The sequence below is a fragment of the Thauera sp. WH-1 genome, from assembly GCF_047806685.1.
Taxonomy (GTDB): Bacteria; Pseudomonadota; Gammaproteobacteria; order Burkholderiales; family Rhodocyclaceae; genus Thauera.
In genome coordinates, this window is record NZ_JBLQGP010000001.1 from 388,801 (window position 1) to 443,097 (window position 54,297).

At 68.7% G+C, this 54,297-nt stretch carries 54 protein-coding genes and 1 tRNA gene (2 of these 55 cut by a window edge); 30 read left to right on the top strand and 25 right to left on the bottom strand.

The genetic code is table 11. From position 1 onward, the window contains the following. Positions 1-13 carry the beginning of a transketolase family protein gene (locus tag ACMV5O_RS01880; protein ID WP_416161868.1) on the bottom strand. The gene continues 989 nt to the left of window position 1, outside the view, so the window shows 13 of its 1,002 coding nt (coding positions 1-13); its start codon is at positions 11-13; its stop codon lies beyond the left edge, outside the window. After that, entirely contained in the window at positions 10-861 is an 852-nt protein-coding gene (locus ACMV5O_RS01885) for a transketolase (protein WP_416161869.1), read from the bottom strand. Before ACMV5O_RS01885 ends, ACMV5O_RS01880 begins: the two co-directional genes overlap by 4 nt. Before the next feature lie 201 nt (positions 862-1,062). Between ACMV5O_RS01885 and gcvA the strand changes: the two genes are divergently transcribed. Both gcvA and ACMV5O_RS01895 read left to right on the top strand, forming a co-directional pair. Further along, positions 1,063-1,965 (top strand): transcriptional regulator GcvA, encoded by a 903-nt coding sequence (gcvA, locus tag ACMV5O_RS01890; protein WP_416161870.1) that lies wholly within the window; start codon positions 1,063-1,065, stop codon positions 1,963-1,965. Between the two features lie 94 nt (positions 1,966-2,059). Then, positions 2,060-2,344 carry a DUF1330 domain-containing protein gene (locus ACMV5O_RS01895; RefSeq protein ID WP_416161871.1) on the top strand — a complete coding sequence of 95 codons (285 nt, stop codon included), beginning with the start codon at positions 2,060-2,062 and terminating at the stop codon, positions 2,342-2,344. Positions 2,345-2,351: 7 nt separating this feature from the next. On the opposite strand, the gene ACMV5O_RS01900 is transcribed toward ACMV5O_RS01895, so the two are convergent. The 4 genes from ACMV5O_RS01900 to ACMV5O_RS01915 all read right to left on the bottom strand — a co-directional run bounded on the left by ACMV5O_RS01900 (position 2,352) and on the right by ACMV5O_RS01915 (position 5,315). Beyond that, the gene (locus ACMV5O_RS01900; protein WP_416161872.1) at positions 2,352-2,786 is read right to left on the bottom strand and encodes a bacteriohemerythrin; all 435 of its coding nucleotides are present in this window, start codon (positions 2,784-2,786) and stop codon (positions 2,352-2,354) included. A 184-nt stretch (positions 2,787-2,970) separates the two neighbouring features. Then, on the bottom strand, positions 2,971-3,408 hold the full coding sequence (gene trxC / locus ACMV5O_RS01905; protein ID WP_416161873.1) for a thioredoxin TrxC: 438 nt from the start codon (positions 3,406-3,408) through the stop codon (positions 2,971-2,973). A 220-nt stretch (positions 3,409-3,628) separates the two neighbouring features. Beyond that, on the bottom strand, positions 3,629-4,237 hold the full coding sequence (locus tag ACMV5O_RS01910; RefSeq protein ID WP_416161874.1) for a DUF938 domain-containing protein: 609 nt from the start codon (positions 4,235-4,237) through the stop codon (positions 3,629-3,631). A 4-nt stretch (positions 4,238-4,241) separates the two neighbouring features. Next, positions 4,242-5,315: a PDDEXK nuclease domain-containing protein gene (locus ACMV5O_RS01915; protein WP_416161875.1), complete on the bottom strand. Its 1,074-nt coding sequence runs from the start codon at positions 5,313-5,315 to the stop codon at positions 4,242-4,244. Between the two features lie 281 nt (positions 5,316-5,596). Between ACMV5O_RS01915 and ACMV5O_RS01920 the strand changes: the two genes are divergently transcribed. Then, positions 5,597-6,796: a CaiB/BaiF CoA transferase family protein gene (locus tag ACMV5O_RS01920; RefSeq protein WP_416161876.1), complete on the top strand. Its 1,200-nt coding sequence runs from the start codon at positions 5,597-5,599 to the stop codon at positions 6,794-6,796. 70 nt (positions 6,797-6,866) lie between these two features. Here ACMV5O_RS01920 and ACMV5O_RS01925 read toward each other — a convergent pair whose 3' ends face one another. The 7 genes from ACMV5O_RS01925 to ftsY all read right to left on the bottom strand — a co-directional run bounded on the left by ACMV5O_RS01925 (position 6,867) and on the right by ftsY (position 15,960). After that, positions 6,867-8,612, bottom strand: coding sequence for a diguanylate cyclase domain-containing protein (locus ACMV5O_RS01925; protein ID WP_416161877.1), 1,746 nt, complete (start codon positions 8,610-8,612; stop codon positions 6,867-6,869). Positions 8,613-8,677: 65 nt separating this feature from the next. Then, positions 8,678-10,585 (bottom strand): ABC transporter ATP-binding protein, encoded by a 1,908-nt coding sequence (locus ACMV5O_RS01930; protein WP_416161878.1) that lies wholly within the window; start codon positions 10,583-10,585, stop codon positions 8,678-8,680. 114 nt (positions 10,586-10,699) lie between these two features. After that, entirely contained in the window at positions 10,700-12,265 is a 1,566-nt protein-coding gene (gene ahpF, locus ACMV5O_RS01935) for an alkyl hydroperoxide reductase subunit F (protein ID WP_416161879.1), read from the bottom strand. Between the two features lie 125 nt (positions 12,266-12,390). Beyond that, positions 12,391-12,954 carry an alkyl hydroperoxide reductase subunit C gene (gene ahpC / locus ACMV5O_RS01940; RefSeq protein ID WP_416161880.1) on the bottom strand — a complete coding sequence of 188 codons (564 nt, stop codon included), beginning with the start codon at positions 12,952-12,954 and terminating at the stop codon, positions 12,391-12,393. 200 nt (positions 12,955-13,154) lie between these two features. Next, positions 13,155-14,051: a permease-like cell division protein FtsX gene (gene ftsX / locus ACMV5O_RS01945; protein WP_416161950.1), complete on the bottom strand. Its 897-nt coding sequence runs from the start codon at positions 14,049-14,051 to the stop codon at positions 13,155-13,157. Then, the gene (locus ACMV5O_RS01950) at positions 14,048-14,743 is read right to left on the bottom strand and encodes a cell division ATP-binding protein FtsE (RefSeq protein WP_416161881.1); all 696 of its coding nucleotides are present in this window, start codon (positions 14,741-14,743) and stop codon (positions 14,048-14,050) included. Before ACMV5O_RS01950 ends, ftsX begins: the two co-directional genes overlap by 4 nt. Beyond that, positions 14,740-15,960: a signal recognition particle-docking protein FtsY gene (gene ftsY / locus ACMV5O_RS01955; protein ID WP_416161882.1), complete on the bottom strand. Its 1,221-nt coding sequence runs from the start codon at positions 15,958-15,960 to the stop codon at positions 14,740-14,742. The genes ACMV5O_RS01950 and ftsY overlap by 4 nt, the downstream gene beginning before the upstream one ends. A gap of 163 nt (positions 15,961-16,123) precedes the next feature. On the opposite strand from ftsY, the gene ACMV5O_RS01960 reads away from it, so the two are divergent. From ACMV5O_RS01960 to ACMV5O_RS01980, 5 genes are read left to right on the top strand one after another with little or no spacing between them, the layout of a single operon-like run. Further along, positions 16,124-17,500, top strand: coding sequence for a M16 family metallopeptidase (locus tag ACMV5O_RS01960; RefSeq protein WP_416161883.1), 1,377 nt, complete (start codon positions 16,124-16,126; stop codon positions 17,498-17,500). 29 nt (positions 17,501-17,529) lie between these two features. Beyond that, positions 17,530-18,900: a M16 family metallopeptidase gene (locus ACMV5O_RS01965; RefSeq protein WP_416161884.1), complete on the top strand. Its 1,371-nt coding sequence runs from the start codon at positions 17,530-17,532 to the stop codon at positions 18,898-18,900. Further along, a complete protein-coding gene (gene rsmD / locus ACMV5O_RS01970) occupies positions 18,897-19,436 on the top strand; it encodes a 16S rRNA (guanine(966)-N(2))-methyltransferase RsmD (protein WP_416161885.1) in 540 nt (179 codons plus the stop codon). Before ACMV5O_RS01965 ends, rsmD begins: the two co-directional genes overlap by 4 nt. Beyond that, positions 19,433-19,921 carry a pantetheine-phosphate adenylyltransferase gene (gene coaD, locus ACMV5O_RS01975; RefSeq protein ID WP_324542071.1) on the top strand — a complete coding sequence of 163 codons (489 nt, stop codon included), beginning with the start codon at positions 19,433-19,435 and terminating at the stop codon, positions 19,919-19,921. Before rsmD ends, coaD begins: the two co-directional genes overlap by 4 nt. 19 nt (positions 19,922-19,940) lie before the next feature. Continuing rightward, on the top strand, positions 19,941-20,192 hold the full coding sequence (locus ACMV5O_RS01980; RefSeq protein WP_324542069.1) for a YfhL family 4Fe-4S dicluster ferredoxin: 252 nt from the start codon (positions 19,941-19,943) through the stop codon (positions 20,190-20,192). Positions 20,193-20,295: 103 nt separating this feature from the next. Here the strand turns inward: ACMV5O_RS01980 and ACMV5O_RS01985 are convergent, their stop codons facing one another. Both ACMV5O_RS01985 and mutM read right to left on the bottom strand, forming a co-directional pair. Continuing rightward, positions 20,296-22,278: a dynamin family protein gene (locus tag ACMV5O_RS01985; protein ID WP_416161886.1), complete on the bottom strand. Its 1,983-nt coding sequence runs from the start codon at positions 22,276-22,278 to the stop codon at positions 20,296-20,298. A gap of 149 nt (positions 22,279-22,427) precedes the next feature. Then, positions 22,428-23,246, bottom strand: coding sequence for a bifunctional DNA-formamidopyrimidine glycosylase/DNA-(apurinic or apyrimidinic site) lyase (mutM, locus tag ACMV5O_RS01990; protein WP_416161887.1), 819 nt, complete (start codon positions 23,244-23,246; stop codon positions 22,428-22,430). Between the two features lie 219 nt (positions 23,247-23,465). Here mutM and ACMV5O_RS01995 point away from each other — a divergent pair, with 219 nt between their 5' ends. The 7 genes from ACMV5O_RS01995 to pth all read left to right on the top strand — a co-directional run bounded on the left by ACMV5O_RS01995 (position 23,466) and on the right by pth (position 29,238). Next, positions 23,466-25,181, top strand: coding sequence for a tetratricopeptide repeat protein (locus ACMV5O_RS01995; RefSeq protein WP_416161888.1), 1,716 nt, complete (start codon positions 23,466-23,468; stop codon positions 25,179-25,181). Then, positions 25,178-25,789 carry a lipoprotein insertase outer membrane protein LolB gene (gene lolB, locus ACMV5O_RS02000; protein WP_416161889.1) on the top strand — a complete coding sequence of 204 codons (612 nt, stop codon included), beginning with the start codon at positions 25,178-25,180 and terminating at the stop codon, positions 25,787-25,789. The genes ACMV5O_RS01995 and lolB overlap by 4 nt, the downstream gene beginning before the upstream one ends. Then, positions 25,771-26,658, top strand: a complete 888-nt coding sequence (gene ispE, locus ACMV5O_RS02005) for a 4-(cytidine 5'-diphospho)-2-C-methyl-D-erythritol kinase (RefSeq protein ID WP_416161890.1) — start codon at positions 25,771-25,773, stop codon at positions 26,656-26,658. The genes lolB and ispE overlap by 19 nt, the downstream gene beginning before the upstream one ends. A 46-nt stretch (positions 26,659-26,704) precedes the next feature. Further along, positions 26,705-26,781 (top strand) — tRNA-Gln (locus ACMV5O_RS02010). Between the two features lie 93 nt (positions 26,782-26,874). Continuing rightward, positions 26,875-27,825 carry a ribose-phosphate pyrophosphokinase gene (locus ACMV5O_RS02015; protein WP_324541767.1) on the top strand — a complete coding sequence of 317 codons (951 nt, stop codon included), beginning with the start codon at positions 26,875-26,877 and terminating at the stop codon, positions 27,823-27,825. 88 nt (positions 27,826-27,913) lie between these two features. Further along, a complete protein-coding gene (locus tag ACMV5O_RS02020; protein WP_416161891.1) occupies positions 27,914-28,519 on the top strand; it encodes a 50S ribosomal protein L25/general stress protein Ctc in 606 nt (201 codons plus the stop codon). Positions 28,520-28,557: 38 nt separating this feature from the next. Next, entirely contained in the window at positions 28,558-29,238 is a 681-nt protein-coding gene (gene pth, locus ACMV5O_RS02025; protein WP_416161892.1) for an aminoacyl-tRNA hydrolase, read from the top strand. Between the two features lie 6 nt (positions 29,239-29,244). Here the strand turns inward: pth and ACMV5O_RS02030 are convergent, their stop codons facing one another. Further along, on the bottom strand, positions 29,245-30,162 hold the full coding sequence (locus tag ACMV5O_RS02030) for an ATP adenylyltransferase family protein (RefSeq protein ID WP_416161893.1): 918 nt from the start codon (positions 30,160-30,162) through the stop codon (positions 29,245-29,247). 223 nt (positions 30,163-30,385) lie between these two features. On the opposite strand from ACMV5O_RS02030, the gene ychF reads away from it, so the two are divergent. The 4 genes from ychF (at position 30,386) to ACMV5O_RS02050 (ending at position 34,715) form a co-directional block, all read left to right on the top strand. Then, the gene (ychF, locus tag ACMV5O_RS02035) at positions 30,386-31,477 is read left to right on the top strand and encodes a redox-regulated ATPase YchF (RefSeq protein WP_416161894.1); all 1,092 of its coding nucleotides are present in this window, start codon (positions 30,386-30,388) and stop codon (positions 31,475-31,477) included. Between the two features lie 510 nt (positions 31,478-31,987). Beyond that, entirely contained in the window at positions 31,988-32,860 is an 873-nt protein-coding gene (locus ACMV5O_RS02040; protein ID WP_416161895.1) for a hypothetical protein, read from the top strand. Between the two features lie 15 nt (positions 32,861-32,875). Continuing rightward, positions 32,876-33,778, top strand: a complete 903-nt coding sequence (locus ACMV5O_RS02045; protein WP_416161896.1) for a hypothetical protein — start codon at positions 32,876-32,878, stop codon at positions 33,776-33,778. A gap of 1 nt (position 33,779) precedes the next feature. Continuing rightward, positions 33,780-34,715: a mechanosensitive ion channel family protein gene (locus ACMV5O_RS02050; protein WP_416161897.1), complete on the top strand. Its 936-nt coding sequence runs from the start codon at positions 33,780-33,782 to the stop codon at positions 34,713-34,715. A gap of 33 nt (positions 34,716-34,748) precedes the next feature. Here ACMV5O_RS02050 and ACMV5O_RS02055 read toward each other — a convergent pair whose 3' ends face one another. Genes ACMV5O_RS02055 through ACMV5O_RS02065 form a run of 3 tightly spaced genes read right to left on the bottom strand, consistent with a single transcriptional unit; the run spans position 34,749 to position 37,500 of the window. Then, positions 34,749-35,645: a DMT family transporter gene (locus ACMV5O_RS02055; protein WP_416161898.1), complete on the bottom strand. Its 897-nt coding sequence runs from the start codon at positions 35,643-35,645 to the stop codon at positions 34,749-34,751. Then, positions 35,642-36,184 carry a response regulator transcription factor gene (locus tag ACMV5O_RS02060; protein WP_416161899.1) on the bottom strand — a complete coding sequence of 181 codons (543 nt, stop codon included), beginning with the start codon at positions 36,182-36,184 and terminating at the stop codon, positions 35,642-35,644. Before ACMV5O_RS02060 ends, ACMV5O_RS02055 begins: the two co-directional genes overlap by 4 nt. Next, the gene (locus tag ACMV5O_RS02065; RefSeq protein WP_416161900.1) at positions 36,181-37,500 is read right to left on the bottom strand and encodes an ATP-binding protein; all 1,320 of its coding nucleotides are present in this window, start codon (positions 37,498-37,500) and stop codon (positions 36,181-36,183) included. Before ACMV5O_RS02065 ends, ACMV5O_RS02060 begins: the two co-directional genes overlap by 4 nt. Before the next feature lie 231 nt (positions 37,501-37,731). On the opposite strand from ACMV5O_RS02065, the gene nosZ reads away from it, so the two are divergent. From nosZ to ACMV5O_RS02115, 10 genes are all read left to right on the top strand, one after another. Continuing rightward, complete coding sequence (nosZ, locus tag ACMV5O_RS02070; RefSeq protein WP_416161901.1) at positions 37,732-39,684, top strand: TAT-dependent nitrous-oxide reductase; 1,953 nt, start codon at positions 37,732-37,734, stop codon at positions 39,682-39,684. A 161-nt stretch (positions 39,685-39,845) separates the two neighbouring features. Continuing rightward, complete coding sequence (locus tag ACMV5O_RS02075) at positions 39,846-42,029, top strand: 4Fe-4S binding protein (protein ID WP_416161902.1); 2,184 nt, start codon at positions 39,846-39,848, stop codon at positions 42,027-42,029. Between the two features lie 18 nt (positions 42,030-42,047). Further along, entirely contained in the window at positions 42,048-42,470 is a 423-nt protein-coding gene (locus tag ACMV5O_RS02080; RefSeq protein WP_416161903.1) for a transcription regulator, read from the top strand. Positions 42,471-42,571: 101 nt separating this feature from the next. Continuing rightward, the gene (locus tag ACMV5O_RS02085) at positions 42,572-43,867 is read left to right on the top strand and encodes a nitrous oxide reductase family maturation protein NosD (RefSeq protein WP_416161904.1); all 1,296 of its coding nucleotides are present in this window, start codon (positions 42,572-42,574) and stop codon (positions 43,865-43,867) included. Continuing rightward, on the top strand, positions 43,839-44,786 hold the full coding sequence (locus ACMV5O_RS02090; RefSeq protein ID WP_416161905.1) for an ATP-binding cassette domain-containing protein: 948 nt from the start codon (positions 43,839-43,841) through the stop codon (positions 44,784-44,786). Before ACMV5O_RS02085 ends, ACMV5O_RS02090 begins: the two co-directional genes overlap by 29 nt. A 10-nt stretch (positions 44,787-44,796) precedes the next feature. Then, positions 44,797-45,612, top strand: a complete 816-nt coding sequence (locus ACMV5O_RS02095; RefSeq protein ID WP_416161906.1) for an ABC transporter permease — start codon at positions 44,797-44,799, stop codon at positions 45,610-45,612. Positions 45,613-45,648: 36 nt separating this feature from the next. After that, on the top strand, positions 45,649-46,188 hold the full coding sequence (locus ACMV5O_RS02100) for a nitrous oxide reductase accessory protein NosL (RefSeq protein WP_416161907.1): 540 nt from the start codon (positions 45,649-45,651) through the stop codon (positions 46,186-46,188). A gap of 13 nt (positions 46,189-46,201) precedes the next feature. Further along, positions 46,202-46,474 carry a hypothetical protein gene (locus ACMV5O_RS02105; RefSeq protein WP_416161908.1) on the top strand — a complete coding sequence of 91 codons (273 nt, stop codon included), beginning with the start codon at positions 46,202-46,204 and terminating at the stop codon, positions 46,472-46,474. Continuing rightward, positions 46,471-46,836 carry a hypothetical protein gene (locus ACMV5O_RS02110; RefSeq protein WP_416161909.1) on the top strand — a complete coding sequence of 122 codons (366 nt, stop codon included), beginning with the start codon at positions 46,471-46,473 and terminating at the stop codon, positions 46,834-46,836. The genes ACMV5O_RS02105 and ACMV5O_RS02110 overlap by 4 nt, the downstream gene beginning before the upstream one ends. Beyond that, entirely contained in the window at positions 46,833-47,468 is a 636-nt protein-coding gene (locus ACMV5O_RS02115) for a nitrous oxide reductase accessory protein NosL (RefSeq protein ID WP_416161910.1), read from the top strand. The genes ACMV5O_RS02110 and ACMV5O_RS02115 overlap by 4 nt, the downstream gene beginning before the upstream one ends. A gap of 124 nt (positions 47,469-47,592) precedes the next feature. Here ACMV5O_RS02115 and ACMV5O_RS02120 read toward each other — a convergent pair whose 3' ends face one another. Continuing rightward, positions 47,593-48,018 carry a c-type cytochrome gene (locus ACMV5O_RS02120; RefSeq protein ID WP_416161911.1) on the bottom strand — a complete coding sequence of 142 codons (426 nt, stop codon included), beginning with the start codon at positions 48,016-48,018 and terminating at the stop codon, positions 47,593-47,595. A 254-nt stretch (positions 48,019-48,272) separates the two neighbouring features. Between ACMV5O_RS02120 and gluQRS the strand changes: the two genes are divergently transcribed. Next, a complete protein-coding gene (gene gluQRS, locus ACMV5O_RS02125) occupies positions 48,273-49,184 on the top strand; it encodes a tRNA glutamyl-Q(34) synthetase GluQRS (RefSeq protein ID WP_416161912.1) in 912 nt (303 codons plus the stop codon). 147 nt (positions 49,185-49,331) lie between these two features. Here the strand turns inward: gluQRS and clsB are convergent, their stop codons facing one another. From clsB to antA, 5 genes are all read right to left on the bottom strand, one after another. Then, positions 49,332-50,486, bottom strand: a complete 1,155-nt coding sequence (gene clsB, locus ACMV5O_RS02130) for a cardiolipin synthase ClsB (RefSeq protein WP_416161913.1) — start codon at positions 50,484-50,486, stop codon at positions 49,332-49,334. Next, positions 50,486-51,232 carry an endonuclease/exonuclease/phosphatase family protein gene (locus tag ACMV5O_RS02135; RefSeq protein ID WP_416161914.1) on the bottom strand — a complete coding sequence of 249 codons (747 nt, stop codon included), beginning with the start codon at positions 51,230-51,232 and terminating at the stop codon, positions 50,486-50,488. Before ACMV5O_RS02135 ends, clsB begins: the two co-directional genes overlap by 1 nt. 126 nt (positions 51,233-51,358) lie before the next feature. Continuing rightward, positions 51,359-52,546, bottom strand: a complete 1,188-nt coding sequence (locus ACMV5O_RS02140) for an ABC transporter substrate-binding protein (RefSeq protein ID WP_416161915.1) — start codon at positions 52,544-52,546, stop codon at positions 51,359-51,361. 87 nt (positions 52,547-52,633) lie between these two features. After that, positions 52,634-53,125 (bottom strand): anthranilate 1,2-dioxygenase small subunit, encoded by a 492-nt coding sequence (gene antB, locus ACMV5O_RS02145; RefSeq protein ID WP_324541721.1) that lies wholly within the window; start codon positions 53,123-53,125, stop codon positions 52,634-52,636. Between the two features lie 4 nt (positions 53,126-53,129). Beyond that, positions 53,130-54,297, bottom strand: partial view of an anthranilate 1,2-dioxygenase large subunit gene (antA, locus tag ACMV5O_RS02150; RefSeq protein WP_416161916.1) — the 3' portion only. Its footprint extends 221 nt past the window's final position; only the last 1,168 of its 1,389 coding nucleotides appear in the window; its start codon lies off the right edge, out of view; its stop codon occupies positions 53,130-53,132.

A 54,297-nucleotide genomic window follows, 5' to 3' on the forward strand; every position in this document is an offset into this window, starting at 1 on the left:
TGGCGGTGCTCATCGGGCGGCTCCCTGGGCTTGGTCGAGGATGTCGAGGGCTTGCTGCCACTCGGGCGGATCGACGCGGATGAAGTGGTTCTTCTCGCGCGTCTCGAGGAAGGGCACGCCCTTGCCCATCAGGGTGTCGCACAGGATCACGCGCGGCTTGGCGTCGGTCAGGTTGCGCGCGGCATCGAATGCAGCGATGACGGCGGCGAGGTCGTTGCCATCGACGCGCTGCACATGCCAGCCGAAGGAGGCCCACTTGTCGGCCAGCGGCTCGAAACCCATCACCTTGCTCGAGGGGCCGTCGGCCTGCTGGTTGTTGATGTCGACGATGCAGATCAGGTTGCCCAAGCCATGGTGCGCAGCACCCATCGCCGCCTCCCAGGTCGAGCCCTCGTCGAGTTCGCCGTCGGACATCGAGTTGTATACGAAGGCCGGGTTGCCCTTCAGGCGCAGGCCGAGCGCGATGCCGACCGCGATCGGCAGGCCCTGGCCGAGCGAGCCGCCCGACATCTCCATGCCCGGCGTGTAGGTCGCCATGCCCGACATCGGCAGGCGGCTGTCGTCGCTGCCGTAGGTCTCGAGCTCGTCCTCGGGGATGATCTTCGCCTCGATCAGCGCGGCGTAGAAGGCGATGGCGTAGTGGCCGTGGGACAGCAGGAAGCGGTCGCGGCCTTCCCACTCCGGGTCCTCGGGGCGGAAGTTCATCGCATGGCAGTAGGCCGTCGCCAGCACGTCGGCGTAGCCCAGGGCCTGGCCGACATAGCCCTGCCCTTGCACCTCGCCCATCCGCAGCGCGAAGCGGCGAATGCGGTAGGCGCTTTCTGCAACCCGGGCGTGGGCCGGTGAAAGACTTGTTTGCACGCAGTTCTCCTTGACTTGAACCCGGCAACGCGGGTGCGCCGGGCGGGATCGTTTCGTTCGACCGGAGAACCCCTTCCCCGGCCCTGCCGGCACACCGTGAAAGGCGTCCAGCGAGTGAGGGAAAGCTTATTCGCTTGATTTATGGGCCTCAAACGATTATTTATGACCTCATAGATGAATTGAACTCATGTGAATGCTGCAATGCACAATCGGATCTCCCTCAAGGCCATCCAGGCGTTCGAGGCCGCAGCGCGGCTGTCCTCCTTCGCGCTTGCAGCAGAGGAACTCTTCGTCACCCCCTCGGCGGTCAGCCACCAGGTCAAGCAGCTTGAAGCGCAATTCGGCGTCCAGCTCTTTCACCGCGTGCACCGGGCGGTGGTCCTGACGGACGCCGGGCGGCGCTATGCCGAAGAGGTGTCGGCGGCCTTTTCGCGCATCGAGCTGGCGACGCGCGAACTGGGGCGGACGGAGAAGATCGACATCCTGACGGTGCATTCGACGCCGAGTTTCGCCACCCAGTGGCTGATGCCGCGGCTGGCACGCTTCAGCTCGCTGAACCCGGACGTGGACGTGCGCCTCAATGCCTCGACCGACGCCGTCGACCTCGTCTCCGGCGCGGTCGACATCGACATCCGCTACGGCCTGCGCCGCCTGCAGCCGGCTGGCACCATGGTGCTGAGCTTCCCGGCCGAGACCATCGTGCCGCTGTGCGCCCCGACGCTACTCGATGGCGAACACCCCATCCGCAGCCCGGAGGACCTCGCCCACCACACGTTGATCCACAGCGAGGTCTGCCTGGTGAGCTGGCGCGACTGGATGCGCCAGCACCGCAAGGTCAGGCTCGACATCTCACGCGGCCTGCGCTTCGACCGCTCGTTCATGGCCATCAGCGCCGCCGTCGACGGCCTGGGTGTCTGCCTGGAGAGCCTGCTGCTTGTGCAGCGCGAACTGGAAACCGGCCGCCTCGTCGCGCCTTTCGGCCTGAGTGGCCCGAAGGTCCAGGGCTACACCTTCAACCTGCTCAAGTCCCGCGCCGAACTGCCCAAGATCCGCAGCTTCCAGCAATGGTTGTTCGACGAACTGGAGGGAAGACGGGTCGGCTAGACACCTGCGAAGTCAGCGAAAATGGCACCCGCCCCCGTCCTGAGGTTCCCGCTCGAGCGCCGAACGTACAAACACCCTCTTCAAGGAGACCGACATGAGCGCCTACGCGATCGGACACATCACGGTAAAGGACGAAGGGCTGTGGGCCGAATACCGCAGCAAGGTTCCGGACACCCTCGCCCCCTGGGGCGGCGAGCTGGTGTTCAGGGGGCGCCGGCTCGCGACGCTGGCGGGAGAAGACCCGCACGCCGACGTCGTGGTGCTGCGCTTCGCCGACACCGCCGCACTGCAGGGCTGGTTCGCGTCGGCGGCCTACCAGGCGCTGATTCCACTGCGCGAGCGGGCCGCCGAAGTCGTGCTCACCGCCTACGAGGCCTGACGCTTGCTCAGATCGTCTTCTGCTTCCTGAACAAGGGCACGAGCCGCATGTCGGCCTTCATCACATGGTCCACCAGCCAGTGGCGCAGGAAGTTGATCAGCTCCTGGCTCTGGTCGCGCAGCCCATCGGCGCCGACCGCGGGATCATCGAGCAAGGCCCGGATGCGCTCGACCAGGCCGTCGAGCTCGCGCAGCAGCTGGCGATGTTCCTGCTTGTGCTGGTCGAGGTGGATGTAGCCCCAGGCGATCTGGATGCGCTCCTCACGCTCGAAGTGCCCTGCCGCGTAGCGCCTGAGTTCCTCGAGCGCCATCTCGATGTGCGGCCGGTTTTCGGGAAAGCGCAGCACAAGCTCGACCGTGTTGATCAGCAGGATGAGATAGCGATGGTCGGCGTCGATCTCGTCGTGGCCGATGCTCATCTGCGGGCGCCAGAAGATGGGCATATTGCGCTTACCTTTCGATTGCATGGACGCACCGGTGACGGACGATCCGTGACCACGATGCGCGAGCCTGAACTACAGCAAGGATGATGACAGCCTCGCCTCCGACCTGAAAGCGGCGCAACGCCCCAGGCGCCGTCGATGGGTGGCCATGGCGTCGCCCAGGGACGCCTGTCGCGAAGCGCCTTCAGCCAAGCTGCGCCGTCACCCAGCGCACGATGTCCTGCGCGCCCATGGCGCCGCTCTGGCGCGCAAGCTCACGCCCGCCGCGAAACAGCACCATGGTCGGGATGCTGCGAATCCCGAAGCGCGCCGCCACACCCGGCTCGGCCTCGGTGTTCACCTTGGCCAGGCGCAGGCGCGGCTCGAGCATGCCTGCGGCCTGCTCGAACTGCGGCGCCATCATCTTGCAGGGCCCGCACCAGGGCGCCCAGAAGTCCACCAGCACGGGCAGGTCATTGCGCTCGACATGGCGTGCGAAGCTGTCGGCCGTGAGCGCCGCCGGCGCGCCGGCGAACAGCGCCTGATGGCAGCGACCGCAACTGGGCGCCTCGCCCAGCCGATTGCCAGGCACGCGGTTGATGCCGTGGCAGTGGGGGCAAACGATGTGCAGTGATTCGTTCATGACGTGTTCCTGAAAGTGGGTCTCGACATCGGGTCGCAAGCGCGGATCGGCTTGCCAAGCCAGGCCGCCGCAGCCAGGGACCGCATGCCCACCGACCCGCTACGACACATGAGGCCCGGGCTCGAGAAATCAAGTGCATCGACGCACGGCACGTGCTGACCGGTGCCAGGCCGCAGCGGGTTCCGACAACGATCGGGCTGCTTGCGCCAGCCACGCGCCCTCAGGCGCGGCGGAACACCAGGCTGAAGTTGTTCGCCGGCATGTCGACCACTTCTTCCAGCCGAAAACCGCGCCGCTGCGCTTCGGCTTGCACCGCTTCCAGGTCGCGCACGGCAAAGCGCGGATCGACGCTGCGCAGCCATTCGTCGAAATCGGCATTGCTCGGTGCGGTGTGGGCGCCAGCGCGGCGGTAAGGGCCATAGCAATAAACCACCCCGCCCGCAGGCAAGACCGCCGCCGCACCGGCAAACAGGGCGGGCGTACTCTCCCACGGCGAGTAATGCAGCACGTTGATCGCCACGATCGCGTCGGCCGCGGCGACCGGCCAGGGGCTGGCCGCAAGATCGAAGCACAGCGGGGGCAGCACGTTGGGCAGCGCGCTGTACGCCACCCAGTCCGTGATCGAAGGCATCGCCGCGGGGTCGGCATCGCTCGGCTGCCAGCGCAGCGCCGGCAGGTGGCGGGCGAAATGCACCGCGTGCTCGCCAGTGCCGCTACCGAGCTCGAGCACCAGGCCTGCGGCCGGCAGCACGCGCTGCAGCACGGCGAGAATGGGATCGCGGTTGCGCGCGGCGGAGGGTGAGAACTGGCGGCGGTCGGGGCTCGGCATGGGGTCAAACACCCTCCCCACCAAGGCTCTCCAGTCGTGCTCGTGAGCGAACGATGGCCTCATGCAGCTTGGCCTGCAGCACTTCCCTCGGTGGCAGCACGGTGAGGTACTCGGCGACGTGGATGCCGCTGGCGTCGAGCTCCAGCAGTTCGATCTGTTCGCGCTTCTTGCCGGTGCACAGGATGATGCCCAGCGGCGGAGCTTCACCCGGCTCGCGCTCATGCTTGGCCAACCAGCGCAGGTAGAGCTCCATCTGGCCCTTGTACTCGGCCTTGAACTCGCCGAGCTTGAGCTCAATGGCCAGCAGGCGCTTCAGACGCCGGTTGTAGAACAGCAGGTCGATATAGAAGTCGTCGTGGTCAATCTGGATGCGCTTCTGACGGGCGACGAAGCTAAAGCCCGCGCCCAGTTCAAGCAGGAATGACTCCAGCTCGCGCAGGATGGCGTCCTCAAGGTCCTTTTCGAGGTAACGGTCCTGCAGACCGAGGAAGTCCAGCACATAGGGGTCCTTGAGCAGCAGGGCCGGCGTGAGCTCGCCCCTCTGGCGCAGGGCGGCCAGTTCCTGCTCGAGCAATGCATCGGGTTGTCTGGAGAGCGTCGTGCGTTCAAATAACTGGGAATCGAGCCGTTCTTGGAGACAGCGGGTACTCCAGCCTTCCTGTTGGCACATCTGCAGGTAGAAGTCGCGCTTGAGCGGGTCGTCGATGTAGATCAATGTGCGGAAATGGGTCCAGGTCAATTGTCTCCGCGCCGCGGAGACAATCACCGCATCGGGGAACACTTCGGCAAAGCGCAGCATGTGGCGCAGGTTCTTCTCGGTAAAGCCGCGCCCGAAGTCAGTCGCCAATTGTTTCGCCAGTGCCGAGACAATCTGCTCACCATAGGCGGCGCGCTCGCCCTTGAGCACCTCGCGCTGGATCCGATGGCCAATGTGCCAGTAAAGCTGGGCGAGCGCACTATTGACGGTGCGGGCGAGCTGGCGGCGGCTCTCCTCGATGAGCTTCCGGATATCGCAGAGGAGTTCCTCCTGCCCCGAGCCTGCGGCAGGCGCAACGCCGGCCTTGCGGATTCCGCTCATTCCTCTCCAGCCTCTGTCGTAAATTCGTACATCATCAATCCGCCCTTCGCAAAGCAAAGCAGCTTGGCCTCGATGGTGGAGCACAGGCGTTCACACGCCTACGCGCCGGCGGAAGCGCTCGCGCCCCATGCACGAATTGTATGCAAGACCCAAGCATCGCGTGGGCGCCCTTCCGAGGGCAAGCAAGCCAACACGATCAAACCACGCACCGGCCACAGATACTCAGCCATACGCGTCAACGCTGGGATAATGACGCACCCCTTTTCAAGCCACACTCCACCATGACCACCCCCACCAAACCCCTCTCCGGCCTCAAGGTCGTCGAACTCGGCACCCTTATCGCCGGCCCCTTCGCCGCCCGCATCCTCGCCGAGTTTGGCGCCGAGGTGATCAAGATCGAGTCGCCCGACGGCGGCGATCCGCTGCGCAAGTGGCGCAAGCTCTACGAAGGCACCTCGCTGTGGTGGTACCTGCAGTCGCGCAACAAGAAGTCGGTGACGGTCAACCTCAAGCACGCCGACGGCGTCGCGGTGGTGCGCAGGCTGGTGGCCGAGGCCGACATCGTGGTGGAGAACTTCCGCCCCGGCGTGCTCGACAAGCTGGGCCTGGGCTGGGACGCGCTATCGGCGATCAACCCCGGCCTGGTCATGGTGCGCCTGTCGGGCTTCGGCCAGAGCGGACCGATGGCGCAGCAGCCGGGCTTTGGCGCGATCGGCGAGTCGATGGGCGGGCTGCGCTACGTCACCGGCTTTCCCGACCGCCCGCCGGTCAAGACCGGGATCTCGATCGGCGACTCGATCGCCGCGCTGTGGGGCGCGCTCGGCGCGCTGATGGCGCTGCGCCACAAGGAGGTCAACGGCGGCGCGGGCCAGGTGGTGGACGTGGCGCTGTACGAGGCGGTGTTCGCGATGATGGAATCGCTGGTGCCCGAGTTCGACGTCTTCGGCTTCGTGCGCGAGCGCACCGGCAACATCATGCCCGGCATCACGCCGTCCAACACCCACACCACCCGCGACGGCCGCCACATCACCATCGGCGCCAACGGCGACGCGATCTTCCGCCGCCTGATGAAGACGATGGGCCACGACGACCTCGCCGCCGACCCCACGCTGGCCGACAACGCCGGCCGCGATGCCCGCCGCGACGAACTCTACGCGCTGATCGACGCCTGGGTGGCGCAGCACGACGAGGCCGAGGTGCTGGCCGCGCTCGCCGCGGCCGAGGTGCCGGCCTCGCGCATCTACTCGGTGGCCGACATGTTCGCCGACCCGCAATTCCTCGCGCGCGAGATGCTGCACACGGTGAAGCTGCCCGACGGCCGCGACTGTCGCATGCCGGGGGTGGTGCCGAAGCTGTCGGCGACGCCGGGCGGCAGCGAGTGGATCGGGCCGGCGCTGGGGGCACACACCGACGCGGTCCTGCAGGCGTTGGGTTACGGCGCGGCGGAGATCGCCCGGCTGCGTGCCACGGGCGCGGTCTGATCCCGGCCTGCTGGCCGCACGCGCACCCCAACGCCCATGCGCAGCCAATGCACGGGCAGCACCGACAGGATCAGCCTCCGAGTTCCGCCGAGTAGAAGCGGTGGCAGCCGCGGCCGCCCTGCTTGACCGCGTAGAGCGCCAGATCCGCCCGCCGCTGAAGGGTCTGGGCATCGCTACCGTCTTGCGGTGCGAGCACCACGCCGATCGAGGCCGAGATCTGCGCTTCGCCCTGCGGGAACACGAAGGGGCGCGCGAGGGCGCCGGCGATGCGGCCGGCGACCTCCTCGGCCTCGCCGGCGCCGCCGACCTCGTTGAGGATCACGGCAAACTCGTCACCACCAAAGCGCGCCACCGTGTCCGACTCGCGCACGCAGTCATTCAGCCGGGTGCCGGCCTCGACCAGCAGCGCATCGCCGGCAAGATGGCCGAAGCGATCATTGACCGCCTTGAAGTAGTCCAGATCGACGAACAACAGCGCGAACTGCTGTCCGCGCCGATGGGCGCCGGCCAGCGCCAGGGCCAGGCGGTCGTCGAACAGCGCACGGTTGGGGAGGCCGGTGAGCGGGTCGTGATCGGCGCGGTAGCGGATCTCCTCCTCGGCCTTCTTGCGCTGCGTGATGTCGGTCAGCGTGGCGACATAGCCCTGCGGCGCGGCGGCGTCGCCGATGCGCGCGACGGACATCCACTGCACGTAGAGGTCGCCGCTCTTGCGCCGGTTCCAGATCTCGCCCTGCCAGGCGCCGTCGCGCGCGAGCTGGGCGAGCATGTCGTCGAAGAAGGCCGCGTCGTGCCTGCCCGAAGCCATCAGGGCCGGGCTGCGGCCGATCACCTCGTCGGCCGCGTAGCCGGTGATGTCGCAGAAGGCCGGATTGACCTGGGTGATGCGGGCGTGCTCGTCCGTCACCATGATGCCCTCCGCCGCGCCCTCGAAGATCGCCCGGTAGCGCGCCTCGCTGTCGGCGAGCTGGCGCGCGCTGCGCCGATGCTGCTCGACCTCGCCGGCCAGTTGCTGGTTGGCCTCGGCCAGCTCCTGGGTGCGACGCGCGATCAGCCGCTCCTGCGCGGCATTGAGGTCGCGCACCGCCCGCAGGTGGCGGCGCTGGACGAGCAGCAGGCCATGGATCAGCCCGGCCGTGAGCACGAAAGCCGCCAGGTGCAGCACACCCGCCCGCCAGCGTTGCGAATCGCGCATCTCGACCAGCGCCTGTGCCGGCATGTTCACCGAGATGCCGCCGCGGATGTCCCCCACCTTGTAGCCCTGTACGGCATGGCACTGCAGGCAGGCGGACACCACGACCAGGGGCGCCATGTAGCGGTGCACCGGGGTGCCAGCCTGATCGACCAGCGCCAGCACCTCCGGCTCCCCGCGGTCGAAACGCGCGAGAGCCGAAGCCTCCCAGGGGTCCGGACCGTTTTCCGCACGAATCGGATCGAGGCTGGTGATGTGGAGCTGGATGCCCTCGCTGCGTTCGGCGATCTCGGCGATCTGGCGCGTCATGTAGGCCGGGTTGACCATGGTCAGCGCGCGGCCGTCGGTGGTGGTGATGTCGCGCTGCGGATGCATCAGATAGGGGTTGGGCTTCGCGTCCTCGGTGACGGGCACGTACACCCCGCCATGGCGCGCATTCCACGCGCGGGTCGTCTCGATCAGCGAGAACAGCGCCGCGCCACGCTCGCGCGCGACCGCGGCGATGCTGCGATCGATCCAGTGCCACTCGAGCAGCATCAGGGTGCCGAACAGCAGCCCACACGATGCATACACGATCGCCACCGTGCGGACGAAACTGACGTCCAGCGGCGTACGGGGCGGGGGCATGGCAGGCCGATCGGGGTTCATAAGCGCATTTTAATGCGTCGCCCGTGGCGACGCCGCTGCATCCATCACGCCAAGGCGGCTGGCGCCCCTTCGTCGGCGCCTTGGCCGGTTTGCTCGTCGGCGCCGTCCTCGGCCTCCTCGCCCAGGAAGCCGCCGCTTTGATGGGCCCACAAACGCGCGTACAGCCCGCCGTGCGCGAGCAGGCTGCGATGGTCGCCCTCCTCGACGATGCGCCCCCTGTCCATCACCACCAGGCGATCCATGGCGGCGATCGTCGACAGCCGGTGCGCGATCGCGACCACGGTCTTGCCCTCCATGAGCCGGTACAGGCTGGCCTGGATGGCGGCCTCGACCTCGGAGTCGAGCGCGCTGGTGGCTTCGTCGAGCAGCAGGATGGGGGCGTCCTTGAGCATCACGCGCGCAATCGCGATGCGTTGGCGCTGGCCGCCGGACAGCTTCACGCCGCGCTCGCCGACGTGGGCGTCGTAGCCGCGCCGGCCCTTGGGGTCGGTCAGGCCGAGGATGAAGTCGTGCGCCTCGGCGCGCTTGGCCGCGGCGATCATGTCTTCGTCGCTGGCGTCGGGACGGCCGTAGAGGATGTTGTCGCGCACCGAGCGGTGCAGCAGCGAGGTGTCCTGCGTGACCATGCCGATCTGCGCGCGCAGGCTGTTCTGGGTGACGCCGGCGATGTCCTGGCCGTCGATCAGGATGCGGCCCTGCTCGAGGTCGTAGAAGCGCAGCAGCAGGTTGACGAGGGTGGATTTGCCCGCGCCCGAGCGCCCGACCACGCCGATCTTCTCGCCCGGGCGGATGCGCAGCGAAAAGTCGTCGATCACCCGCTTCGCCTCGGGGCCGCGCGCGCCGTAGGCGAACACCAGGTGCTCGAAGCGGATCTCGCCACGCTCGACCACCAGCGGCTTCGCATCCGCGCGGTCGACCACCGCATGCGGACGCGACAGCGTGTTGATGCCGTCCTGCACCGTGCCCACGTTCTCGAACAACTGGGCCGCCTCCCACATCACCCAGTGCGACATGCCGTTCAGGCGCAGCGCCATCGCCGTCGCCGCCGCCACCGCCCCGACGCCGACCTCGCCCTGCGTCCACAGCCACAAGGCGACGCCGCTGGTCGACAGGATCATCAGCATCGCCAGGCTGTGATTGACGATCTCGATGCCGCTCACCAGGCGCATCTGCGCATGCACCGTGTGCATGAACTCCTTCATCGCGCCGCGCGCGTAGCCCGCCTCGCGCCCGGCATGGGAGAAGAGCTTGACGGTGGCGATGTTGGTGTAGGCGTCGGTGATGCGCCCGGTCATCAGCGAGCGCGCGTCGGCCTGCGCGCGCGCCACCTTCGCCAGGCGCGGCACGAACCAGCGCAGGGTGCATAGATAGAGGATGAGCCAGCCGAGGAAGGGCAGCAGCATCCAGAGGTCGAAGCTCGCCACCACCACCGTCAGGGTGACGAAGTAGATCACGACGAAGACCAGGATGTCGGTCATGATCAGGCAGGTGTCGCGCACGGCCAGCGCGGTCTGCATGACCTTGGCCGACACCCGCCCGGCGAACTCGTCCTGATAGAAGCTCATGCTCTGGCCGAGCATCAGGCGGTGAAAGTTCCAGCGCAGTCGCATCGGGAGGTTGCCGGCCAGGCTCTGGTGCTTGAGCATGGTCTGCAGCGCCACCAGCGCGATGCTGCCGACGATGATCGCCGCCAGCAGCAGCAGCTTGCCGCCCTCGTCCGCCCACAGCCGCGCCGGCTCGACCGCGGCCAGCCAGTCCACCACCTGGCCGAGCATCGCGAACAGCAGGGCCTCGAAGGCGCCGATGGTCGCGGTCAGCAGCGTCATGCCGAGGATGAAGGGGCGCAGGCCCTCGGTGCCGGCCCACAGGAAGGCGAAGAAGCCCTTCGGCGCGGGCGCGGGCGGCGCTTCCGGGTAGGCATCGACGCGGTTTTCAAACCAGCGGAACAACACGACGGGCATCTCCTGATGGGCTGCGGGGTGTGACAGGCAAGTGCGCCGGACGTGCCCGCAATGCAAGCGCCCCGCGCGAGGGCGGGGCGGCTTGACGGGCTGAAGCGGCGACGCTCAGGCCGGCGCGGACGTGCGGATCAGGTGATCGAAAGCCGACAGCGCCGCCTTCGAGCCTTCGCCCATGGCGATGATGATCTGCTTGTACGGCACGGTGGTGCAGTCGCCCGCCGCGAACACGCCGGGCAGCGAGGTCTGCGCCCTGGCATCGACGATGACCTCGCCGAAGCGGGTCAGCTCGAGCGTGCCCTTGAGGAAGTCGGTGTTGGGCAGCAGGCCGATCTGCACGAAGATGCCCTCGAGTTCGAGGCGATGCACCTCATCGCTCTTGCGGTCCTTGTACACCAGGCCGTTGACCTTGTCGGTGCCGGTCACTTCGGTGGTCTGTGCGCTCTTGATCACGGTGACGTTGGGCAGGCTGTAGAGCTTGCGCTGCAGCACGGCGTCGGCACGCAGGTCGTCGGCGAACTCCAGCAGCGTGACATGGGCGACGATGCCGGCCAGATCGATCGCGGCCTCGACGCCGGAGTTGCCGCCGCCGATCACCGCCACGCGCTTGCCCTTGAACAGCGGGCCGTCGCAGTGCGGGCAGTAGGCCACGCCCTTGCCGCGGAATTCCTGCTCGCCCGGCACGTTCATCTCGCGCCAGCGCGCGCCGGTGGCCACGATCACGGTCTTGGCCTTGAGCGCGGCACCGTTCTCGAGCTGCACCTCGGCGAGCACGCTGCCGTCCTCGCTGCCGGGCACGAGCTTGGCCGCGCGCTGCAGGTTCATGACGTCGACCTCGTACTGCTTGACGTGCTCCTCGAGCGCCATCACCAGCTTCGGGCCTTCGGTCTCCTTCACCGAGATGAAGTTCTCGATCGCCATCGTGTCCATCACCTGGCCGCCGAAGCGCTCGGCGACGATGCCGGTGCGGATGCCCTTGCGCGCGGCGTAGATCGCCGCCGCGGCGCCCGCCGGGCCGCCCCCGACGATGAGCACGTCGAACGGCTCCTTGGCCGACAGCTTGCTGGCGTCACGCGCGGCGGCGCCGGTGTCGACCTTGGCGAGGATCTCGCCGAGCTCCATGCGGCCCTGGCCGAACTCCTGGCCGTTCAGGTAGACCGTCGGCACGGCCATGATCTGGCGCGCCTCGACCTCCTTCTGGAACAGTGCGCCATCGATCATGGTGTGGCGGATGTTGGGGTTGAGGATCGCCATCAGGTTGAGCGCCTGCACCACGTCCGGGCAGTTGTGGCAGGACAGCGAGATGTAGGTCTCGAAGTTGAACTCGCCTTCGAGGCTCTTGATCTGCTCGATCACGTCGGCCTCGACCTTCGGCGGATAGCCCGCGGACTGCAGCAGGGCGAGGATCAGCGAGGTGAATTCGTGGCCCATCGGCAGGCCGGCGAAGCGTACGCGGCCTTCACCGCCCCTGGGGCCGACCGAGAACGAGGGCTTGCGCGAATCGCTGCCGTTCTCGGTGAGGGTAATCAGCGCGGACTGCTCGGCGACGTCGTGCAGAAGCTCGCGCATTTCCTGCGACTTGGGACCATCGTCCAGCGACGCCACGATCTCGATCGGCTGCGTCACCCGCTCCAGGTAGGCCTTCAGTTGCGTCTTGATATTGGCGTCCAGCATGATGGTTTCTCCCTTGATGAGTACGACCGCCGCTGTTTGCGTCGGTCCTGATGCGACACAGCCGGCACGAGGCCGGCTGTGCAACGGGCAACCCGGACCGGGTAGGTCCGGGCGCATGCAGCGACTTAGATCTTGCCGACCAGGTCGATCGACGGCGCCAGGGTCTTCTCGCCTTCCTTCCACTTGGCCGGGCACACTTCGTTCGGGTGCGAAGCGACGTACTGGGCGGCCTTCAGCTTGCGAACGGTCTCGGTCACGTCACGGGCGATGGCGTTGTCGTGCACTTCCATCGTCTTGATGATGCCTTCCGGGTTGATGATGAAGGTGCCGCGCAGCGCCAGGCCTTCTTCCGCGATGTGCACGTCGAAGGCGTTGGTCAGCTGGTGGGTCGGGTCGCCGACCAGCGGGAAGCGGGCTTTGCCGACGGCAGACGACGTCTCATGCCAGACCTTGTGCGAGAAGTGGGTGTCGGTGGTGACGATGTACACCTCGGCACCGGCCTTTTCGAACTCACCGTAGTGGTCGGCGGCGTCCTCGATCTCGGTCGGGCAGTTGAAGGTGAAGGCGGCGGGCATGAAGATCACCACTGACCACTTGCCGATGAAGTTCTCTTCGGTGACCGGCACGAACTTGCCGTTGTGGAAAGCGGTGGCCTTGAAGGGCTTGACTTGGGTGTTGATCAGCGACATGTAGAACCTCCAGAAGGGTTGCAGGACGTTGGTTGAAACTCGATGGAAGGCAGTTTAGACCAGGCGGAAATATTGCTCTAATTGATTATCGAGATACTATCGATTGAAACCGCCTATCAAGACCCCGGACAGCGGCCCGCAGCGCCCGGCCTTCCCACCTATCGATTTCGCATTCGCATCTGGGGGCGGAGGCGCCGAATTCAAGTCACTGCCAGATGGCGACGCACCGAGATCGCCGCGCCCAGCCAGCCCAGGAAGGCGGCAAAGGCGACGATCGCGAGCGCCGCGCGCCAGTCCGGCCCGCCGAGGGTGAACACCGCGCCGTAGGTTTCGGCCAGCGCCGTGACCGGGGCGCTCAAGGCGCGCACGCCCAGCCACACCGTGCCCAGCGCCACCAGGCCGCCGAGTGCCCCCTGCAGGCCGCCGAACCAGTAGAAGGGGCGGCGGATGAACGGGTCGGTCGCGCCGAGCAGGCGACTCACCGCGATCTCCTGACGCTGGGTCAGGATCTGCAGGCGGATGGTGTTGAAGGTGACGATGACCAGCGCAAAGCCGAGCAGGCCGGCCAGCATCAGCACCGCCGAGCGGCCGAGCCCGAGCAGCGCATGCAGGCGCTTGACCCAGGCCGAGTCGAGCTGCACCTGCGCCACCTTGGGCCAGGCCTGCATGTCCTCGGCCATGCGCTCGAACAACGCCGGATCCTCGGTGCGCGGCGCCAGCACGAAGGCGTCGGGCAAGGGATTGTCGGTCAGGCCGCCGAGCACGTCGCCGAGGCCGCTGGCCTCGAGCTGGCGCAAGGCCTCGTCGCGCGACACGAAGCGATAGCTCGCCAGCGCGGGGGTCGCCTTCAGGCGCTGCTCGATGGCCGCCCGCTCGGCGGCGCCCGCATCCATGTCGAGGAACAGGCTGATCTCGGGCGTGCCGGACACCCCGCGCGCCAGCGTCGCCACGTTGTCCAGCAGCAGGTAGCCGCCACCGGGCAGCGACAGCGCGATGCCCACCACCAGCGCCGACAGCAAGGTACCCAGCGGCTGCGCAAGAAGCCGGCGCAAGGCATGGACGATCGCCCGCCCGTGCAGATAGAGCCAGTTCATCATGCCGCCACCCCCATCACTGCCCGCCCGCCCGGACATGAATCCTCCACCAGCAAGCCCTTTGCCAGCACCAGCCGGCGCGGACGGCTGGCCGCGAAGAGACTCCCATCATGGGTGGACACCAGCACGGTGACGCCCGCCTCGTTGAACGAGCGGAACAGCCCGGCAATGTCGGACGCATAGGCCGGATCGAGATGCGCGGTCGGCTCGTCGGCGATCAGGATGGAGGGCCTGTTGACGACTGCACGCGCGATCGCCACCCGCTGCTGCTCGCCACCCGACAGCCCGGCGGGCATCTCCTTGCCGCGCCCGTCCAGCCCCACCCGCTCGAGTGCCGCCGCCACCCGTCGCGCCGCATCACGCGGCGGATGACCGGTGATGACGAGCGGCAGCATGACGTTGTCGAACACGCTGCGGTCGAACAGCAGCCGGCTCTCCTGCAGCACCAGGCCGAGGTTGCGGCGCAGGTAGGGAATGGCCGATTTCGGCAGGTGCGACACGTCCTGCCCGTTGATCAGCACGCGCCCGCCGGTGGGGCGCTCGACCACCGGGATCAGCTTGAGCAAGGTGCTCTTGCCCGCGCCCGAATGCCCCGACAGCACGACCAGCTCGCCATGGCGAATCTCGAAGCTGACCCCGGCCAGCGCCGTGTAGCCGCCCGCATAGCGTTTGGCCACGTCCTCGAAGACGATCATGCGCGCTTGCCCGCTCCGCTCTTGACCGCCGCGGCGCCCGGCTCGAACAGCGCATCGACGAACTCGCGCGCCTTGAAGGGCTGCAGATCGTCGATGCCTTCGCCGACGCCGATGAAGCGCAGCGGCTTCGGACACTGGCGCGCGATCGCCGCCAGCACGCCGCCCTTGGCCGTGCCGTCGAGCTTGGTGACGACCAGGCCGGTGACGTCGATGGCCTTGTCGAAGGCCTTGACCTGGGCCAGCGCGTTCTGGCCGATATTGGCATCGAGCACCAGCAGCACCTCATGCGGGCCGGAGGGGTCGGCCTTGGCAATCACCCGGCGCACCTTGGCGATCTCTTCCATCAGATGAAGCTGGGTCGGCAGGCGGCCGGCGGTGTCGGCGAGCACGACGTCGATCCTGCGTGCACGCGCGGCGTTGATCGCATCGAAGATCACCGCCGCGGCATCGCCGCTTTCCTGGGCGACCACGGTGACATTGTTGCGTTCGCCCCAGGTCATCAGCTGCTCGCGCGCGGCGGCGCGGAAGGTGTCGCCGGCGGCGAGCAGCACGCTCTTGCCCTGGGCCTGGAAATACTTGGCCAGCTTGCCGATCGAGGTCGTCTTGCCCGAGCCATTGACGCCCGCGATCATGATGATGTAAGGCTGGTGGCCGCCGAGCTCGAGCGGCTGCTCGAGCGGCGCGATGATGCCGTGCAGGCCGTCGGCGAGCGCCTTCTGCAGCTGGTCGGCGGTCTCCAGCCGGTCGCGCTTCCAGCGCAGGCGCAGGTCGGCGATCAGGTGCTGGGTGGCATCGACGCCACAGTCGGCCATCAACAGCGTGGATTCGAGCTCCTCGAGCAGGTCCTCGTCGATCTTGCGCAGACCGAACAGGCTCGCCAGGCCGCCACCGATCTGCTGCCGGGTGCGCGCCAGTCCCGCCTTCAGGCGCTCGGACCACGACAGCCTGGGGGCGGGCGCCTCGCCCGGCGCGGGAGTCGCCGGCTCGACAGGCTCCGCAGGCGCGGCCTCGACCCGCTCGGCGGGCGCCGCCTCGGCGGCCGTGGCGGCCTCGGCCACGGGCGGGACGGCAGGCTCGGTCACCGCCTGGGCGACAGGCTCGGCCGACGCCACCTCGGTCGATGCCACCTCGGGTGCAGCCTCTGCCGGCATTTGCTCGGCCGCGGCAGGCGCCGTGGCCTCAGCCTTGGCGGACTTCTTCTTCAGGAAACCAAACATGAAACGCTCGGGTCAGAGAGGACGTTTTGCGTCGGCGCGCCGCCCCGGGAGCCGTGGGCGCACGCAGCCGATCACGCTAAGATGCGGCTCCCCGGCGCCCGCCAGCGTCACGCGCAACGGCTCCGCGGAGTGCCGCGAATTCTAACAGATGCAGGACAACTCCATGTTTCGCCACACCCTCTCCCGTTCCCTGCTGCTGGGCGCTGCCAGCGCCCTGTTGATGGCGCCACCGGCGCTGGCCAACCCATTCGAGACCACACTTGCCAACGGCATGAAGCTGATCGTCAAGGAGGACCGCCGCGCGCCCTCGGCGGTGCACATGGTGTGGTATGACGCGGGCGCGATGGACGAGCCGGACGGCGTTTCGGGCGTCGCCCACGTACTCGAGCACATGATGTTCAAGGGCACGGCCAAAGTCGGCCCGGGCGAGTTCAACAAACGCGTGGCAGCCGTCGGCGGGCGCGACAACGCCTTCACCAGCAAGGACTACACCGCCTACTTCCAGCAGGTGCCGCCCGACCGTCTCGCCGAAATGATGGCGCTCGAAGCCGACCGCATGCACAACCTGGTGCTCAAGGACGAGGAGTTCGCGCGCGAGATCGAGGTCGTCAAGGAGGAGCGCCGGCTGCGTACCGACGACCAGCCGCGCGCCCTGGTCTATGAACAATTGATGGCCACCGCCTTCCAGGCCCACCCCTATCGCCGCCCGGTGATCGGCTGGATGCCCGACCTCGAGGCGATGCAGCCCGAGGACGCCCGCGAGTGGTACCGACGCTGGTATGCCCCCAACAACGCCTGGCTGGTGGTGGTGGGCGATGTGGACCACCAGCAGGTGTTCCGCGACGCCGAAAAGCACTATGGCGCGATCCCGGCGCGCACGCTGCCCGCACGCCGCATCTCGCCCGAGCCGGCGCAGCGCGGCCCGCGCAAGTCCGAGGTGCGGGCACCGGCCGAGCTGCCCTACCTCGCCATGGCCTGGCCGGTGCCCGCGCTGCGCGACCCGGCGAACGACCGCGAGGCCTACGCGCTGCAGGTGCTGGCCGCGGTGCTCGACGGCTATGACGGCGCCCGCCTCACCCGCCGTCTGGTGCGTGACCAGCAGCTCGCCGTCTCGGCCGGCGCCGGCTACGACGGCAGCGGGCGCGGGCCGTCGCTGTTCTACCTCGACGGCGTGCCCGCGCCGGGACGCACGATGGACGAGTTGCAGGCCGCGCTGCGCGCCGAACTGCAACGCATCCGCGACCAGGGCATCAGTGCGGAGGAGCTCGCGCGGGTCAAGACCCAGGCCGTCGCCAGCCGCGTCTTCAAGCGCGACTCGCTGATGGGGCAGGCGATGGAGATCGGCTACCTGGAATCCGCCGGCCTGTCGTGGCGCGACGAGGAGCGCCTGCTCGACGGACTGCGCGCAGTCACCGCCGAAGAGGTGCAGGCCGTCGCGCAGCGCTATTTCGACGACGACAGCCTCAGCATCGCCCGCCTCGAGCCACAGCCGCTGGGCGACAAGCGCCCGCGCTCGCCGTTCGCCGCGCCTCGCCACTGACGCTTCCAGACCGGGACACCCCTTCAGCCATGATCACTTCGATTCGCCCACCGATCCTCCCCGCCCTGACCCTCGCCGGCCTGCTCGGCCTTGCTTCGCCGGCGCTGGCCGGCCCGCAGATCCAGCACTGGATGGCGCCGACCGGCGCGCGGGTGCACTTCGTCGAGAGCCGCGCCCTGCCGCTGGTCGACATCCAGGTCAGCTTTGCCGCCGGCACCGCGCTCGACCCGGCCGACAAGGCCGGACTGGCGAGCATGACCCAGGCCCTGCTCGATGCCGGCGCCGGCGATCTGGACGAGCAGACCATCGCCGACCGCAAGGCCGATCTCGGTGCCCAGGTGCGTGGCGGTGCCGACAACGACCGTGCCAGCCTGTCGCTGCGCAGCCTGTCCTCCAGCGCCGAGCTCGACGCCGCGGTGGAGCTCGTGGCCACCCTGCTGGCGCGGCCGAGCTTTCCCGCCGACGTCCTCGAGCGCGAGCGCGCACGCGCGATCGCCGGTCTGCGCGAGGCCCTGACCAAGCCGGGCACGCTCGCCGCGCGCCACTTCAACGCCACGCTGTATGCGGGCCACCCCTACGGCAACAACACCAGCCCGGAGTCGCTCGCACTGATCAGCCGCGATGATCTCGCCGACTTTCATCGCCGCCATTACGGCGCCAATCGCGCCGCGGTCGCGATCGTCGGCGATGTCGACCGCGCCACCGCCGAGCGCATCGCCATCCGCCTCACCGAAGCTCTGCCGCAGACCGAGGCGGCCACCCCGCCGCCGCCGCCCGCGACCACGCGCGCCCAGACCTTCCACATCCCCCACCCCTCGGCCCAGGCCCACATCCTCGTCGGCCAGCCCGGCATGGCGCGCGAGGACGTCGACTACTTCCCGCTGCTGGTGGGCAACTACGTGCTCGGCGGCGGCGGCTTCGTGTCGCGCCTGACGCGCGAGGTGCGCGAGCAGCGCGGCTTCGCCTACAGCGTCTACAGCTTCCTGTCGCCGCAGCAGGTGGCCGGCCCCTTCCAGATCGGGCTGCAGACACGCGGCAGCCAGACCGAGGCGGCGCTCGCCGTGGTGCGCGACACACTGAACGCCTTTCTCGCCGAGGGCCCGAGCGCCGAGGAACTGCAGGCGGCCAAGGACAACCTCATCAACGGCTTCGGGCTGCGCCTGGACTCCAACGCCAAGCTGCTCGACCACGTCGCCATGATCGGTTTCTACGGCCTCGCCCTGGACTGGCTCGACACCTACCCCGCGCAGGTCGCGCAGGTCAGCCTCGAGGCGGTGCGCGAGGCCTGGCAGCGCCGCATCCGCCCCGATCAGCTCATCACCGTGATTGCGGGTGGCGACGGCGATCGCACCACCAACGGATCGAGCCCGGCGGCCGACGCCGCGGACGGCGGCAATTGAGCCGGGTGCGCATCGTCGGCGGGCAGTGGCGCTCGCGCCTGCTCGACGTCGCCCATGTCCAGGGCCTGCGCCCCACGCCCGACCGCGTGCGCGAGACGCTGTTCAACTGGCTGGGGCAGGACCTCGACGGCCAGCACTGCCTCGACCTCTTTGCCGGCACCGGCATCCTCGGCTTCGAGGCCGCCTCGCGCGGCGCCGCAGGGGTGGTGCTGGTCGAACGCGACCCGCGTGCCTTCGATGCACTGCACAAGACGGCAAAGACCCTACAGGCTTCGCAAGTAGAGATCGTGCGCGGCGATGCGGTAAGATTCGCGCAAACCACACCGCGGCAGTTCGACGGCGTGTTTCTCGACCCCCCTTACAAGCAGGGCTGGATCGAGCGCGTAGAACCCTGGCTGGACCGGATCCTGCAGCCCGATGGCTGGCTCTACGTCGAAGCCGAGGCGGCCGTGATGCGCCTGGGCCACTGGCACACCGTCAAACAGGGTCACGCCGGGCAGGTTCATTTCCATCTGATGCGTGGGAGCGAGGCATGAAGGAAACGATTGCGGTCTATCCGGGAACGTTCGACCCGTTCACCCGGGGTCACGAGGACCTCGTGCGGCGGGCGTCGATCCTGTTCGACCGCGTCGTGGTGGCGGTGGCCAAGAGCAACAGCAAGAACCCCATCTTCTCGCTCGAGGAGCGGGTCGACATCGCGCGCTCGGCGGTCGCGGCCTTTCCCGGCGTGACGGTGGTCGGCTTCGACTGCCTGCTGATGGATTTTCTGCTGCAGCAGAACGCGCGCGTGATCCTGCGCGGCCTGCGCGCGGTGTCCGACTTCGAATACGAATTCCAGATGGCGGGGATGAACCGCAAGCTCTATCCGGACGTCGAGACGGTGTTCCTGACCCCGGCCGAGGAGTACATGTTCATCTCGGCCACCATGGTGCGTGAGATCGCCCGCCTCGGCGGCGATGTGAGCAAGTTCGTGCAGCCCCAGGTGCTCGCACGGCTGCGGGAAAAATTGAACTCAAAGTGAAAGCAAGGAAGCAAAGACCATGGCTCTGATCATTACCGACGAGTGCATCAACTGCGACGTCTGCGAACCGGAATGCCCCAACGGCGCAATCTCGCAAGGTGACGAGATCTACGAGATCGACCCCAACAAGTGCACCGAGTGCGTCGGCCACTTCGACGAGCCGCAATGCCAGCAGGTGTGCCCGGTCGACTGTATCCCGCTCGACCCGAACCACAAGGAAAGCAAGGACCAGCTGATGGAGAAGTTCCTCAAGCTGACCGGCAAGGCGTGAGCTTTCGCGGCTAGCAGTCACAGGACGGGCGGGCCGCCAGGCTCGCCCGTCTGTCCTTCAGTGTGGCCTCGCGCGCCCACCCGCGGCGCTAGCGCATCGCAGCTCAGGCCACCGCGCGCCCGGCTTCGAGCGCGGCGCCCGCAGCGCCAGCCCCTTCGTCGCTGACGCCGAGGGCATCGGCGATGCCCCGCTCGAGGACCTCGAGCTCGGCGATCAGCGCCAGTACCGCCTCTTCGCCCTGTTTGAGCTCCTCGACCCGGTTCTCGAGCGTGTCGGTGGCCTCGTGGATGCGTTTCACGCTCTCGAGCCGGCGCTTGAGCTGGATCTGGTATTCGCGCACCTGGGTCTCGAGCGGCGACATCACCGCGCGCAGCCACTGCTCGACATCGCGGTTGGCGACCTCGAAGGTGCGGCGGGCCTGCACCGCCACGGTCTCGAAGAACTTCTGCGTGAGGGTGTGTTTTTCGGTCGTGACCAGGGTCAGCGCGGTGTTGATCTGGCGATTGAAGGCCGCCTCGAGGCGATCGATTTCCTTCTCGTAGCGCAGCGTCGAGAAACCCTCGGGCGGGGTCAGCTTGAGCCCGTGCTCGACGCTGAAGCGCTTGTACATGGTCTCGAGCATGCGCGTGATCTCGGTGATCTCGGTGGTCGAGCGCTCGAGGTTGGCGCGCAGGTTCTTGAAGAAGCCCTGCATCGCTTCGCGCAGGCCGCGGGTGAAGGTCGACTCGAGCATCGCCTCGCGCGTGCGCCGGGTCTCGTCGCGCAGCGCATCCAGCCCCATGTGGGCGAGCAGGCTGTTGGTGAGGTTGGAGAACACCGAGCGCACCGCGTAGTACTTCTGCAGTCCCTGCTCGAACTCCTCCTTCTCGCTGCGGATCTTGCGCATCATGTATTCGATGACGCTCTGGTTCTTGCCGCGCAGGTCGGTGAGTTCCTGCAGCTGCTCGCGAAGTCCGCCCAGCCGGGCCTCCAGCAGGCCGCGCGTCGCACCCACCACCTCGCGCGTCTCGGCGAGCAGGTCCTCGCGCACGATGTCCTGCTTGGTGGGCAGCAGGTCCTCGCTCAGGGCGCGCTCGAGCGCGGTGATGCGGCTGCGTTCGAGCAGTGCGGCGTCGCCCTGGATGCGCGCCACCAGCCCCTTCTGCGCCGACACCGGGAACACCGCCTCGCGCTCGACGCCCAACGTCTCGGCCACCGATTCGACCTGGCGGGCGATCTCGGTCTCGATGCGCGCTGCGTCGCGCAGGCCGTCCCACAGGCCGTCGATCTTGTTCAGCACCACCAGGCGCCCGCGCTGGCGCCCGCCGCCGCCCTGCACGTAGTTGCGCCAGACGGCAAGGTCGCTCTGCGTGACGCCGGTGTCCGCGGCCAGGATGAACAGCACCGCGTGGGCGTTGGGCAGCATCGACAGCGTCAGCTCGGGCTCGGCGCCGATCGCGTTGAGGCCGGGTGTGTCGAGCACGACCAGGCCCTGCTCGAGCAGCGGATGCGGGAATTGGATCAGCGCATGGCGCCAGGCGGGAATCTCGACCCGGCCGTCGGCGCCCGACTTGATGCCGTCCTCGCCGCTCGGATCGACCTCGAAGCCCAATGCCCGCGCCTCGGCCTCGTCGACCCGCAGGGTCTCGCCCACGCGCGCCAGCGCCGCCTGCAGGCTGGCGGCATCGACCGCCTCGAGCGCCACCACCTGCCATTCCTCGGGGTAGCGCTTGAACTCGCTGACCGGACTCTGCCGCGCCCGCGTGTGGATCGGCAGCAGCCGCAGCTCGGGCCGCGCGCCGCGCGACCACTGCAGCTCGGTCGGGCACATCGTGGTGCGCCCGGCGCTCGACGGCAGGATGCGGTCGCCATGGTCGGCGAAGAAGATCGCGTTGATCAGCTCGGACTTGCCGCGCGAGAACTCGGCGACGAAGGCGACCGTCAGCTTGTCGTCACGCAGGCGCTCGAGCAGGTAGTGGAGGCGCAGGTCGGACTGGGCATCGCCCACCTCGTTGCGTGACAGCCAGCTGCGTAGCCGCGTCACCGCCTCGCCGGCATTGCCGCGCCAGCGGCTGTAGGCAGAAAACTGTTCGGTCAGATTGCTCATCGGCTGGCTCATTGCAGACGCGTTGACGGGGCGACAAGCGGACGGCCCACGCGGAGCCCGCCGTCCGGTGGACAATAGCGGCGAAAGCAGCCCGTTTCCATGCCAAATTGCACGCCGCGAGCCGACCGCGGCGTGCGCCCGGTCGGCACTCAGCGTCGTCGCTGGCAGCGCGGACAATAGTAGGTGGCGCGCTGGCCGCTGACGATGCGCTGAATCGGCGTTGCGCACACGCGACAAGGCTCGCCCTCGCGCCCGTAGACGAAGTACTGCTGCTGGAAGTAGCCCGGCTGGCCGTCACCACCGACAAAGTCGCGCAGCGTGCTGCCGCCGGCGGCAATCGCCGCAGTCAGGGTGTCGCGCACCGCCGCCACCAGTCGGGTGCAACGCTGCGGCCCGAGCCGGCCGGCGGCCTCCAGCGGATGGATGCGGGCACGATAAAGACTCTCGGAGGCGTAGATATTGCCGACTCCGACCACGCGCCGGCTATCCATCAGCACATGCTTGATCGGTGCCCGCAGTCCGCGTGTGACGCGGTGCAGCCAGGCGGCATCGAAGGCCTCGTCGAGCGGCTCCGGCCCCAGCCGCGCGAGCAGGGGGTGAGCCGTCACCGCTCCAGCCTGCCACAGCACCATGCCGAAACGGCGCGGGTCGCGCAGCCGCAGCGCCTGCTCGCCGAACACGAAATCGACGTGATCGTGTGCCCCGGGCGGCTCCTCGGCGGCCACGACGCGCAGGCTGCCCGACATGCCCAGATGCACGATCACCGTGCCGGCATCGAAGTCGAGCAAGAGATACTTCGCCCGCCGCCCCACTGCCGCCAAACGCTGGCCGGCGATCGTCGCGGCCAAGTCCTCGGGCACCGGCTGGCGCAGCCTCGGGTTGCGCACGACCAGGGCCGACAGGCGCCGGCCCTCGACATGCGGCCGAATGCCCCGGCGGGTGGTTTCGACTTCGGGGAGTTCGGGCATCGCGCGGCGGACGGACAGGAGGACGAGAACGGAAACAGGAAAGGCCGAGCCGACTGCCGGCCCGCGCCGGGTGGCCGGCTTGCAGCCATGGCGCCGATCTGCATACCATGACGCGAACCGAATTCTAGATCAGCCCTCCAAGTTGCGACAGCGCGCCCGGCCGGCACACCGGGGGGCGTATTCCCAGCGCACCTCACCGAAGTCCGTCGGACCCTGCTCATGAAGAATCAGCTCACTCGTCTCGCCCGTTCCGTCTGCCTTGCCCTTGCGCTGGGCACGGGCGGGAGCGCCCTTGCCGCCAACGGCGACGTCGCCGCTGGCGCGTTCCCGGCGCAGGAGCTGACCCCGCGCACGCTCTACCAGTTCCTGCTCGCCGAGATCGCCGGCGCGCGCGGCCAGATCGGGCTCTCGGCCCAGCTCTACCTCGAGCTCGCGCGCGCCACGCGCGATCCGCGGATTGCGCGCCGCGCCACCGAGATCGCGATGTATTCGCGCAACCTGCAGATCGCCACCGAGGCGGCGCGAATCTGGACCGAGGTCGCGCCGAACTCTGAAGAGGCCCGCCGCGTGCTCGGCAGCATCGCTGGTGCCGGCGAGTCCGGCGATGTCGATCTCGACGCGATCCAGATCCAACTCGCCCGCGTGCTGGCCCAATCCAACGGCCGCCTGCCGCAGAACCTGCTCGGGCTCAACCGTGCGCTGGCCCGGGTGCCGGACAAGCAGGCGACCAAGAGCATCGTGCACCGCCTGACCGAGCCCTATCTCGACGTGCCCGAAGCGCACATCGCCCGCGCCCAGGCGGCGATGATCACCGAAGACCCGATGGAAGCGCTCGCCGCCGTCGATCGGGCGCTCGAGCTGCGTCCCGGCTGGGAACCGGGGGTGCTGCTGAAGGCACAGATCCTGCAGCACGCCGGCGCGGGCGCCGAAGCCTTGCGTCAGCTCGAAGCCGAGGTCACGCGCTCGCCCGACAACAGGACGCTGCGCCAGGCCTATGCCCGGGCCCTGGTCGGCGCACAACGCTTTGTCGACGCACGCACCGAGTTCCGTCATCTGCTCGTCGGCAGCCCGGACGACGCCGAACTGCTCTACGCCGTCGGCCTGCTGTCGCTGCAACTCGACGAGCTTGCCGAGGCCGAGACGCACTTCCTGCGTGCGCTGGGCGCCGGCCATCCGCAGGCCGACCTCATCCGCCTGCACCTCGGCCAGATCGCCGACAGTCGCGGCGAGGGCGAGGCGGCGCGCAAGTGGTTTGCCGAAGTCGGCGACGAGAACCACCGTCCCGAGGCCACCATCCGCAGCGCCCAGAGCCTGGCGCGCGAGGGCCGCATCGACGAGGCGCGCACGCTGCTGCAAGGCGAGGCCGACGAGCCCCAGGTGACCCGTCGCTACATCCTGGCCGAGGCCCAGATCCTGCGCGATGCCGATCGGTCCGGCGAAGCCCTGCTGGTGCTGGACGATGCATTGCGCGAAACCCCGGACGACACCGATCTGCTCTACGAGTCGGCCATGCTCGCCGAGCGCCTGGACCGCATCGACCTGATGGAGACCCGGCTGCGCCGCATCATCGCGCTCAAGCCCGACCACGCCCACGCCTACAACGCGCTCGGCTATTCGCTGGCCGATCGCAGCCTGCGTCTCGATGAGGCACAGCATCTGATCGAGCGCGCGCTCGAGCTGGCGCCCGATGACCCCTTCATCCTCGACAGCATGGGTTGGGTGCGCTTCCGCCGGGGCGACAGCAGCGCCGCACTCGAGCATCTGGAGCGCGCCTACGCCATCCGCAAGGATGCCGAGATCGCCGCCCACCTGGGCGAGGTGCTGTGGACGCTCGCGCGCGAGGACGATGCCCGCCGCATCCTCGACGAGGCCCTCAGCGCCCACCCGGACAATCGCCTGCTGAACGAAACCGCGCAGCGCCTGGGAGTCCGATGAGCCCGCTGCCCGCTTCGGCCGGCGCCCGCAGCCTGCGCCGGCGCAGCCTGCTTGTGGCTGCCGGCGCATGCTGCGTGCTGGCCGCCTGTGCGCCACGGCCGCCCAAGGGCGACATCGCCGCCGCAAGTCGCCGCGCGCTGCCCGCCTTCGTGCTCGAGGGCCGGCTGTCGGCCAGTGACGGCGAGCAGGCGGCGACCGGCCGCGTCGAGTGGCAGCACACGCCCGGCGCCGACAGCCTGACCCTGATCACCCCGCTCGGCCAGATCGCCGCGCAACTCGACAGCGACGCCGGCGGCGCCCGCCTCGTGAGCGCGGACGGCCGACGCCTCGAGGCGGCCAGCGCCGACCTGCTGCTGCCCCAGGTGCTCGGCATCGAGGTGCCGGTGGCCCGCCTCGCGCTGTGGGTCCAAGCCGCGCCCGACGCCAGCGCCGAGGTGAGGCTGCGCGACGCGCGCGGCCGCCCAGCGCTGTTGGTCGATCACGGCTGGCGCATCGACTACCAGCACTACGCGGACGACTCACCGCAAGCCCTCCCTGCGCGCCTCGACATCTCCCGCGGTGACGCCCGCCTTCGCCTCGTGATCGATTCATGGACGCCGCTGCCCTGAGCACCCTGCCGCCGCCGCTGGGCGACGATCCGACGCGCCTCTTCGCCTGTCCGGCACCGGCCAAGCTCAACCTCTTCCTGCACGTGGTCGGCCGTCGCGCGGATGGCTATCACCTGCTGCAGACGGCATTCCGGCTGCTCGACTGGGGCGACACGCTCGACTTCGCCCTTCGCACCGATGGCCGCATCAGACGCACGAACGCGGTGACCGGCGTCGCCGAGGACGAGGACCTCGTCGTGCGCGCCGCAAGGCTGCTGCAGGCACACACCGGCTGCCCGCTGGGCGCGGACATCAGCTTGTACAAGGTGCTGCCGATGGGTGGCGGCCTGGGCGGCGGCAGCTCGGATGCCGCAACCACGCTGATCGCCCTCAACCGCCTGTGGGGCACCGGCCTGTCGCGTGCCGAGCTGCAGGCGCTCGGCCTTCAGCTCGGCGCCGACGTGCCGGTCTTCGTGTTCGGCCAGGACGCCTTCGCCGAAGGCGTGGGCGAAGCCTTGCAGCCGCTGGCGCTGGCGCCGGCCTGGTACGTCGTGCTGTCGCCGGGCGTGTCGGTGCCGACCGGCGAAATTTTTTCGGCGAAGGACTTGACGCGAAATACCGCCCCGATCAAAATGGCGGACTTCGCAGCAAGCACTACGCGAAACGACCTGCAGCCTGTTGCGTGCGGCCGTTATCCCGAAGTGCAGCGCGCGATCGATTGGCTGAGCGCCTCGGCGCCAGCCATGATGACAGGCTCGGGTGCCTGCGTGTTTGCGGAAGCCCCCTCGGAAGTCGAGGCCGACCGCATCGCGAAAAATTGTCCGCCACGCTGGAAAGCCTGGAAAGTGCGCAGTCTGACTCGCCATCCGCTTTACGAGTGGTTACAATAGCGCCCGCTTCGTCGAACGATCCGCGTCGCCGGCGAAACAGGTTTCTTGGGGAGTCGCCAAGTCGGTTAAGGCACCGGATTTTGATTCCGGCATTCGAGGGTTCGAATCCTTCCTCCCCAGCCATACAACGACGGGCAGGCCACGAGCCTGCCCGAGTCGTTTTGCGCGACGACATTTATTCGCACGTCGTTTCTTACGGCTTCGGAGTAGCTGAAAATGCCCCACGGCAGCCTGATGGTCTTCACCGGCAACGCCAACCCCAAGCTTGGCGCCGACGTGACGCGACGTCTGGGTATCTCCCTCGGTTCGGCCACCGTCGGCCGCTTCTCGGACGGCGAAGTCAACGTCGAGCTGCTCGAGAACGTGCGCGGCAAGGACGTCTTCGTGCTGCAGCCGACCTGCTCGCCGACCAACGACAATCTCATGGAACTGCTGGTGCTGGTCGACGCCTTGAAGCGCGCCTCCGCCGGCCGCATCACCGCCGCCATCCCCTACTTCGGCTACGCCCGCCAGGACCGCCGCCCGCGTTCGGCGCGCGTGCCGATCACGGCCAAGGTCGTCGCCAACATGCTGCAGGCGGTCGGCGTCCAGCGCCTGCTGACGATGGACCTGCACGCCGACCAGATCCAGGGCTTCTTCGACATCGCGGTCGATAACGTCTATGCCGCACCGGTCCTGCTCGCCGACCTCGACAAGCAGAAGTACGACGACTTGCTGGTGGTCTCGCCCGACGTCGGCGGCGTGGTGCGGGCGCGCGCCTTCGCCAAGCGTATGGAATGCGACCTGGCGATCATCGACAAGCGCCGCCCCAAGGCCAACGTGTCCGAGGTGATGAACATCATTGGCGAGGTCGAGGGCCGCACCTGCGTGATCATGGACGACATCGTCGACACCGCTGGCACGCTGTGCAAGGCGGCCGCCGCGCTCAAGGAACACGGCGCCAAGCGCGTGCTGTCCTACTGCACACACGCCGTGCTGTCGGGCGCGGCGGTGTCGCGCATCAACGACTCGGCGCTCGACGAGCTGGTCGTCACCGACACCATCCCGCTGCGCGAGGACGCCAAGGCCAGCTCGCGCATCCGCCAGGTTTCGGTCGCCTCGCTGCTGGCCGACACCATCCTGCGCATCAGCAACGAGGAGTCGGTCTCCTCGCTGTTCATGGAATGAGGCTTTCGCCCCTGCGGCCACGTGCCGCGCGGGCTCTTACCGTCTTCGCCTGGTCGCGGGCGAGGACATTTCACTCAGGAGCAACACCATGCAAATCGAATTCAAGGCCACCAAGCGTGACGCGCAGGGTACGGGTGCGAGCCGCCGCCTGCGTCGCGCCGGCCACGTCCCGGGGATCATCTACGGCGGTGCGGGCGACGCCCTGCCGGTCACCATGGACCACAACGAGCTCTACCACCTGCTGCGCAAGGAGGCCTTCCACGCCTCCGTGCTGAGCATCGACGTCGACGGCAGCAAGGAATCCGTGGTGCTGCGCGACACCCAGTGGCACCCGTTCAAGCAGCAAGTGCTTCACATCGACTTCCAGCGTGTCGCCGCCGACCAGAAGATGCACCTGAAGGTGCCGCTGCACTTCGTCGGCGACGACGTCAGCCCGGCGGTCAAGCTCGGTGGCTGCATGATCTCGCACACCATCAACGAAATCGACGTCCAGTGCCTGCCGAAGGACCTGCCCGAGTTCATCACCGTCGACCTGTCGGCGCTGGAAGCCGGCCAGTCGGTGCACGTGTCGCAGATCACGCTGCCGGCCGGCGTCGAGCTGGTGGCCCACGGTGAAGGCGACCCGGTCGTCGCCACCGCGCTGCTGGTCAAGGGCGCTGCCGCCGAAGGCGAGGGCGAAGGCGAAGCGGCCTGAGCCCCTTCCGCCGCCCGGATGCCTGAGACCGACCCTCGATGAGCACTGCGCCCACGCGCCCGCCTCGTCTGATCGTCGGCCTCGGCAATCCGGGGGCCGAATACGCTGAAACCCGGCACAACGCCGGGTTTTGGTTTTGTGAGCGGCTCGCCGACGAGTTCGGCGCACGCTTCGCGCACGAATCCCGCTTTCACGGCCTGGTCGCCAACGCGCGCGAGGCCGGCATGTGGCTGCTGATGCCACAGACCTACATGAACCGCTCCGGCCAGGCGGTGGGTGCGCTGGCGCGCTTCTACCGCATCGAGCCGGCCGAGATCCTCGTCGTGCATGACGAGCTCGACATCCCGCCCGGCCAGCTGCGCCTCAAGTTCGGCGGCGGCCTCGGCGGCCACAACGGCCTCAAGGACACCTCCGCCCACCTCGGCAGCAACGACTACTGGCGCCTGCGGATCGGCATCGGCCATCCCGGCGACCGCAACGAGGTGGTCAATTTCGTGCTCAAGCCTGCACGCCGCGAGGAGCAGCAACTGATCGACGAGGCCATCGACAAGGCGCTCGCGGTCTGGCCGCAGATCCAGCGCGGCGAGCTCAACGCCGCCGCCACCCGGCTCAACGCCCGCCCCGCGCCACCCAAGCCCCCGAAGCCGCCGAAGCCCCGCGGGCCGGCTGCGCCGGTCGGCGACGGCGAGCCGCCCGCAGGGGACGGCTCGGGCGCCTGAGCCCGCTCAGTAGCCGACTGCAGCCAGCGCGCGCAGCGGGCCGACCGCGCGGATCGCGTCGATCTGCTCCGGATGGCGGGTGTACAGCGTGCCGCCGAAGCACACTGCGCTCATCGAGATGCCTTCGAAATGCTCCCGGCTGCGCGGAATCGCCAGCAACCAGCCCTCGCCCGCGAGCAGGTTGAAGGGCGGCAGCAGGCCATCCTCGCCCGGGCGCAGGCCAAGCTCGGCGCAGGCACGCTCGAAGCCCGCCAGCAGGCTGTCGGCCGCCGCGGCCACTGGCTCGCCCCGACCGCAGCGCACGCGCACGAAGCAGTGCCGCATTGGCAGCGCCGGATGCGTCGCCACGCCCTGCTCCGCCAGGCCGGCCGGCAGCCCGGGGGCGAACAGGCGCAGGCTGGCGTTGCCGGCGGCCTCGGGCATCCACTGCACGTGCTTGTGGCGCTGGCTGGCGCCCGCGGCGGTGCCGCCGTTGTAGAGTCCGATCCCGCCCGCCGCGCCCATCAGCACGGCGAGCGCGGCGAAGTCGCTGTGCGCCAGCGGCGTGAGCTGCTCGGCGAACGCCCGCCGCGCCAGCACCAGGTGCCGCTCGCACAGCGGAAACTTGTTCAGGATCGCGACGTGCTCGGCCCCCACCGGCCCGACGGTGAGCTCGGAGTCGGGATTGAGGAAGGGGTTGAAGTTCGGGTCGCGCGGACCGCCGGGGATGGCCACCGTCTTGTCGTCCCTGGCGCCCTCGCCTGCCTCGGCCTTGGCCGCCGCCTTGCTCGCATCCTTGGCCGCCAGCGAGGACACCCAGCGCACGATGAAGCGCATGCCCGCGTCCTCGATCTCGACCTCCTCGGCCTGCACCGGCACCAGCGCCCCCGACGCCAGCGCGGCCGCGCTGCGGGCATCGATCGCCTCGATCCAGCTCATGCTCATCCCCGTCTCCCCTTGTCTGTTTTTGGCCAAAAGCAGGACGGGCGATTGTAGGCCAGGCGCGCAGCAAGAGCCACGCTGCCCCCTCAACCCCCACACCCCGCCCGCGCCCCGCCGGCCTTTGGAGGACCACCCCGCGACACGGTACAATCCCGGGTTTTCCACACCGGATCAAGCCCGTAGCCGCGACGCGGCCGCGCTGCCGCCGGAACGATCAAGGATTCACATGAGCCTGAAATGCGGAATCGTCGGACTGCCCAACGTCGGCAAGTCGACCCTGTTCAACGCCCTCACCAAGGCCGGCATCCAGGCCGAGAACTACCCCTTCTGCACCATCGAGCCCAACGTCGGCATCGTCGAGGTGCCGGACCTGCGCCTCGCCCAGCTCGCCGAGATCGTCAAGCCGCAGAAGATCCAGCCTGCCATCGTCGAGTTCGTCGACATCGCCGGCCTGGTCGCCGGCGCCTCCAAGGGCGAAGGCCTGGGCAACCAGTTCCTCGCCAACATCCGCGAGACCGACGCCATCGTGCACGTCGTGCGCTGCTTCGCCGACGACAACGTGATCCACGTCTCCGGCAGCGTCGATCCGATCCGCGACATCGAGGTCATCGACACCGAACTGGCGCTCGCCGACATGGCCACCGTCGAGAAGGCGATCAACCGCTACAAGCGCCCCGCCGCCTCGGGTGACAAGGAGGCCAAGATCCTGGTCGCCGTGCTCGAGAAGTGCTTCGCCCAGCTCGACCAGGGCAAGCCGGTGCGCGCGCTCGAGCTCGCCAAGGAAGAATGGGCCGCGCTGAAGCCCTTCTGCCTGATCACCGCCAAGCCGGTGCTCTACGCGGCCAACGTCGCCGAGGACGGCTTCGACAACAACCCGCAGCTGGACGCGGTGCGCGCACACGCCGCTGCCGAAGGGGCCGAGGTGGTCGCACTGTGCGCCGCAATCGAGGCCGAGATCGCCGACCTCGAGGACGCCGACAAGAAGGAATTCCTCGAGACCATGGGCCTCGAGGAACCCGGCCTCGACCGCCTGATCCGCGCCGGCTACAAGCTGCTCGGCCTGCAGACCTACTTCACCGCCGGCGTCAAGGAAGTGCGCGCATGGACCATCCACGTCGGCGACACCGCCCCGCAGGCGGCCGGCGTGATCCACACCGACTTCGAGCGCGGCTTCATCCGCGCCCAGACCATCGCCTTCGACGACTTCATCCAGTTCAAGGGCGAGGCCGGCGCCAAGGAAGCGGGCAAGATGCGCGCCGAGGGCAAGGAGTACGTGGTCAAGGACGGCGACGTGCTGAACTTCCTGTTCAACGTCTGACGCACGTCGCATCAAGCCAGGCCGTGGTGTCGGTCATGCGGCCGCCCACGCGGCACGGGACACGCCGCGTGTCCTGGCCTACAATACGCGCTCACACACCGATTGCCTGCCCGATGACCATGCCTGCCCATCACCGCTTCGCCCGCTGCCGCGCTCCACTGCGCGCAGGTGGCCGCGTGCGCGCGCGCAGCATGATGTCGCCGCTGCGCGATCTCGCGACCCAGCTCGCGTTCAAGGTCACAGGGTCTCCCGCCGTGCTTTCCCAGGCCGTGCGGGGCCAGTACCGGGGCTAAGCCCCACCCCCGCACGGCACCTTGCCCGGGATGCGCATGACGCGCCTCCCGATCAACGTGCAGCCGCTGCGGGTCCCTGTCCAGTCCCCCGCTCCCAGACCGCCCAGGCGGTCAGGCCCCGGTCCATCCGGGCCACCCCGGTCATCGACATCTCCCGTCGGCTGCCTCCCAGGATGCCGCGCCATGGCGCGGCCATGCGATGCACGAGGGTGATGCAATGGTTCTCACACGTAGTTTCGTCAGGGCGAAGCGGCCCTGCACCGACGGATTCCGCTGGTTCGTCCGCCAGTTCGGCGACGGTGGCAATTATCAGGCCATGCTCGACGAGATGGTCGCGGCCGGCCGCGTCGGCGACGCCTGCTGGCTGCTGGAGCAGTTCGGTCCCACCGACGAGGTACGGGTGCTCGACGCGATCGAGGCCGAGGCGATCGTGTTCGCCGGCACGCTGGAGGTGCGCGGCAGCGTCGATGTGGAAGGCGTCGTGCGCGTCGGGCGCTCGCTGCATGCCGGCGCCGGCGTGTGCGCCGGCGGCGAGCTGCGCATCGGCGCCGACCTGCGGGTCGAGGGCAGCATCCGCGCCGAGGCCGGGCTGCGCGTCGGGGGCGACCTGCGCGCAGGCTGGGGCGTGGAGTGCGCCGGCGAGCTGCGCTGCGACGGTGAGGTGCGCACCGGCTGGGACCTGCGCTGCGCCGGCCGCGTGCGCATCGCCGGCAATGCCTGCGTCGGGCTCGATCTCGAGGGCGAGGAAGGCGTGCGCTGCGCCAAGGGCCTGCAGGTGGGTGGCGACATCCGCGTGGCGCACAGCCTGCGCGCCGGCCAGGGCATCGCCGCGGGCGGCTCGATCGAGGTCGGCATGCACCTGGAAGCCGGCTGGGGCATCAAGGCCGGCAAGGTGATCGGTGCCGCCGGGGCGATCCGTGCCGGCGAGAGTCTGAATGCGGGCGAGGCCATCCGCGCCGGTGCCGGCTATGGCGTGTTCGCCGGTCTCGACGTGCAGATGGAGGCCTGGGAGAGCAGCGCGCGGGTGAGCGCCCCGCAGCGCCCCGAGGGCCTGATGAGCGGCTGGTGGGCCGGTCCGGCGGTGTGCTGAGGAAGGACGACCGACATGAACGCAATCGCCCTTAGCCGCCGCTCGCTCGGCTACCTGCACACCCCGCTCTCGCACCGCAGCACTTTCTCGCCGCGCTCGGCGCTGGCCTTTCCGCAGCCGCCGCCCGCGCGCGAGGCGTTTGACGCCGTGTTGTCCCTGGCGCGGCGCGCGCCCCTGCGCACGCGTCCTTGCGCGCACCTGCACCAGGCCCTGCGCAATGCGCTGCACCACGCCCTGCACGAAGCCGCCCAGGCCGTCGTCCGCCTGCTCCCGCTCCGCCGCCTGCTTCAGGCGCACACCCACCCGCCGCGCCTCGAGCTGCGCATCGACGTCAACCAGCCCGACGAAGACATCGAAGCCGAACTCGCCGCCCTGCACCGCCGCCTGCACACGCCGGGCGACGCCATGAACGCCTGCGCGCGCCTGCCCGCGCTGCAGCCGGGCCTGATCTTCCATCACCGCGAGGCCGACGGCGAACACTATGTGTATGTCGAGGACCCGAGCCGCGGCTGCCTGGCGGGCTACACCGTGTTCAACCGCCTGATCGAGGTCGACCGGCGCACCGATCGCCACGTGCGCTCGCCGCATTCCAAGTACGCGCCCGCCTACCAGGGCCGCGGCATCGCCAGCACGGTCTACGCCTGGGCGCTCGGCCGCGGCCTGTGCCTGGTCAGCGGCGCGCGCCAGTCCGAGGGCGCGCATGCCCTGTGGCGCGCGCTGGCGCGCCGCCATCCGCTGCGCTGGGTCAGCCTGCAGGCCAAGCGCATGCACGACCTCGGCCGCGAGGCGCCGGTCGCCCGCGCCGCCGCGCTCGACACCCGCATGCTGCTGCTGGGCGAGGGCTGGAGCCTGTCCCAGCTGCACGCGCGCCAACTGCTGCACCCGGCCGCCGCTGGGGCCGCCCCGGGGAGCCGCTGAGATGAAGACCCCCGAGGCACCGAGCCCCGTTCCCTCCTGGCTGCGCGCCGCGGCCGCGCTTGCCCTGCTGCTGCTGGTCGCAGCCCTGGCCGAGCCCCTGCTCCAGCGCCTGCCCGCCGCCCATCCGCTGCAGGACTGGCGCGAGCCCGTGCGCAACGCGGCCCTCGCCCTCGCCCTGCTGGTCGGCGCCCACCTGCTGCATGCGCTGGCGAGCAGCCGGCTGTCGCAGCGCCGCAAGGGGCAACGGCCGGTGCCCAAGGTCCTGCTCGATCTGTTCCGGGTCGTCCTCTTCGCCGTGGCCACCCTGCTCGCCCTGTCTCTGCTGCTGCGCCAGGGCCTGTCGGGTCTGCTCACCGGCTCGGGCCTGGTGCTGGCGGTGCTGGGCTTCGCCATCCGCAACGTGGTCGCGGACACCTTGTCGGGCATCGCGCTCGGCATCGAGGCGCCGTTTCGCATGGGCGACTGGGTGCGGATCGAGACCCTGGCGCAGGGGCGGGTGCAGGAGATCGGCTGGCGCACCACCCGCCTGGTCACGCGCGACAGCACCTACGTGATCCTGCCCAACAGCCAGATCTCGCGCCAGCGCATCACCAACTTCAGCGCGCCGCGCAAGGAGTACCGCGACCATGTCGAGCTCACCCTGCCGGGGAACCTGCCGGTGGCCGAGGCCAGGGAGCTGATCCGCGAAGCGCTGGACGGCGCCCACAGCCTGGTGGACGGCAGGCCGCCCGAGGTGCAGGTAGTGCAGTACGGCCCCCAGGGCATCAGCTACCGGGTGAAGTACTGGGTACCCCAGCACGACCGCGAGCCCATGTGTCGCGACGAGGTGTTCAGCCTGATCGATCTCGCCCTGCGGGAGCGGGGCGTGCAGTTCGAGCGTGCGCCGGCGGCGGCGCCGTGCGCACTGCGCGGCACGATGCGGGACGAGACGCTGTGAGGCGCGGCCCGGTCGCGGGCGCGTGCCGCCCCTTCAGCCCAGGCTGCGCAGCAAGTCCCTGACCCAGCGCCAGCGGCTCAGCACCAGCGCCGAGAAGATCAGCCCGCAGCCGACGAACTGCTGCGCGCTCATCGTCTCGCCGAACCACCACGCCGCCACCAGCGCGGTCCACATCGGCTCGAGCATCAGGATCACCGCCGCGTGGCTGGCGCTGGTCAGGCTCTGGCCGTGCAGCTGGACGAAGAAGCGCAGCGTGGTGGCGAGGATGGCGCTGGCGAGCAGCCAGCCCACGACCGGTGCGGCGACCGTTTCCGGCCAGCGCTCCAGCAGCAGCGACAGCGGCAGCATCAGCACCGCGACCATCAGCACCTGCACCGCGCTCAGCGCCAGCGGCGGCACGTTGCGCACGATGCGGCTGTTGAGCGTGAACAGCAGGGCGAACACCAGCGCGGCACCAAGGAAGAACCACTGCCCGGGCTCGAAGCGGAAGCCCTGCTCGAGCGAAAGGCAGGCAAAGCCCAGCAGCGCGAGCGGCATCGCCACCCAGGTGATGCGCGGCGGGCGCTCGTCGAACAGCAGCCAGCCGATCACCGGCACCATGACGATGCCGAGGCTGGAGATGAAGGCGCCTTCGCCAATGTGGTTGGCGTGCTCCAGGCCGGTGATCCACAGCGCCATCGCCGCGGCGAACAGCGCGCCGACGATCAGGGCGCCCCTCAGGCCCGCGGCCGTGAGCCGGCGCAGTTGCGGCCAGGCGAAGGCGAGCAGCACGACGCCGGCAAGCAGGAAACGCAGGCTGACGAACTGCAGCGGCGCCAGCCCGGCGAGCGCTTCCTTGGAGAAGATCCAGCCGGCGGCAGCCAGCAGCGTGGTCGCCAGCAGCCACAGGTCGGCCTTCAGGGTGTGGGCGGGGGGCGTCACCGCGCTCACGCGCCGCTCGGCGGACGGGCGAGCTTGCGCTGCAGCGTGCGGCGGTGCATCTGCAGCGCACGCGCGGTGGCGGAGATGTTGCCGTCGTGTTCGGCGAGCACGCGCTGGATGTGTTCCCACTCCAGGCGGTCGACCGACATCGGCGCGTCGGGCACATGGGCATCGATGACCACGTCCTCGGCGCGCAGCGCCTTGATGATGGCGTCGAGCTCGGCGGGCTTGGCCAGGTACTGGATGGCGCCCAGCTTCACCGCATCGACCGCGGTGGCGATGCTGGCGTAGCCGGTGAGCACCAGGATGCGGGCGCCGGGGCTGGCCTCGAGCAGCGGGCGGATCAGCTTGAGGCCGGATTCGCCGCCGATGTTGAGGTCGAGCACGATGAACTCGGGCGCATGGTCCTGGGCCAGCTCCAGCGCCCCCTCGCTGTCGGTGGCGCCATAGGTGTCGAAGCCGCGCTGGGCGAGCGCGCGCACCAGCACGCGGTTGAACGCAGGGTCGTCGTCGACGACGAGCAGCGTGGGGGCGTTGTCGGCAATCATTCGGGTGCAGCCTGGGACGGGATCATCAAGCACGCAATGGTGCCACCGCCGGGGCGCGGACGGAACGCCAGCCGCCCGCCATGATGCTCGACCGCCGCATGCGCCAGCATCAGCCCCACGCCCATGCCCTGCGCATGAGCGCCGAGCGGCGCCCGGCGCGCCGCGTCGATGCGTGCCGCGGGCAGTCCAGGGCCGCGATCGGCGACCTCGACCGTCACCATGCCGGCCGCGGCGCGCAGCCTCAGTTCCACCGCGGCCACGGGCGGTGTAGCGGCCGCTGCCGCGCGGCCATCGGCATCGGTACTGGCACGCGCACTGGCATTGGCGGCATTGTCGATGAGGTTGTGCAAGGCCTCGCCGAGCGAGGCGTCGGCCACGATCGCCCCGCCTTCGCCGTCGATCCGCAGCGCCACACCGGGGCGCAACTGCTGCCAGCGCGCCGCCACCTGCTCGACCCAGCGGCGGGCGTCGATGACACCGCCGCCTTCCGCGCGTTGCTGCCCCGCCTCGCGCGTGAGGCTGTTGAGGATGTCGCGGCAATGGTCGATCTGCGCGCGCATCAGCTCGACGTCCTCGCGCGCCTCGGCGGCCACGTCGCCCCGGCGCGCGAGCTCGTCGGCCAGGATGCGCAGCGTGCCCAGCGGCGTGCCCAGCCGATGTGCGGCGCCGGCCGCGAGCTTGCCGAGGCCGACGACGTAGGCATCGCGCGCCCGTGCGGCCTTGGCCTCGGCGAGTTCGTCCTCGCGCCGGGCCAATGCGGCATTGAGGCGGGCGATGAACCACACCACGGTCGCCGCCGACAGCGCGAAGCTGAGCCACATGCCAGCCAGATGCCAATGCATGGCCTGCTCCGCATTGGCCAGGCGGATGGGCTCGTGGTACTGCCACAACAGCGAGTACAGGCCGATCGCCAGCCCTGCCAGCAGCCAGGCCTGCAGCGCCGGCAGGATCGAGGCCCCGATCGCCACCACCGGCAGCAGCAGCGAGATGGCGGGGTTGGTCACGCCACCGGCGTAGTACAGGAAGGCGCCCCAGGCGATCAGGTCGATCGCCAGCTGCAACATCGCCCCCGTGGGCCCGACCAGCCAGCGCGCCGCCCCGGCGGCAAGCCCCAGGTTGACCGCCAGCAGGCCCAGCGTCACCGCCGCCAGCGGCGCCATCGCCTGTGCCGGTGCCAGCCACGGAAACACCACGAAGGCGAGCACGGCCATCGCCCCCAGCGACAGCCAGCGCAGCTTGAGCAAGCGGCCGCGCTCGGTGCGCACCGCGCTCAGCGTGTGCGACGCCGACTCGAGCCCGGTGTCGTCCCTGTCCATACGCCACCTCCCGATCATCAAGAGGGCCTTTTTTGTGCATGCGATGTATCGCCGTCTTTGCGATACATCAAGGTTCGCTGAATTTCAGCTTCATAGAATGCAGCTGCGACAAAACGTCACAGGACAACTTGTCACAGGCAGGCGGTACAGCCAAACCCGGCGCGAGGGGCGCGCGGGGCCGACTGACTGATGGACGCCGGCGATCACACCTGAACACGGGAGCGAGAAATCATGGACGAAAGCAAGATGAACGCGGTCGAGGCGATGCCCGACCCCAGCCGCCGCAAATTCCTCAACACCGCAGCGTTCGCCGGCCTTGCCGGTGCCGGCCTGTCGGTGGGGCTGTCTGCCTGCAACAAGGAATCTGCCCCCACCGCGGCCGCACCCGCTGCAGCCCCGGCGGCGCCGGCGGCCGCCGCCAAGGCCGCCTACAACGACCCGCACCTGAAGCCGGGCGAGCTCGACACCTACTACGGCCTGTGGTCGGGCGGCCACACCGGCGACTTCCGCGTGCTCGGCCTGCCGTCCGGGCGCGAACTGCACCGCGTGCCCTGCTTCGCGCCCGATGCGCTGGTCGGCTGGGGCATCACCAACGAATCCAAGAAGGTCATGGGCACCAAGCCCGACGGCAGCCTCAAGTACACCGTCGGCGACACCCACCACACCCATGCCTCCTACAAGGATGGCAACTACGACGGCCGCTACGCCTGGATCAACGACAAGATCAACAGCCGCATCGCGCGTATCCGCCTCGACTACTTCATCTGCGACAAGATCACCGAGCTGCCCAACGTGCAGGGCTTCCACGGCATCTTCCCGGACAAGCGCGACCCGGTCGATCCGGCGATCAACTACACCACCCGCGTGTTCTGCGGCGCCGAGTTCCACATCCCGCTGCCCAACGACGGCCGCGACCTCGAGAGCCCGGAAAACTACCGCACGCTGTTCTCCTGCGTCGACGCCGAAACCATGGAAGTGCGCTGGCAGGTCATCATCGACGGCAACTGCGACCTGTGCGCGACCTCCTTCGACGGCAAGCTCGCCGCGGTCAACCAGTACAACACCGAGGGCGGTGCGCGCTACGAGGACATGATGTCCGCCGAACGCGACGCCTGCCTGTTCTTCAACATCGCCCGCATCGAGCAGGCGGTCAAGGACGGCAAGTACACCACCTACGGCGACTCCCGCGTGCCGGTGGTCGATGGCACCAAGGCCGCCAATACCGACCCGACGACCTCGCTGGTGTGCTACGTGACCGTGCCGAAGAACCCGCACGGCGTGAACGCCAGCCCGGACGGCAAGTACTTCATCTGCGCCGGCAAGCTGTCGCCGACCGCCACCGTGATCGAGCTGAGCAAGGTGCTCGAGTGGTTCGACGGCAAGCTCGACGATGCCGACAAGTCCATCGTCGCCGAAGTCGAACTCGGCCTCGGCCCCCTGCACACCGCCTTCGACGGCCGCGGCAACGCCTATACCACCCTCTTCCTCGACAGCCAGATCGTGAAGTGGAACGTGGATGCGGCGATCAAGTTCCACGGCGGCGATCAGAGCGCGCAGTACGTGGTCGACCGTCTGGACGTGCATTACCAGCCCGGCCACATCAACGCCTCGCAGTCCGAGACCATGTTCGCCGACGGCAAGTGGCTGTGCGTGGGCTGCAAGTTCTCGAAGGACCGCTTCCTGCCGGTCGGCCCGCTGCACGCCGAGACCGAACAGCTGGTCGACATCTCGGGTGAGAAGATGGTGCTGGTCGCCGACCACCCGGTGCGTCCCGAGCCGCACGACTTCATCATCTTCAAGCGCGAGCTGCTGCAGCCCAAGCAGGTCTACGACATCAACGAGTTCCCGCTCGCGGTCAAGGATCCGAAGGAAGCGGGCGTGTTCCGCGACGGCAACAAGGTCACGGTCAAGATCACCTCGCTGGCGCCGGCCTTCGAGCCGCGCGAGTTCAGGCTGCGCGTGGGTGACGAGGTCACGATCATCCTCACCAACCTCGACAAGATCGAGGACCTGACGCACGGCTTCGCGATTCCGAAGTACAACGTCAACTTCATCGTCAACCCGCAGGAAACCGCCTCGGTGACCTTCACCGCCGACAAGCCGGGCGTGTTCTGGTGCTACTGCACCCACTTCTGCCACGCGCTGCACCTCGAGATGCGCTCGCGCATGATCGTCGAAGCCTAAGCAGGCAGCGTTGCCAGGCTGGACCGGACAAGGGGCGAAAGCCCCTTGTCGTCTTTTGGTCGAGCGCTATCAGGCCCGGCTGAATCAGAAATTGATGATAAACAAGGCGGCACGCCGAAGCCCGGACTAGACTGCCCGCCAGCATTCAACCGGAGCGCACCATGAAGCCGTTCTCCGCCCTGCGCAGCGTCGCGATCAGCGCCCTGCTCGCAGCCTTCACCGTGCTGGGCGCCGTGCCAGCGGTCGCACAGACCGCGTACGAAGCCCCGCTGCCCGCCCAGATCAACACCGACCCGGACCTGTGCGCCCACGTCGCCTGTACCGAGGTGCTGCCGGGCGCGACCCGTTTCTCGCACCGGATGGGAAAACCGACCTACGTCGAGGGCTACCGCGACGAGGGCGGCGAACGCAAGCTGGTGGGCTACGTCTTCCTGTCCACCGACATCGTCGACATCCCGGCCTACTCCGGCAAGCCGGTGATCACGCTGATCGGCATGGACACCGCCGGCATCATCACCGGCACCAAGATCCTGCGCCATAGCGAGCCGATCCTGCTGCTCGGCATCCCCGAGAGCGTGCTGACGAAGTTCGTCAACCAGTACCTGGGCAAGTTCGTCGGCGACAAGATCGAGATCGGCAAGGCGCGCAACGAGGAGGGCTACATCGGCCTCGATGCGATCACCGGTGCCACCGTCACGGTGATCGCACAGAACCAGGTGGTGATGCGCTCGGGCGTGGCGATCGCGCGCCAGGTCGGCATCCTGAAGGTCGAGCCGCGGCCGGCAATCCGGTTCGCCGCGGTCGATGAGCGCCCGAGCTGGGACCAGCTCGTCAAGGACGGCAGCGTGCGCCGGCTCACCGTCAAGCCCGAGCAGCTGGGCATGCCGCGTGCCGCCGAAGCCTATGTCGACATGTTCTTCGGCTACCTGAACACCCCCTCGGTGGGCAAAAGCGTTCTCGGCGACGGCGGCTACAACAGCCTGATGTCGCGCCTGAAGGACAACGAGCACGCGATCTTCATCATTTCCAACGGCAGCGACTCGTTCAAGGGCTCGGGCTTCGTGCGCGGCGGCATCTACGACCGCGTGCAGGTCGCGCAGGACATGGACGCCTACACCTTCCGCGACCTCGACTACCTGAACCTGTGGGGCGTCCAGGCCGAGGGCGCGCCGGCCTACAAGGAATCGGCGATCTTCATCATCCGCGATCCGGGCTTTGCCGCGGCCTATCCATGGAACCTGGTCTTCCTCGGCAACAAGCTCGACCGCAACACCGGCCACCGCGACTTCGTCAGCTTCGACAGCGAGTACTGGGTGCCGGCCAAGTACATGGAAGGCGGCCGCCCCAAGGTGGTCAAGCCGGACGCGCCGTGGGTGCGGGTGTGGAAGATGCGCGCGGTCGAGATCGTGCTGTTCTCGGTGCTGCTGGTGGGCGTCGCCACCGTGTATGCGATGCGCGACCGCCTGACACGCATGGCCTCGCGCAAGAACAAGTGGCCGATCGACGCCTTCAAGTACGCCGCCTGGCTCGTCAGCATCTTCTTCGTCGGCTTCTACCTGCTCGCCCAGCCCTCGATCACCCAGGTGCTGACCTGGTTCCATGCGTTGCTGTTCCAGTGGAAGTGGGAGCTGTTCCTGACCGACCCCTTCATCTTCCTGTTCTGGATCTTCATCATCGTCACCGTGTTCCTGTGGGGACGCGGCCTGTTCTGCGGCTGGCTGTGCCCGTTCGGCTCGCTGTCCGAACTGCTGTACAAGATCGGCGGCAAGCTGGGTCTCAAGCGCTTCCAGTTCATGTTGCCGATGAAGTGGCACAACCGGCTGAAGTGGGTGAAGTACTGGGTCTTCTTCGGCCTGCTGGCGGTGTCGGTGCTGTCGATGGGACTGGCCGAGAAGCTGGCCGAGGTCGAGCCCTTCAAGACCACCTTCCTGGTCGGCCTGTTCAACCGCAGCTGGCCCTACACCCTGTTCGCCGCCGGCCTGCTCGGCCTGTCGATCTTCACCGAGCGCCCGTTCTGCAAGTACCTGTGTCCGCTCGGCGCCTCGCTGGCGATGCCGACGACCTTCCGCTGGTTCGGCCTCAAGCGCAAGCAGGAGTGCGACTCGTGCAAGGCCTGCGCAGTGGGCTGCGGCTCGCTGGCGATCGACGACAAGGGTCGCATCGACCATCGTGAATGCATGCTGTGCCTGGACTGCATGGTCATGTACACGGACGACCACGCCTGCCCGCCGCTGGCGCAGGAGCGCAAGCGGCGCACCAAGGCCGGCCTGACGCTGACGCCGATCGGCGCCGACGGCTACTTCATCCCGATCAAACCGGTGGCCGGCGCCGCCCGCAAGGCCTGAGAGCAGGAGGACAAGATCATGGTCGATCCGCGCATCCTGACCGAAGCGGTCCATCCCCCCTACGAGGACAAGGGCGCCGTGCGCCTGGTGGCCGAGCTGTGGGACCATCTATGGCCGTGGAGCCGCAGCGGCTTCGCGCGCCAGCGCCTGATCCAGGCCGCCGGCCTGGCGCTGGCGCTCGCCGCCAGCCTGGCCTGGGTGCTGGCCGCGATGGGCAGCCTGACACCGGGCGCCATCATCGGCTGGTGGTTCGGCTGGAGCGTGTTCGAGGTCATCGTGCGCCTGGGCTCCAAGCCCTACGTGAAGGACGGGCCGTGGTGGGGGCGCTGCTACCGCAAGGCGAGCCTGATGGACATGGTGTGCTATGTCGGCTTCAAGAACCTGCTGATCGGCGCGACGCTGTTCCTCGCCCTGAAGAGCCTGGGCCTGCTCGTCATCTGATCCGGACGTCATCGACCGCGGCGGGCGCGGCTTCACCCAGATCAAGGCATCATGCGACACTTCGCCGCACACTGCTTCCCGTACCGCACCCGAACCGATCGATGCTCCTGCCTGCACTCCGCCGCCGTCTGCCCCGTCTTGCTGCCGCCCTCGCCGTGCTGGCCGCCTGCACGTTGCCGGCGAGCGCGGCGACCTGGCGGGTCCAGGCCGGTGAATCGATCCAGGCCGCGATCGAGCGCGCCGCCCCCGGCGATGTCATCGAGGTCGAGCACGCGCGCTACGTCGAGAACCTGCGCATCGACAAGCCGCTGACGCTGCGCGGCATCGAGCGCCCCACCATTTCGGGCGCACTGCGCGGCGACACCATCCGCGTCACCGCCACCGACGTCACGATCGAGGGCCTGATCGTGTCCGACTCGGGCGACAGCCTGCGCGAGCAGAACGCCGGCATCTACCTCTTTCCCGGCTCGGACCGCGCGGTGGTGCGCAACTGCGACATCACCTACAGCCTGTTCGGGCTGTGGATCGAGAAGGCCAACGACGTCCTCATCGAGGGCAACCTGATCACCGGCAAGCGCGAATACGCCTCGTCGCAGCGCGGCAACGGCATCCAGCTCTACAACACCCATCGCGCGCAGATCATCGGCAACAACATCAGCTTCGTGCGTGACGCACTTTATGTCGATGTCTCGCACGACGCCGTGTTTCGCGACAACAAGCTGCACCACAGCCGCTACGGCACGCACTACATGAATGCCTACGACAACCTGTGGGAGAACAACGACACCTGGATGAACCGCGGCGGCCTGGCGCTGATGGAAGTGCGGCGGCTCACCGTGCGCAACAACCGCGCCTGGGCCAACTCCGACCACGGCATCATGCTGCGCACCATCCAGGACTCGCTGATCGAGAACAACGTCGTCGCCGGCAACCAGCGCGGCTTCTTCATCTACGACGCCGAATACAACACCCTGCGCGGCAACACCGTGGTCGACAACGTGGTCGGCGTGCACCTGTGGGCGGGCTCGAAGAACAACGTCGTCGAGCGCAACGACTTCATCTTCAACCGCGAGCAGGTGCGCTACGTCGGCGCCCGCGACATGGTCTGGGGCGAGAAGGAAGGCAACCACTGGGGCAACTACCTGGGCTGGGACCGTGACGGTGACGGCATCGGCGACGTGCCCTACGAGGCCAACGACCTCGTCGACCGCCTGACCTGGCGCCACCCGATGATGAAGCTGCTGCTCGGCAGCCCGGCGATCCAGACCCTGCGCGTGGTCGCCCAGCAGTTCCCGCTGCTGCGGGCGCAGAGCATCGTCGATCCGAATCCGCGGATGGCGCCGAACAACCCTGACTGGAGCCAATGGCGTGGCAGACACTTCCCGCGCACACAATGAGCCCGGCGCCGCGGTGATCGTTGCCCGCGGCGTGCGCAAGCACTTCGGCGCGATCCATGCGGTCGACGGCGTCGACCTCGACATCCGGGGCGGCGAGCTGTTCGGCCTGATCGGCCACAACGGCGCCGGCAAGAGCACGATGTTCAAGATGATGCTCGGCCTGATCCCGCTCAGCGCGGGCGAGATCCGCATCGATGGCGCGCCGGTCGGCGCGGGCGGCGGCAGCTTTCGCGCCGTGCGGCGCAAGATCGGCTACCTGCCGGAAAACGTCGTGCTCTACGACAACCTCACCGGGCTCGAGACGCTGGACTTCTTCGCCCGCCTGAAGGGCGTGTCGCCGGCCGACAACCCGCGCGTGCTCGAGCGCGTCGGCCTCACCCAGGCTGCCCGCCGGCGTGTCCGCGAATACTCCAAGGGCATGCGCCAGCGCCTGGGCTTCGCACAGGCGCTGCTGGGCAAGCCGCGCATCCTGTTCCTCGACGAACCGACCAACGGCCTCGACCCCGAGGCGATCCGCGGCTTCTACGCCATTCTGCGCCAGCTGCGCAGCGAAGGCGTGACCACCGTCATCACCTCGCACATCCTGGCCGAGATCCAGGAGCGCGTGGACCGGCTGGCGATCATGACCGCCGGCAAGGTGCAGGCGCTCGGCACGGTCGCCGGCCTGCGCGAGCAGATGAACCTGCCGCTGTGGTTCGACGTGCGCGTGGCCGCGGCCGACTTCGAGGCCGTGCGCAACGTGCTCGGCCACCTGCCGGTGGGCGCGGTCGAGGCACACGACGACCATGTCGCCGTGCAGTGCGCACGCGAATCCAAGATGGCCGTGATTGCCGCGCTCGCCAGCCTGAATGGCAAGGTGCTCGACCTGACGGTGCGCGAACCCTCGCTCGAAGACGTGTTCTTCGGCTTTTCCGACTGAGAGGCAGGCCATGGAGTTCTCGCAGATCGCCGCCATCGCCGGCAAGGAGTTCTGGGACCGCATCCGCAACCGCTGGGTGCTGGCGGTGGCGCTGGTATTTACCGTGTTCGCGCTGTCGATCGCCTACTTCGGCTCGGCCCAGCAGGGCGCAGTGGGCTTTCGCTCGATCGAGGTCACCATCGCCAGCCTGGTGAGCCTGGTCATCTACCTCATCCCGCTGATCGCGCTGGTGCTCGGTTTCGATGCCATCGTCGGCGAGCGCGAGCGCGGTTCGCTCGACCTGCTGCTGTCGATGCCGATCACCCGCCTCGAGCTGCTGCTCGGCAAGTACCTCGGCCTGGCGGGGGCGCTCACCTTTTCCACCATCGCCGGTTTCGGCCTGGTCGGCGTCGTGCTGTCGGCCCAGCTCGACGTCAACGCGCTGTTCCATTACTTCGGCTTCATGCTCAGCTCGGTGCTGCTGGGCTGCGCCTTCCTCAGCCTGGCGGTGATGCTGTCGGTGTTCGCCGGCGACCGCACCCGCGCCTCCGGGCTGGCGATCGCACTGTGGTTCTTCTTCGTGCTGATCTTCGACCTGCTGGTGCTGGGCGTGCTGGTGGTGACCGGCGGCCAGTGGGGGGGCGAGGCGCTGCCCTACGTGATGCTGCTCAACCCGGCCGACGTGTTCCGCATCCTCAACATCTTCACGCTGGAGGAGGTCCGCACGCTGTACGGCCTGGCCACCGTGTTCCCGCCCGTGCTCGCCCAGCCGTGGCTGCTGGGCCTGGTGATGGCGGCATGGATTGCGGTCCCGCTGGCGATCGCGGCGTGGCGCTTCCGGCGCTGAAGCCCATCCTGCAATGAACGAATGGAGCGATTTCCCATGTGCACACACCCTGCCTGCCACAGCCGGCGCCGCTTCCTGATCGGCGCCGCGGCCGCCGGCCTGCTCGCCGCCTGCGGCAGCGGCAGCGAGGGCGGCGGCGCCCTCGTCCCGCTCGAGATCGACCGCAGCACGAGCTGCGCGCTCGACGGCATGATCCTCGCCGACTATCCCGGCCCCAAGGTGCAGATGCATTACGCCGGACGCGCCGAGCCGGACTGGTTCTGCGACACCATCGAGATGTTCAGTATCCACCTGAACCCCGAGCAGGCGCGCGCGGTGCGCGCGATCTATGTGCAGGACATGGGCAAGGCCGACTGGGACAACCCGCAAGGCCACTGGATCGACGCCAGGACCGCCTTCTACGTCTTCGGCTCGAGCCGGCTGGGGGGCATGGGCCCGACGGCCGCCTCCTTCTCCAGCGAAGCCGACGCGCGCGCCTTTGCCGAGCAATACGGCGGCCGGGTGCTGCGCTTCAACGAGGTCACCGCCGACATGGTGGTGCTCGACGGTGGCGCCCTCCACGACCAACGCATGTAATCGAGACGACGACATGGACCCGCTCTACGACGCCCTGCCCCCCGACGACGCCGAACAGGTGCAACGATTCAGCCGGCTGATGTACGAAAGCCGCGAGCATCGTCGCACCGTGCTCGAGGCCTTCGGCGCCAGCAGCCCTGAAGCGCTGCTGGCCCGCATCGAGGCCGCCGAAGTGGCCGAGCACCCGGCCTACGAGCACTACCTGGCCGCGCGCATCCTGGGTGACACGCACGAGATCGCCCGCAGCGAGGTCGCCCGCATCCTGCAGGAGGTCAATGCGCGATGAGCCTGCACCCGCAACTGGCCGCCACCCTGGCCGCCGAACGTGCCGCCAGCCTCGCCGCCACGCCGTGCCTGACGCAGGACGCGCTGACGCTCACGCTCGCCAACGGCACCGAACTGACCGTCCGCTACGCGGCCGAAGACGCCTATTCCCTGCGCTGGCGCTGCGCCGACGGGGCGGAACTGGGCATCGACACCGCCCCGCTCCACGCCGGGCTGGCGAGCGCCCCGAATCACCTGCATCGGGCCGACGGCACGGTCGTGGCCGACCCGCTCACCCGTATCGACGACACCCCGGAGAACAACCTGCTGCGTCTGGTCGATGCGCTGATGCGGGACCCCCTGCTGTCGGGCCGCGCCGCATGATCATGGTCGACCGTCGGCGACGCGCCCTGCTGGCCGGCGGTGCCGTGCTGGCCGCCGGCCTCGCCGGTGTGCTGTTGTGGCAGCATGGCGCGCGCCCGACGGTCGCCTTCGAGCCCCCCGCCGAGGACATCTGCATCGTCCCGCCGGCGCGCGTGGCTGCGCCCCACCCCTACGACCCGGCCTCCGGGCTGGCAATCCACGACGCCCGTCCTATTCCCGTCGATGCGCGCTGTGCGGTGTGCGGCATGTACCCGGCGCGCTTCCCGCGCTGGGCGGCGCAGATCATCTTCGAGGACGGCGCGGCGCACTTCTTCGATTCGCCGGTCGACCTCTTCCTGTTCCTTGCCGAGCCCGCGCGCTTCGACGCCACCCACCGCGCCGACGACGCCGCCGCGCTGTATGTCGCCGACTTCCGCAGCGGGCGCTGGCTCGACGCCCACGAGGCGGTGTTCGTCATCGACAGCCGCATCCTTGGCCCGATGCGCGGCCCCGACCTGCCCGCCTTCGCCGACGTCGCCGCAGCCGAGTCCTTCATCGCCGAACAGGGTGGCCGCAGCCTGCGCTTCGGCGACATCGAGCCTGCCACCGTTGCCGGCCTGCGCGACGCGAACCACCGCCACCACACCCACTGAGCCTGCGGGCGTGCCCCTGTGCTTGCCCCATGGGCTCGCCCTGGTCACGTGAACGCAGATGGGGCCCGCGCGGGCCCCATCTGCCAGGCAGGCGGTGTCCCGCCCGCCGCGCTCGCAACCAGTCTTACTTCGACAGCGCGACCATGTGATCGACCGCGGCCTTCACCTCGTCATCGGTCAGCGAAGCGCCGCCGCCGCGCGCCGGCATCATGCCCTTGGAGCCGGTGTAGCCCTCGATGGCGTGCTTGTACAGGATCTCCTCGCCCTGGGCGATGCGCGGGGCCCAGTCCTCCTTGTCGCCCGGCTTCGGGGCACCGGCCACACCGGCCGCGTGGCACAGCGCGCAGGTCTTCTTGTAGACGCCCTCGCCGACGGCATTGGCCGGGGCCGCGGGCGCGGCCGGGGCCGCCGGCGCAGGAGCCGGAGCGGCGGCGACCGGGGCCGGCGCGGGTGCGGCGGCCGGCGCCGCCGGGGTTCCCGAGTCGGAACCGCCACAGGCGGCGAGCAGGACGGATGCGGCGGCTGCAAGGATGAAGGGGAACTTGCTCATAGGTTTTCTCCGTTTCGTCGTGATCAGTCGCAGCAGGCGGGCTGCGAATGATGGGCACACTAGCGACAAAGGCGGCGCATTGGATTGATGGCCATCAAATTGCGCAAGACGGACCCCCTGCCTGTCCTCGTCCGGCGCCCGCCGTGCCCGGCAACCCGTGCGCGCTGCCGCCTGCGATGCGGTGCTATGATCGCGCGCAGCCTCGATTCCACGTCGTCCGTGACGCGCTCCTTGCGCACGCGCCGTTCAGGTGCATGAGCCTCCACACCTCACCCTACATCGGCCGTTTCGCCCCCTCCCCCACCGGTGCGCTGCACTTCGGCTCGCTGGTGGCCGCGGTCGGCAGCTACCTCGACGCAGGCGCCCGCTGCGGGCGCTGGCTGTTGCGCATCGAGGACGTCGATGCGCCGCGCAGCGTGCCCGGCGCAGCCGACAGCATCATCGCCACCCTGGCGCGTTTCGGCTTCGAATGGGATGGCGACATTGTGTGGCAGTCGCGCCGCACCGAGGCCTACCAGCACGCGCTCGATCGCCTGGTCGCCGACGGCCTGGCCTATCCCTGCGCCTGCAGCCGGCGCGAACTGGCCGACGCGCCACTGGCGCGCGACGGCTCACGGCGCTATCCGGGCACCTGCCGCAGGGGTCTTCCGCCCGGGCGTCACGCACGGGCCTGGCGGGTGCGAGCCGAGGGCGTGATCCGTTTCGACGACGTCATCCAGGGCCCGCAACGGGTCGAGCTGGCGAGCGACAGCGGCGACTACGTGGTGCGGCGCGCCGACGGCCTGTTCGCCTATCAGCTCGCGGTGGTGGTCGACGATGCCGAGGCGGGCGTGACCCACGTCGTGCGGGGCGCCGACCTGCTCGACTCGACCGCGCGCCAGATCCACCTGCAGCGCCTGCTCGGCGCCCCCACGCCGATCTACGCCCACCTGCCGCTGGCAACCAATGCGGCCGGCGAGAAGCTGTCCAAGCAGACGCTGGCGCGCGCCGTGGATGCGCAGGCGCCGATCCCCGCGCTGCTGGCCGCGCTGCACTTTCTCGGCCAGCAGCCGCCGGACGCCCTGTCCCGCGCCACGCTCGCCGAGTTGTGGCAGTGGGCACGCGCCCACTGGTCGATCGACACCGTGCCGCACTGCCGCCAGGCGGTTGCGCACGGCTTTTACTGACAATCCGGGATGCGCGCCTGCGACATCAGCACTCACGGCGAGACCGTTCGCCCTGTGCCGGCGGGTCGGACAGTGGTGAGCGGGCGCTGCATCAAGACCGAACACCCTCGCTGGATCGGGCGCTGAGCCCCTGTCGGCCGCGCCCGCTCAGTGGTGACGGCCGAGGCCGGCGAAGCCGATCGCCAGGCGCACCAGCTGATAGGCGACCCAGCTCAGCGCGCGCCGCATCGCCGGCAGCCGCTGCCAGTCCGAAGTCCGGAGTTCGCGCGCGCCGGCCTCGATGGCGCGTGCCAGGCTGGCGCGCAATTGCGTGGCAAAGGCCCTGTCGTCGATCACCACATTGGCCTCACGCGCCAGCATCAGGCTGAAGACGTCGATGTTGCTCGAGCCCACCGTCGCCCAGCAGTCGTCGATCACGGCCACCTTGGCATGCAGATGGCTGCGGTGGTACTCGTACAGCCGCATGCCGCAGCCAAGGAAGTAGGGATACAAGGCGCGCGTGGCGTAGGCCTGCATCGGGTGGTCGGCGAGCCCCTGCAGCAGCAGGGTGACACGCACGCCGCGCGCTGCCGCCTCGGCCAGCGCCTGGCGGAAGCGGCGGCCGGGGAAGAAGTAGGCGTTGGCGATGAGGATCTCGCGCTCGGCGCGCTCGATGGCGAGCAGGTAGGCCTCCTCGATCGCCCGCCGGTAGCGCAGGTTGTCGCGCAGCACGAAGGCGGCGCGGATCCTGCCGGCCGGTGCGACGCGGGCTTCGACACGCAGCGGGTGGTACTCGCGCCGCCGAAAGCTCGCCCACGCCACCAGCCACCACAGGCGGTGGGCGGAGGCGAGAATGGGTGCCAGCAACGGTCCCTCGATGCGTACCGCATAGTCGTAGCGCGGATGCGGCATGCCATGTGGGGCAAAGTCGTCGATGATGTTGATGCCACCGACGAAGGCCTGGCGTCCATCGATCACCACCAGCTTGCGATGCAGCCGACGCAGGCGGTGGCGCTGCAGGGACAGCAGGCGCACCTCGCGTCGGTAGATGAGCACCTGGACGCCGGCGTCGACGAGTTCGGGCATCAGGCTCGAGACGAAGCTGCGCCCGCCGAAGCCGTCGACCATCACCCGCACCGCCACCCCGCGCGCCGCCGCCCGCACCAGCGCCGCCGCAATGCGCCGCCCGGTGCGATCGCTCTCGAAGATGTAGCTCTGCAGGAAGATCTCCGAGCCGGCGCCATCGATCGCGGCTTCGAGCGCGGGAAAGTATTGCTGCCCGTTCTCGAGCAGCGCCACCGCATTGCCGCCGACGAACTGCATCAGGGCGCCGGCTCGAGATCGGCGGTGAGTGCCGCATGATCGGAAATCTGCGCCCAGGGCGCGCCGTAGTGCACCTTCGCCTGGCGGACCCGGAAGCCGCGCACGTAGATGCGGTCAAGCCGAAAGAAGGGCAAGGCGCTGGGGAAGCTGCGTGCGGGCCGCCCACGCCCGCTGCCGAAAGCCTCGGTGAGGCCGAGCCGGGCACCGAGCAGGTCATCCGCGTGGTTGCGCCAGTCGTTGAAGTCGCCGGCGATGATGAGCGGCGTGTCGCCCGGCGCGAGTTGCTCCATGCGCTCGGCCAGCGCGGTCATCTGGCGCCGCCGGCTGCCGGCCATCAGTCCCAGGTGCACGCACACGCAGTGCACCGGCGTGTCGAAGGCGGGCATCTGCACCTCGCAGTGCAGCAGGCCGCGGCGCTCGAAGCGGTGGTCCGAGACGTCCTGGTTGGCGGTGCTGAGGATGAGATGGCGGCTGAGGATGGCGTTGCCATGATGGCCATGGTCGTACACCGCGTTACCGCCGTACGCCGCCTGCTGCCAGGCGTCCTCGGCCAGGAACTCGTGCTGCGGCTGCTGCGGCCAGTCCGGATGGCGCGCCGGGTGGCCCAGATGCAGGCCCTGCACTTCCTGCAGGAAGACCAGATCGACGTCCAGGCTGCGCAGGCGCTCGCGCAGTTCATGCACCACCATGCGGCGGTTGAACTGCGAAAAGCCCTTGTGGATGTTGTAGGTGCAAATGCGCAGCACGCGTGAGCCTCCTCCCCTTCAGGACGGGATCGTCGATACCGGCCAGCAGGGCTGGCTTGCGCCTGCGAGTTTACCGCGCCCGGCGGCACGCGTGAGCAATCCTCATGCGTGCCGCCGGGCAAGGACTCACATGTTGCAGCCGCGGGCCGGGTCGGCAAGGGCCTCGATCGGGGTGGCGATGACTTTGTTGTCGACCCCGCGCGCCTCGCGCAGATAGATGTTCTGCACCGGGTTGTGCGCTTTCGACAGGGTGAAGCGGCCGCGCGGGCTGTCGACCGTGGCGTTCTCCATCGCCTTGATGATCACGTCCTGCTTGCGCACGTCGCCACCCGCAGCACTCAGGCCGGCGTGATAGAGCTGGGCGGCGTCATAGCCCTGCACTGCATAGACGTCGGGCTTGAGCTTGTAGGTCTGCGCATAGGTGCGCCGGAAAGCGACATCCTTGTCGTTGTCGAGTCCGTCGGCGTAATGCAGGGTGGTGAGCAAGCCCTCGCCCGCCTCGCCCATCGCCTCCAAGGTACCGTCGGTGAGGAAGCCGGGCGCGTACAAGGGGATCGACTTGTTCAGGCCGGCCGCCGCATAGTCCTTGACGAACTTGGCCGCGCCGCCGCCGGCGAAGAACACGAACACCGCATCGGGCTTGAGGGCGGCGATCTCGGTCAGGAAGGGCTGGAACTCGACGTTCGGGAACGGCAGCGTCATCTCCTTGGCCACCTTGCCACCGGCCTGCTCGAACGCCTCCTTGAAGCCGTCGATGGCCTGCTGGCCCGCGGCGTACTTCCAGGTGAGGGTGACCACGGTCTTGTGCCCGCGCTCGGCGGCGACCTTGCCCATCGCATAGGCAGGCTGCCAGTTGGAGAACGAGGTGCGGAACAGGGTCGGGGCGCACAGCGGCCCGGTAAGCTCGTCGGCGCCGGCATTGGGCACGATCATCAGGGTCTTGGTGTTCTGCGCCACCCTGGCCATCGCCAGCGCGACACCCGAATGGACCGTGCCCACCAGCAGGTCGACGCGCTCGCGCTTGATCAGCCGCGTCGCCTTCTCGGTGGCCTTGGCCGGGTCGGATTCGTCATCGACCGCAAAGTACTCGACCTTGCGCCCGGCGAGCATCCCGCCCTGCTCATCGACGTACTGCTTGAAGCCGTTCGTGATGGCCGCGCCAAGCGCGGCATAGGTGCCGGTCGAGGGCAGCATCAGGCCGATCCGCACCGGCGCATCCTGAGCGAGCGCGATCGGCGCTCCCAGGCTGAGCATCGACAGCAGGCCGGTGACGCACAGCGCACGCGGCAGACCCGTGGTGGTGAAGGCGTTCATTGTCTTGTCTCCTCGTGTCGGGCCCGCCCGCCGCCCAAGGGTCGGACGGGTCCATGGTGGTTGACTCTGCGCGAATCTGCGTCCGGATCAGAGATGGTAGAAATCGAGCACGGCGTTGATCGTGTCGTTGAGCAGGACCACGTGCTTGCGCGTGATCTTCCAGCTGTCGCCGGCGGGCTTCAGGTGATAGGTGACGTAGCCGTAGAAGTGCTCCGAGACGCCGAAGCGATAGTGGAAGGTCGTCCAGTTCGCCTTGACCTCGAGCTCGCCGGCCTCACGCTCGGCAATGCGCACATTGCTGATCTGGTGCTGGGTGCGCGGCATCGGCGTCGACGCGGCGGACTTGCCGGTGCGGATGCGATAGACGCGATCCTCGAGGCCCGAGCGGTTGGCGTAGTAGATGAGCGACATGCCGCGCTTGGGGTCGGTGGTGTACTCGTGCTCGGAATCCCACTGCGGCACATGGAACTCGCTGTGCTCGTCGAACAGCTCGAGGTACTCGTCCCAGGCGCGCTGGTCGCACAACTCGGCCTTGCGATACAGGAACTGCTCGACGGCATATTGCTGGTTGGGGTTCATCTGCTCACTCCTCGTTCGACTGCTGCAGCTTCTTGTCCAGGCCCTTGAGCAGGAACTGCTGCCAGGCGCCATGCTGATTCACGTATAAGCCCTCCTGTGTGAACTCGGTGCCCGTCAGCACCGGGGCAATGCCGATCGTGCGGCTGTTGGCGGTCTCTCCCTCCACCCAGTTGTCCTTGCCGCGCGAGATGTCGCTCCAGCGCTCGAGCCGCGCCTGAAAGCCGCGCTGCGCCTCGCGGAACTCGACCAGATCATCCGGCGTGCCCATGCCGGAGACGTTGAAGAAGTCCTCGAACTGGCGGATCCGGCTCTCCCTGTCCTTGTCCGACTCGCCCTTGACGCCGATGCACTGACTGATGATCTCGGTCTTGTTCCACGCCAGCGGCCGGATGATGCGCAGCTGCGAACTGATCTGGTCCATGAAGAAGAGGCTCGGATAGATGTTGAGGTTGCGCAGCCGGTGCATCATCCATTCGGCGCGCGGCTGGCCATGCTGCTCGACCAGACGCGGCATCGCAGTGGCGTAGCCGGGGCGCACGCTCGGGTTGGGCATGTCGCTGTACAGCAGGCTGTGGCCGTTGCGGAACGAGAACCAGCCGTCGTCGGTCTCGGCATCCCCGGCGCCCAGCTTGCTGTAGTCCAGCGTGCCCGCCGCGGCGCTGCCCTTCTCGGCATTGACCTCCTGGCGCCGCTTGACCGTGGCGACGTAGTTGTAATGCACGGTGCTGACGTGATAACCGTCGAGGCCGTTCTCGCACTGCAGCTTCCAGTTGCCATCGAAGGTGTATTGCGAGCGCCCGGGCAGGACCTCGAGCTCGCCGGTGGGCGACTGCGCCACCATCATGTCGAAGAACACCTTCGCGTCACCCAGAAAGTCCTCCAGGCTGTCGGTGCCGTCCACATCCAGGCTGATGAACACGAAACCCTTGTAGCTTTCGATGCGCGCCTTCTTCAGGTTGTGCGCGGCCAGGTCGAAGTCCTGCGGATACTCGGACGGCGCCTTGACCTTCAGCAGGCGGCCATCGCTCTTGTAGGTCCAGGCATGAAACGGGCAGGTGAAGGCCGCCTGCTTGCCCTTGCACACACGGGTGAGGGTTGCGCCGCGATGCTGGCAGGCATTGACCAGCGCATTGAGGCCGCCGTTGCTGTCGCGGGTGATGATCATCGGCTGG

Bases quoted from the DNA above. Each gene is read 5' to 3' on its own strand.
- gcvA (WP_416161870.1), top strand. From the start codon at position 1,063: ATGCACAATCGGATCTCCCTCAAGGCCATCCAGGCGTTCGAGGCCGCA.
- ACMV5O_RS01895 (WP_416161871.1), top strand. From the start codon at position 2,060: ATGAGCGCCTACGCGATCGGACACATCACGGTAAAGGACGAAGGGCTG.
- ACMV5O_RS01900 (WP_416161872.1), bottom strand. From the start codon at position 2,786: ATGCCCATCTTCTGGCGCCCGCAGATGAGCATCGGCCACGACGAGATC.
- trxC (WP_416161873.1), bottom strand. From the start codon at position 3,408: ATGAACGAATCACTGCACATCGTTTGCCCCCACTGCCACGGCATCAAC.
- ACMV5O_RS01910 (WP_416161874.1), bottom strand. From the start codon at position 4,237: ATGCCGAGCCCCGACCGCCGCCAGTTCTCACCCTCCGCCGCGCGCAAC.
- ACMV5O_RS01915 (WP_416161875.1), bottom strand. From the start codon at position 5,315: ATGAGCGGAATCCGCAAGGCCGGCGTTGCGCCTGCCGCAGGCTCGGGG.
- ACMV5O_RS01920 (WP_416161876.1), top strand. From the start codon at position 5,597: ATGACCACCCCCACCAAACCCCTCTCCGGCCTCAAGGTCGTCGAACTC.
- ACMV5O_RS01925 (WP_416161877.1), bottom strand. From the start codon at position 8,612: ATGCCCCCGCCCCGTACGCCGCTGGACGTCAGTTTCGTCCGCACGGTG.
- ahpF (WP_416161879.1), bottom strand. From the start codon at position 12,265: ATGCTGGACGCCAATATCAAGACGCAACTGAAGGCCTACCTGGAGCGG.
- ahpC (WP_416161880.1), bottom strand. From the start codon at position 12,954: ATGTCGCTGATCAACACCCAAGTCAAGCCCTTCAAGGCCACCGCTTTC.
- ftsX (WP_416161950.1), bottom strand. From the start codon at position 14,051: ATGATGAACTGGCTCTATCTGCACGGGCGGGCGATCGTCCATGCCTTG.
- ACMV5O_RS01950 (WP_416161881.1), bottom strand. From the start codon at position 14,743: ATGATCGTCTTCGAGGACGTGGCCAAACGCTATGCGGGCGGCTACACG.
- ftsY (WP_416161882.1), bottom strand. From the start codon at position 15,960: ATGTTTGGTTTCCTGAAGAAGAAGTCCGCCAAGGCTGAGGCCACGGCG.
- ACMV5O_RS01960 (WP_416161883.1), top strand. From the start codon at position 16,124: ATGTTTCGCCACACCCTCTCCCGTTCCCTGCTGCTGGGCGCTGCCAGC.
- ACMV5O_RS01965 (WP_416161884.1), top strand. From the start codon at position 17,530: ATGATCACTTCGATTCGCCCACCGATCCTCCCCGCCCTGACCCTCGCC.
- coaD (WP_324542071.1), top strand. From the start codon at position 19,433: ATGAAGGAAACGATTGCGGTCTATCCGGGAACGTTCGACCCGTTCACC.
- ACMV5O_RS01980 (WP_324542069.1), top strand. From the start codon at position 19,941: ATGGCTCTGATCATTACCGACGAGTGCATCAACTGCGACGTCTGCGAA.
- ACMV5O_RS01985 (WP_416161886.1), bottom strand. From the start codon at position 22,278: ATGAGCAATCTGACCGAACAGTTTTCTGCCTACAGCCGCTGGCGCGGC.
- mutM (WP_416161887.1), bottom strand. From the start codon at position 23,246: ATGCCCGAACTCCCCGAAGTCGAAACCACCCGCCGGGGCATTCGGCCG.
- ACMV5O_RS01995 (WP_416161888.1), top strand. From the start codon at position 23,466: ATGAAGAATCAGCTCACTCGTCTCGCCCGTTCCGTCTGCCTTGCCCTT.
- lolB (WP_416161889.1), top strand. From the start codon at position 25,178: ATGAGCCCGCTGCCCGCTTCGGCCGGCGCCCGCAGCCTGCGCCGGCGC.
- ispE (WP_416161890.1), top strand. From the start codon at position 25,771: ATGGACGCCGCTGCCCTGAGCACCCTGCCGCCGCCGCTGGGCGACGAT.
- ACMV5O_RS02015 (WP_324541767.1), top strand. From the start codon at position 26,875: ATGCCCCACGGCAGCCTGATGGTCTTCACCGGCAACGCCAACCCCAAG.
- ACMV5O_RS02020 (WP_416161891.1), top strand. From the start codon at position 27,914: ATGCAAATCGAATTCAAGGCCACCAAGCGTGACGCGCAGGGTACGGGT.
- pth (WP_416161892.1), top strand. From the start codon at position 28,558: ATGAGCACTGCGCCCACGCGCCCGCCTCGTCTGATCGTCGGCCTCGGC.
- ACMV5O_RS02030 (WP_416161893.1), bottom strand. From the start codon at position 30,162: ATGAGCATGAGCTGGATCGAGGCGATCGATGCCCGCAGCGCGGCCGCG.
- ychF (WP_416161894.1), top strand. From the start codon at position 30,386: ATGAGCCTGAAATGCGGAATCGTCGGACTGCCCAACGTCGGCAAGTCG.
- ACMV5O_RS02040 (WP_416161895.1), top strand. From the start codon at position 31,988: ATGGTTCTCACACGTAGTTTCGTCAGGGCGAAGCGGCCCTGCACCGAC.
- ACMV5O_RS02045 (WP_416161896.1), top strand. From the start codon at position 32,876: ATGAACGCAATCGCCCTTAGCCGCCGCTCGCTCGGCTACCTGCACACC.
- ACMV5O_RS02050 (WP_416161897.1), top strand. From the start codon at position 33,780: ATGAAGACCCCCGAGGCACCGAGCCCCGTTCCCTCCTGGCTGCGCGCC.
- ACMV5O_RS02060 (WP_416161899.1), bottom strand. From the start codon at position 36,184: ATGATTGCCGACAACGCCCCCACGCTGCTCGTCGTCGACGACGACCCT.
- ACMV5O_RS02065 (WP_416161900.1), bottom strand. From the start codon at position 37,500: ATGGACAGGGACGACACCGGGCTCGAGTCGGCGTCGCACACGCTGAGC.
- nosZ (WP_416161901.1), top strand. From the start codon at position 37,732: ATGGACGAAAGCAAGATGAACGCGGTCGAGGCGATGCCCGACCCCAGC.
- ACMV5O_RS02075 (WP_416161902.1), top strand. From the start codon at position 39,846: ATGAAGCCGTTCTCCGCCCTGCGCAGCGTCGCGATCAGCGCCCTGCTC.
- ACMV5O_RS02080 (WP_416161903.1), top strand. From the start codon at position 42,048: ATGGTCGATCCGCGCATCCTGACCGAAGCGGTCCATCCCCCCTACGAG.
- ACMV5O_RS02085 (WP_416161904.1), top strand. From the start codon at position 42,572: ATGCTCCTGCCTGCACTCCGCCGCCGTCTGCCCCGTCTTGCTGCCGCC.
- ACMV5O_RS02095 (WP_416161906.1), top strand. From the start codon at position 44,797: ATGGAGTTCTCGCAGATCGCCGCCATCGCCGGCAAGGAGTTCTGGGAC.
- ACMV5O_RS02100 (WP_416161907.1), top strand. From the start codon at position 45,649: ATGTGCACACACCCTGCCTGCCACAGCCGGCGCCGCTTCCTGATCGGC.
- ACMV5O_RS02105 (WP_416161908.1), top strand. From the start codon at position 46,202: ATGGACCCGCTCTACGACGCCCTGCCCCCCGACGACGCCGAACAGGTG.
- ACMV5O_RS02110 (WP_416161909.1), top strand. From the start codon at position 46,471: ATGAGCCTGCACCCGCAACTGGCCGCCACCCTGGCCGCCGAACGTGCC.
- ACMV5O_RS02115 (WP_416161910.1), top strand. From the start codon at position 46,833: ATGATCATGGTCGACCGTCGGCGACGCGCCCTGCTGGCCGGCGGTGCC.
- ACMV5O_RS02120 (WP_416161911.1), bottom strand. From the start codon at position 48,018: ATGAGCAAGTTCCCCTTCATCCTTGCAGCCGCCGCATCCGTCCTGCTC.
- gluQRS (WP_416161912.1), top strand. From the start codon at position 48,273: ATGAGCCTCCACACCTCACCCTACATCGGCCGTTTCGCCCCCTCCCCC.
- clsB (WP_416161913.1), bottom strand. From the start codon at position 50,486: ATGCAGTTCGTCGGCGGCAATGCGGTGGCGCTGCTCGAGAACGGGCAG.
- ACMV5O_RS02140 (WP_416161915.1), bottom strand. From the start codon at position 52,546: ATGAACGCCTTCACCACCACGGGTCTGCCGCGTGCGCTGTGCGTCACC.
- antB (WP_324541721.1), bottom strand. From the start codon at position 53,125: ATGAACCCCAACCAGCAATATGCCGTCGAGCAGTTCCTGTATCGCAAG.